61 protein-coding genes, 2 tRNA genes and 6 pseudogenes (2 of these 69 running past the window's edge) are annotated in these 57671 nt (G+C 35.5%); 23 read left to right on the plus strand and 46 right to left on the minus strand.

Features of this window, described 5'->3' with window-relative positions:
• From ACFELZ_RS03345 to ACFELZ_RS03365, 5 genes are all read right to left on the minus strand, one after another.
• A protein-coding gene (locus ACFELZ_RS03345; protein WP_375316499.1) for a murein hydrolase activator EnvC family protein crosses the window boundary here: on the minus strand, positions 1–516 show its 5' portion. The gene continues 90 nt to the left of window position 1, outside the view; only the first 516 of its 606 coding nucleotides appear in the window; its start codon is at positions 514–516; its stop codon lies beyond the left edge, outside the window.
• A 53-nt stretch (positions 517–569) separates the two neighbouring features.
• Positions 570–905 carry a MerR family transcriptional regulator gene (locus tag ACFELZ_RS03350; RefSeq protein WP_375316500.1) on the minus strand — a complete coding sequence of 112 codons (336 nt, stop codon included), beginning with the start codon at positions 903–905 and terminating at the stop codon, positions 570–572.
• On the minus strand, positions 905–1210 hold the full coding sequence (locus ACFELZ_RS03355; RefSeq protein WP_375316501.1) for an integration host factor subunit alpha: 306 nt from the start codon (positions 1208–1210) through the stop codon (positions 905–907). Before ACFELZ_RS03355 ends, ACFELZ_RS03350 begins: the two co-directional genes overlap by 1 nt.
• A 60-nt stretch (positions 1211–1270) precedes the next feature.
• Positions 1271–2413: an MFS transporter gene (locus tag ACFELZ_RS03360; protein WP_375316502.1), complete on the minus strand. Its 1143-nt coding sequence runs from the start codon at positions 2411–2413 to the stop codon at positions 1271–1273.
• A 527-nt stretch (positions 2414–2940) separates the two neighbouring features.
• On the minus strand, positions 2941–3801 hold the full coding sequence (locus tag ACFELZ_RS03365; protein ID WP_375315786.1) for an IS982 family transposase: 861 nt from the start codon (positions 3799–3801) through the stop codon (positions 2941–2943).
• A 48-nt stretch (positions 3802–3849) separates the two neighbouring features.
• Here ACFELZ_RS03365 and ACFELZ_RS03370 point away from each other — a divergent pair, with 48 nt between their 5' ends.
• The 4 genes from ACFELZ_RS03370 to ACFELZ_RS03385 all read left to right on the plus strand — a co-directional run bounded on the left by ACFELZ_RS03370 (position 3850) and on the right by ACFELZ_RS03385 (position 9897).
• Positions 3850–4071 carry a hypothetical protein gene (locus ACFELZ_RS03370; protein ID WP_375316503.1) on the plus strand — a complete coding sequence of 74 codons (222 nt, stop codon included), beginning with the start codon at positions 3850–3852 and terminating at the stop codon, positions 4069–4071.
• Between the two features lie 101 nt (positions 4072–4172).
• Positions 4173–4538 carry a hypothetical protein gene (locus tag ACFELZ_RS03375; RefSeq protein ID WP_375316650.1) on the plus strand — a complete coding sequence of 122 codons (366 nt, stop codon included), beginning with the start codon at positions 4173–4175 and terminating at the stop codon, positions 4536–4538.
• Positions 4539–4589: 51 nt separating this feature from the next.
• Entirely contained in the window at positions 4590–6944 is a 2355-nt protein-coding gene (locus ACFELZ_RS03380; RefSeq protein ID WP_375316504.1) for a type VI secretion protein, read from the plus strand.
• Entirely contained in the window at positions 6925–9897 is a 2973-nt protein-coding gene (locus tag ACFELZ_RS03385) for a hypothetical protein (RefSeq protein WP_375316505.1), read from the plus strand. Before ACFELZ_RS03380 ends, ACFELZ_RS03385 begins: the two co-directional genes overlap by 20 nt.
• 191 nt (positions 9898–10088) lie before the next feature.
• Here the strand turns inward: ACFELZ_RS03385 and ACFELZ_RS03390 are convergent.
• The 9 genes and pseudogenes from ACFELZ_RS03390 to ACFELZ_RS03430 all read right to left on the minus strand — a co-directional run bounded on the left by ACFELZ_RS03390 (position 10089) and on the right by ACFELZ_RS03430 (position 17551).
• Positions 10089–11327: pseudogene (locus ACFELZ_RS03390) on the minus strand (IS256 family transposase).
• 23 nt (positions 11328–11350) lie between these two features.
• Positions 11351–11506, minus strand: coding sequence for a hypothetical protein (locus tag ACFELZ_RS03395; RefSeq protein ID WP_375316506.1), 156 nt, complete (start codon positions 11504–11506; stop codon positions 11351–11353).
• A gap of 41 nt (positions 11507–11547) precedes the next feature.
• Positions 11548–12024 carry a hypothetical protein gene (locus ACFELZ_RS03400; RefSeq protein ID WP_375316507.1) on the minus strand — a complete coding sequence of 159 codons (477 nt, stop codon included), beginning with the start codon at positions 12022–12024 and terminating at the stop codon, positions 11548–11550.
• 173 nt (positions 12025–12197) lie between these two features.
• On the minus strand, positions 12198–12728 hold the full coding sequence (locus ACFELZ_RS03405) for a hypothetical protein (RefSeq protein WP_375316508.1): 531 nt from the start codon (positions 12726–12728) through the stop codon (positions 12198–12200).
• Between the two features lie 130 nt (positions 12729–12858).
• On the minus strand, positions 12859–16161 hold the full coding sequence (gene carB, locus ACFELZ_RS03410; RefSeq protein ID WP_375316509.1) for a carbamoyl-phosphate synthase large subunit: 3303 nt from the start codon (positions 16159–16161) through the stop codon (positions 12859–12861).
• Between the two features lie 207 nt (positions 16162–16368).
• Positions 16369–16827 carry a transposase gene (locus ACFELZ_RS03415; protein WP_375316627.1) on the minus strand — a complete coding sequence of 153 codons (459 nt, stop codon included), beginning with the start codon at positions 16825–16827 and terminating at the stop codon, positions 16369–16371.
• Positions 16770–16934, minus strand: a complete 165-nt coding sequence (locus ACFELZ_RS03420) for a hypothetical protein (protein WP_375315781.1) — start codon at positions 16932–16934, stop codon at positions 16770–16772. The genes ACFELZ_RS03415 and ACFELZ_RS03420 overlap by 58 nt, the downstream gene beginning before the upstream one ends.
• 3 nt (positions 16935–16937) lie before the next feature.
• Positions 16938–17135 carry a transposase gene (locus tag ACFELZ_RS03425; protein WP_375315805.1) on the minus strand — a complete coding sequence of 66 codons (198 nt, stop codon included), beginning with the start codon at positions 17133–17135 and terminating at the stop codon, positions 16938–16940.
• Positions 17136–17176: 41 nt separating this feature from the next.
• Positions 17177–17551: an RDD family protein gene (locus ACFELZ_RS03430; protein WP_375316510.1), complete on the minus strand. Its 375-nt coding sequence runs from the start codon at positions 17549–17551 to the stop codon at positions 17177–17179.
• Between the two features lie 137 nt (positions 17552–17688).
• Here ACFELZ_RS03430 and icd point away from each other — a divergent pair, with 137 nt between their 5' ends.
• From icd to ACFELZ_RS03455, 5 genes are all read left to right on the plus strand, one after another.
• Positions 17689–19116, plus strand: a complete 1428-nt coding sequence (gene icd, locus ACFELZ_RS03435; RefSeq protein ID WP_375316511.1) for an isocitrate dehydrogenase — start codon at positions 17689–17691, stop codon at positions 19114–19116.
• Between the two features lie 83 nt (positions 19117–19199).
• A complete protein-coding gene (locus tag ACFELZ_RS03440; RefSeq protein ID WP_375316512.1) occupies positions 19200–20450 on the plus strand; it encodes a molecular chaperone DnaJ in 1251 nt (416 codons plus the stop codon).
• 39 nt (positions 20451–20489) lie between these two features.
• On the plus strand, positions 20490–21128 hold the full coding sequence (gene nth / locus ACFELZ_RS03445; protein WP_375316513.1) for an endonuclease III: 639 nt from the start codon (positions 20490–20492) through the stop codon (positions 21126–21128).
• A 345-nt stretch (positions 21129–21473) separates the two neighbouring features.
• A complete protein-coding gene (locus ACFELZ_RS03450; protein ID WP_375316649.1) occupies positions 21474–21710 on the plus strand; it encodes an IS630 transposase-related protein in 237 nt (78 codons plus the stop codon).
• A 184-nt stretch (positions 21711–21894) separates the two neighbouring features.
• The gene (locus tag ACFELZ_RS03455; protein WP_375316648.1) at positions 21895–22011 is read left to right on the plus strand and encodes a transposase; all 117 of its coding nucleotides are present in this window, start codon (positions 21895–21897) and stop codon (positions 22009–22011) included.
• Positions 22012–22076: 65 nt separating this feature from the next.
• Here ACFELZ_RS03455 and ACFELZ_RS03460 read toward each other — a convergent pair whose 3' ends face one another.
• Entirely contained in the window at positions 22077–22937 is an 861-nt protein-coding gene (locus ACFELZ_RS03460; RefSeq protein ID WP_375315786.1) for an IS982 family transposase, read from the minus strand.
• Positions 22938–23404: 467 nt separating this feature from the next.
• On the opposite strand from ACFELZ_RS03460, the gene ACFELZ_RS03465 reads away from it, so the two are divergent.
• Together ACFELZ_RS03465 and ACFELZ_RS03470 are read left to right on the plus strand one after the other, a co-directional pair.
• A complete protein-coding gene (locus tag ACFELZ_RS03465) occupies positions 23405–23584 on the plus strand; it encodes a hypothetical protein (RefSeq protein ID WP_375316514.1) in 180 nt (59 codons plus the stop codon).
• A 233-nt stretch (positions 23585–23817) separates the two neighbouring features.
• Positions 23818–24849 (plus strand): annotated as a pseudogene (locus ACFELZ_RS03470) (IS256 family transposase); the annotation flags it as partial.
• A gap of 6 nt (positions 24850–24855) precedes the next feature.
• On the opposite strand, the pseudogene ACFELZ_RS03475 reads toward ACFELZ_RS03470, so the two are convergent.
• The 19 genes and pseudogenes from ACFELZ_RS03475 to ACFELZ_RS03565 all read right to left on the minus strand — a co-directional run.
• A pseudogene (locus ACFELZ_RS03475) lies at positions 24856–26094 on the minus strand (IS256 family transposase).
• 18 nt (positions 26095–26112) lie between these two features.
• Entirely contained in the window at positions 26113–27150 is a 1038-nt protein-coding gene (locus ACFELZ_RS03480; RefSeq protein ID WP_375316515.1) for a phage tail protein, read from the minus strand.
• Positions 27150–27950, minus strand: coding sequence for a baseplate J/gp47 family protein (locus ACFELZ_RS03485; protein ID WP_375316516.1), 801 nt, complete (start codon positions 27948–27950; stop codon positions 27150–27152). Before ACFELZ_RS03485 ends, ACFELZ_RS03480 begins: the two co-directional genes overlap by 1 nt.
• Positions 27951–27952: 2 nt before the next feature.
• On the minus strand, positions 27953–28288 hold the full coding sequence (locus ACFELZ_RS03490) for a GPW/gp25 family protein (RefSeq protein WP_375316517.1): 336 nt from the start codon (positions 28286–28288) through the stop codon (positions 27953–27955).
• Positions 28289–28290: 2 nt separating this feature from the next.
• Positions 28291–28545, minus strand: a complete 255-nt coding sequence (locus ACFELZ_RS03495; RefSeq protein WP_047759655.1) for a PAAR domain-containing protein — start codon at positions 28543–28545, stop codon at positions 28291–28293.
• Positions 28542–29006, minus strand: a complete 465-nt coding sequence (locus ACFELZ_RS03500; RefSeq protein WP_264328558.1) for a phage baseplate assembly protein V — start codon at positions 29004–29006, stop codon at positions 28542–28544. The genes ACFELZ_RS03495 and ACFELZ_RS03500 overlap by 4 nt, the downstream gene beginning before the upstream one ends.
• Complete coding sequence (locus ACFELZ_RS03505) at positions 28993–29469, minus strand: hypothetical protein (RefSeq protein WP_375316518.1); 477 nt, start codon at positions 29467–29469, stop codon at positions 28993–28995. Before ACFELZ_RS03505 ends, ACFELZ_RS03500 begins: the two co-directional genes overlap by 14 nt.
• Positions 29466–29966 (minus strand): phage tail protein, encoded by a 501-nt coding sequence (locus ACFELZ_RS03510; protein WP_250779063.1) that lies wholly within the window; start codon positions 29964–29966, stop codon positions 29466–29468. Before ACFELZ_RS03510 ends, ACFELZ_RS03505 begins: the two co-directional genes overlap by 4 nt.
• Positions 29956–30276, minus strand: coding sequence for a hypothetical protein (locus ACFELZ_RS03515; protein ID WP_375316519.1), 321 nt, complete (start codon positions 30274–30276; stop codon positions 29956–29958). The genes ACFELZ_RS03510 and ACFELZ_RS03515 overlap by 11 nt, the downstream gene beginning before the upstream one ends.
• Positions 30276–31280: a major capsid protein gene (locus ACFELZ_RS03520; protein ID WP_375316520.1), complete on the minus strand. Its 1005-nt coding sequence runs from the start codon at positions 31278–31280 to the stop codon at positions 30276–30278. Before ACFELZ_RS03520 ends, ACFELZ_RS03515 begins: the two co-directional genes overlap by 1 nt.
• Before the next feature lie 37 nt (positions 31281–31317).
• Positions 31318–31686, minus strand: coding sequence for a head decoration protein (locus ACFELZ_RS03525; RefSeq protein WP_353271855.1), 369 nt, complete (start codon positions 31684–31686; stop codon positions 31318–31320).
• 141 nt (positions 31687–31827) lie between these two features.
• Positions 31828–32894: pseudogene (locus ACFELZ_RS03530) on the minus strand (S49 family peptidase).
• A complete protein-coding gene (locus tag ACFELZ_RS03535) occupies positions 32891–34318 on the minus strand; it encodes a phage portal protein (RefSeq protein WP_375315992.1) in 1428 nt (475 codons plus the stop codon). Before ACFELZ_RS03535 ends, ACFELZ_RS03530 begins: the two are co-directional and overlap by 4 nt.
• Before the next feature lie 128 nt (positions 34319–34446).
• A complete protein-coding gene (locus ACFELZ_RS03540) occupies positions 34447–34644 on the minus strand; it encodes a type II toxin-antitoxin system RelE family toxin (RefSeq protein WP_237350101.1) in 198 nt (65 codons plus the stop codon).
• A 93-nt stretch (positions 34645–34737) separates the two neighbouring features.
• Complete coding sequence (locus ACFELZ_RS03545; protein ID WP_341814282.1) at positions 34738–35025, minus strand: hypothetical protein; 288 nt, start codon at positions 35023–35025, stop codon at positions 34738–34740.
• A 40-nt stretch (positions 35026–35065) separates the two neighbouring features.
• A complete protein-coding gene (locus ACFELZ_RS03550) occupies positions 35066–35299 on the minus strand; it encodes a hypothetical protein (RefSeq protein ID WP_375315993.1) in 234 nt (77 codons plus the stop codon).
• 1 nt (position 35300) lies between these two features.
• The gene (locus tag ACFELZ_RS03555; protein WP_375315994.1) at positions 35301–37136 is read right to left on the minus strand and encodes a phage terminase large subunit family protein; all 1836 of its coding nucleotides are present in this window, start codon (positions 37134–37136) and stop codon (positions 35301–35303) included.
• Between the two features lie 174 nt (positions 37137–37310).
• Complete coding sequence (locus ACFELZ_RS03560) at positions 37311–39191, minus strand: hypothetical protein (RefSeq protein ID WP_375316521.1); 1881 nt, start codon at positions 39189–39191, stop codon at positions 37311–37313.
• Positions 39192–39287: 96 nt separating this feature from the next.
• A pseudogene (locus ACFELZ_RS03565) lies at positions 39288–39467 on the minus strand (transposase); the annotation flags it as partial.
• Between the two features lie 81 nt (positions 39468–39548).
• On the opposite strand from ACFELZ_RS03565, the gene ACFELZ_RS03570 reads away from it, so the two are divergent.
• The gene (locus tag ACFELZ_RS03570) at positions 39549–40409 is read left to right on the plus strand and encodes an IS982 family transposase (RefSeq protein ID WP_375315786.1); all 861 of its coding nucleotides are present in this window, start codon (positions 39549–39551) and stop codon (positions 40407–40409) included.
• A gap of 197 nt (positions 40410–40606) precedes the next feature.
• Here ACFELZ_RS03570 and glmS read toward each other — a convergent pair whose 3' ends face one another.
• The 3 genes from glmS to ACFELZ_RS03585 all read right to left on the minus strand — a co-directional run bounded on the left by glmS (position 40607) and on the right by ACFELZ_RS03585 (position 43111).
• Positions 40607–42418, minus strand: a complete 1812-nt coding sequence (gene glmS, locus ACFELZ_RS03575) for a glutamine--fructose-6-phosphate transaminase (isomerizing) (protein ID WP_375316522.1) — start codon at positions 42416–42418, stop codon at positions 40607–40609.
• A gap of 32 nt (positions 42419–42450) precedes the next feature.
• Positions 42451–42897, minus strand: coding sequence for a preprotein translocase subunit YajC (yajC, locus tag ACFELZ_RS03580; RefSeq protein WP_375316523.1), 447 nt, complete (start codon positions 42895–42897; stop codon positions 42451–42453).
• Positions 42898–43034: 137 nt separating this feature from the next.
• Positions 43035–43111 (minus strand) — tRNA-Asp (locus ACFELZ_RS03585).
• A gap of 192 nt (positions 43112–43303) precedes the next feature.
• Here ACFELZ_RS03585 and rpsB point away from each other — a divergent pair.
• The 7 genes and pseudogenes from rpsB to ACFELZ_RS03620 all read left to right on the plus strand — a co-directional run bounded on the left by rpsB (position 43304) and on the right by ACFELZ_RS03620 (position 49100).
• Positions 43304–44152: a 30S ribosomal protein S2 gene (rpsB, locus tag ACFELZ_RS03590; RefSeq protein ID WP_341822394.1), complete on the plus strand. Its 849-nt coding sequence runs from the start codon at positions 43304–43306 to the stop codon at positions 44150–44152.
• Positions 44133–44993, plus strand: a complete 861-nt coding sequence (tsf, locus tag ACFELZ_RS03595) for a translation elongation factor Ts (protein WP_264732175.1) — start codon at positions 44133–44135, stop codon at positions 44991–44993. Before rpsB ends, tsf begins: the two co-directional genes overlap by 20 nt.
• 10 nt (positions 44994–45003) lie before the next feature.
• Positions 45004–45738, plus strand: a complete 735-nt coding sequence (gene pyrH / locus ACFELZ_RS03600; RefSeq protein WP_375316524.1) for a UMP kinase — start codon at positions 45004–45006, stop codon at positions 45736–45738.
• Between the two features lie 7 nt (positions 45739–45745).
• Positions 45746–46303 (plus strand): ribosome recycling factor, encoded by a 558-nt coding sequence (frr, locus tag ACFELZ_RS03605; RefSeq protein WP_375316525.1) that lies wholly within the window; start codon positions 45746–45748, stop codon positions 46301–46303.
• A 510-nt stretch (positions 46304–46813) separates the two neighbouring features.
• Positions 46814–47509: a polyprenyl diphosphate synthase gene (gene uppS / locus ACFELZ_RS03610; RefSeq protein ID WP_375316526.1), complete on the plus strand. Its 696-nt coding sequence runs from the start codon at positions 46814–46816 to the stop codon at positions 47507–47509.
• Positions 47499–48125: a phosphatidate cytidylyltransferase gene (locus ACFELZ_RS03615; protein ID WP_375316527.1), complete on the plus strand. Its 627-nt coding sequence runs from the start codon at positions 47499–47501 to the stop codon at positions 48123–48125. Before uppS ends, ACFELZ_RS03615 begins: the two co-directional genes overlap by 11 nt.
• Positions 48126–48237: 112 nt before the next feature.
• Positions 48238–49100 (plus strand): annotated as a pseudogene (locus ACFELZ_RS03620) (IS982 family transposase).
• A 16-nt stretch (positions 49101–49116) separates the two neighbouring features.
• Here the strand turns inward: ACFELZ_RS03620 and ACFELZ_RS03625 are convergent.
• Complete coding sequence (locus tag ACFELZ_RS03625) at positions 49117–49308, minus strand: zinc-finger domain-containing protein (protein ID WP_006279326.1); 192 nt, start codon at positions 49306–49308, stop codon at positions 49117–49119.
• A 68-nt stretch (positions 49309–49376) separates the two neighbouring features.
• Positions 49377–49883, minus strand: coding sequence for a pantetheine-phosphate adenylyltransferase (gene coaD / locus ACFELZ_RS03630; protein ID WP_064125227.1), 507 nt, complete (start codon positions 49881–49883; stop codon positions 49377–49379).
• 81 nt (positions 49884–49964) lie between these two features.
• Here coaD and ACFELZ_RS03635 point away from each other — a divergent pair.
• Positions 49965–50037, plus strand: a tRNA-Phe gene (locus tag ACFELZ_RS03635).
• A gap of 89 nt (positions 50038–50126) precedes the next feature.
• A complete protein-coding gene (locus ACFELZ_RS03640; RefSeq protein ID WP_375316528.1) occupies positions 50127–51146 on the plus strand; it encodes a glutamine amidotransferase in 1020 nt (339 codons plus the stop codon).
• A 130-nt stretch (positions 51147–51276) separates the two neighbouring features.
• Here ACFELZ_RS03640 and ACFELZ_RS03645 read toward each other — a convergent pair whose 3' ends face one another.
• The 7 genes from ACFELZ_RS03645 to ACFELZ_RS03675 all read right to left on the minus strand — a co-directional run bounded on the left by ACFELZ_RS03645 (position 51277) and on the right by ACFELZ_RS03675 (position 56487).
• Complete coding sequence (locus ACFELZ_RS03645; RefSeq protein ID WP_375316627.1) at positions 51277–51735, minus strand: transposase; 459 nt, start codon at positions 51733–51735, stop codon at positions 51277–51279.
• The gene (locus ACFELZ_RS03650; protein WP_375315781.1) at positions 51678–51842 is read right to left on the minus strand and encodes a hypothetical protein; all 165 of its coding nucleotides are present in this window, start codon (positions 51840–51842) and stop codon (positions 51678–51680) included. The genes ACFELZ_RS03645 and ACFELZ_RS03650 overlap by 58 nt, the downstream gene beginning before the upstream one ends.
• A 3-nt stretch (positions 51843–51845) precedes the next feature.
• Positions 51846–52043 (minus strand): transposase, encoded by a 198-nt coding sequence (locus ACFELZ_RS03655; RefSeq protein WP_375315805.1) that lies wholly within the window; start codon positions 52041–52043, stop codon positions 51846–51848.
• 60 nt (positions 52044–52103) lie between these two features.
• On the minus strand, positions 52104–53438 hold the full coding sequence (locus tag ACFELZ_RS03660) for an alanine:cation symporter family protein (RefSeq protein WP_375316529.1): 1335 nt from the start codon (positions 53436–53438) through the stop codon (positions 52104–52106).
• 218 nt (positions 53439–53656) lie between these two features.
• Positions 53657–54160: a protein-disulfide reductase DsbD domain-containing protein gene (locus tag ACFELZ_RS03665; RefSeq protein WP_375316530.1), complete on the minus strand. Its 504-nt coding sequence runs from the start codon at positions 54158–54160 to the stop codon at positions 53657–53659.
• A gap of 286 nt (positions 54161–54446) precedes the next feature.
• Complete coding sequence (gene groL, locus ACFELZ_RS03670; RefSeq protein WP_375316531.1) at positions 54447–56096, minus strand: chaperonin GroEL; 1650 nt, start codon at positions 56094–56096, stop codon at positions 54447–54449.
• Positions 56097–56196: 100 nt separating this feature from the next.
• Positions 56197–56487, minus strand: a complete 291-nt coding sequence (locus tag ACFELZ_RS03675; protein WP_373457551.1) for a co-chaperone GroES — start codon at positions 56485–56487, stop codon at positions 56197–56199.
• A 173-nt stretch (positions 56488–56660) separates the two neighbouring features.
• Here ACFELZ_RS03675 and ACFELZ_RS03680 point away from each other — a divergent pair, with 173 nt between their 5' ends.
• Together ACFELZ_RS03680 and dut are read left to right on the plus strand one after the other, a co-directional pair.
• Positions 56661–57467 carry a YgfZ/GcvT domain-containing protein gene (locus tag ACFELZ_RS03680; protein WP_375316532.1) on the plus strand — a complete coding sequence of 269 codons (807 nt, stop codon included), beginning with the start codon at positions 56661–56663 and terminating at the stop codon, positions 57465–57467.
• 149 nt (positions 57468–57616) lie between these two features.
• Positions 57617–57671: the 5' portion of a dUTP diphosphatase gene (gene dut, locus ACFELZ_RS03685; protein WP_264688252.1), read on the plus strand. The gene runs 407 nt beyond the window's last position; only the first 55 of its 462 coding nucleotides appear in the window; its start codon is at positions 57617–57619; the stop codon falls past the right edge of the window.

The following is a 57671-nucleotide window of genomic DNA, read 5'->3' on the forward strand; positions in this document are numbered from 1 at the left end:
TGATTTACCTGCAGATCCAATCACTTGACCTTGCTTTACTTTATCACCAATTTCAACATGTATGTTTTTTAAATAGGAGTACACAGTCATGTAATTATCTTTGTGTTCTACTATAATTAAATTTCCATACCATCTCAGCCCTTTGCCTACATATACCACTTTGCCGGGTGCAGAGGCAACTACATTCGTTCCATTTTGAGCAGCAATTTTTATGCCATCCTTACACATTTCATCAGAAGAGGTAGCTGAAATAACTGTACCTTTAACTGGCATTACAAATTTGCAATTTACCCCCACGTTTTGTGCATTATTGTTATCTTTGTATATCCTGTTTATGATGGCTTTTCTATTTTCTTTTTTTATTAAAGGCTCCCTAATTAAATGGTACTCTCTTGTATATTCCAGCTCTCTTTTTCCGTAAAATTCTTCGCCTTTAAGCAGCACAGGTGCAGGTTTTTGCAGGCCACAGCCTATTAATATTGCTAATAATATAAGAAATGAAGCTATATGCCACATTTTAGATATATCAACTCTCACAAAACTCCAAAATTTTAGCGAGACGTAGTGTTTCACGCCTGTTCGTTACTTTCCTCGTTATTTATTTTACTAGTTAAATAATCCCTCAAATCGGTAAGTTCTTGCAACAAATTCTTTGGACCACGATTGACTTTTATATCATTACCAAATTCTTTTTGCACTCCTTTTATTGTATATCCTTTATCATATAGCATGTATTTTACTTTCTTTATGGCCTCTATACACTTACGATCATATAGCCTTCTTCCTTTACGCTTTGTAGGCTTAATTTGATGAAATTGACCTTCCCAAAATCTTAAAACATGCTGTTCCAAATGTAGCTCTTCAGCTACTTCCCCAATCGTATAAAATAGTTTTTCCTTATTCATTAATTATTGATTAATTTTTTTATAATTTTTGAAGGCCTAAAAGAAATTGAATTTCTTGCCTGAATCATCACTTTCTCTGATGTATTTGGTATATTTCCTGGTCTTTCCTTCTTTTTCTTAACCAAGAATGTTCCAAATGACAATATTTTTACTATTCCATCCTTTGCCAAGCTTGTCTTTATTTCGTTCAATATATCATCTATTATCGAAGCAGAGTCTTCCTTTGATAATCCTATTTCTTGGTTTATATTTTCAGCTATCGTTGCCTTAGTTACTGTTGTGTCTTTTGTTGTAACGTGATCCATTATTGATAAATATTACAATACGTAAATATAATATAGCAATCGACTCGAGATTCAGCTACTTTATTTTTTAGGGTATGTCTCTTCTATAGCATAATTTAAAATACTAGCAACTGCCAACATTACAAATATTGCAAAAAGCGCCATTTGATGATCTGTAAAAAGTGCTAGCATTGACACTATAATTCCGCTGACAATAAACATAAACCCATTGATAATGGATGATGATGTGCTAATGTATTTTCGTTTCACAATCTCGCTGCCGACAGTAAAATTAAGCATATGTCCTCCCGCAAAAAACCCGAACATTAACATACAAAAGTACACAACGTGGACTGTTAAATAGCTGCATAGTAAAATAATAATTGAGACGCCTTGCAATAAAGCAAAAGCAGAAATTACATATTTCCTATTTTTAAATAAGTTTGAGATTCGATCTGCAATTGGAGCACCAACTGCAAGACCAAGCCATAGTATTGCGGTTGCTATACCTGACTCCATTGTATTGAGTTCTGAGTTGCCCAGTAACCTTGGAGCCCACAGGGTGTTAAGTGCTAAAAATGTTCCAAAAGTAATAGCACCCACCACTGAAGTTATCCAGATATCTCTTAATTTTAGCACTGTGAGTACAGAGCACATTACTGTTCTTATAGAGTTTTGTATTGTGCATTCTTCTAAACTGCTTTCTGGAAGTGTGTTTGGACAAAAGAGTGTAAGTACAAATATCAACACACCAAATAGTATTATGCATACAATCATATTCTTCCAATCTGCACCTTCGGCAAGCAAGCTAGAGAACAATATTTGAATTATCAGTGCAGAAAGGCTTGAAATTGTCTGCACTAGTGAAAACATTAGTCCAAATTGGGCAGCGGAAAAACATATGCTACTTGTATGAGCAGCACCAATAAAACCAAATGATGCTCCAGTTGCAATCAACACTTGAGACAAAATCAAATGGGAAAAATTGTCACTATTAATAAGGACAAAAAACCCCAAGATCATAGTTGATAATGAGAAAAAATAAATTTTTTTACTGGAAAAAACATTAAACGTTGCCCCACTAAAAAATTGTAAGATGGCAAAAGTCCAAGTATATGCTGAATTAGCCAGTGCAACTTGCGCGATTGTAAGTCCAAGTTCTTTTTCAAGATTCACACTTATAAAAGTATAAACTATCTGAATATTGCTGAATATAACAACCAAGTTACTGATCAGCCAAATGAACCAAGCCTTAGCTCTGCTTTCCATAAGATTTATTTTTTGTAAGTAATCTATTAGAAATTTAACACTAAGTCTCTTTTTAAGCTATTGTTTCCTGAATAAGTGCTGGACTTGACTTCCTTTAGCTTTATTGTACAATTAAATAATTTTATTCTAGAGGTTGGTAATATGGCACCACAAGATAAATCTCAATTCAAAAAGTTTGACAATATATTAGCAAGAATAAGTGACACCATTGATTCTGGTAAGGGTGATTCTATTGAGATTTATGATGAAATAAAAAATTAGCTGAGAGAAGAACTTAATAATGTATATGAAGAATGGAAAAGTAGTGAATTTATCCAAACTTCAGATTCAAATTAGATGATGGTTATGAAGTAGAAACAACGCTACTGCACATTGCCATTCAATGCAGGAAAAGTGCTGCATGTGCACCACTAGTCCAATGCTTGTTAGATCAGGGAGCTGATCCCAACGTACAAGATAGTCCTTATAACGCGAATTCTGGATTAAGGAAGGAAGAAAGTATAGGAAATAGAAGGCTTTGTGGATTTGATGGAATAGGAAATGAGAGTAGAAAAGATATGAACCAAAAAATTAACAGGGGATCTATGGCGAGTGTGTTCAATTTCTAGTCTATTTTTTAGGTAACCAAAAACAGTCTCAATGATAGACCTTTTTCTCAGTAAAATCTTCTCATTTAACGAAATCAATGTATTTTTCATACCTTTTTTCACCTTGGTAACAAGTTTCAAACCTCGGTCAAACAGCTTCTGAAAAAGCTCTTTTGCAATATAACCTTTGTCACCAAACAAAAGACCGATTAATTTTTCCGTCAGATTTGGCACAGGTATCCTATCATCAACATTGCCTTTTGTTAGCGTAAGTGCATGAATTTCAACATTTTCATTGATTACCATATGTAATTTGAAACCAAAAAACCAGCCGTAAGTGCTCTTGCTTAATTTTGCAATTCCAGCAAAAACTTTGTTTTTGGATATTCTTTTTGCATGACAAACTGCAATGGGAGTTGTGTCTATATATGAAATTCCAGTGTTTTCTGACTGTCCACAAAGCCAATGCAACAACATTGCTAAATGCCACAAAACCCTAGGCTTTAGAGCAACAAACCTGGTATATGAAGGTAACTTTGGAAACTCTGATTTGTAGAGCAACGTTAGGTAATGTAGATAGAAAGTTTTACACGGAGATTGTTGATATAGCAGGATTATTGTCATGATTTCGGAGTGCTCAATTTCCGTTGTTCTTGTGGGGTTTTTACCATTTGGCAGTAGTTTATCTGCAAAATTTTTCTCTATATCTCTGCAAAAATCATCGACCAAACAAAACAGTTTTGTTATATCTTCCATGGGTAACCTCATCTATTTTTTTATCACTGCTGAGTTTACCCTGTTTTCTTGCCTTTTCTATTCTCCTTTAATCCAGAATTCATGTTTATAGCAGTGGGGTGTCTTGTTGCAGCAGCAATAGCAAGATCAGGAATATTGTGTGTCATAGGAGCAGTATTTGCTATAGCGGCAATAACTACATGGTGTTTAACCCCTTCAAGTGAATTAACATCCACCAATTTGAGTCGTCCTGTTGATGATAAAGAGCTTACAGCATGTTCACATCTGTAAAAATTAAATATGTGTTACTTGTAGTGGATAAGTGAATTCAGTTCTTGCCTATTGTTATAAAAGTTGTTATATTTGAGGAATATTTAAAGGGTATTTAGTTGATGCGCATTCAATTGAATAAAGTTTTGGTTTTTATAGCCTTATTAAGTTTCATTTTTGCATCATATTCTAGCGAAGCTTCGGTGAGTGATGGATTAAAGGATGTACAAGAAACGGTAAAAGATTTTATTTCTTCATTTTCAATTAAAGATACTGTAGAAAATATGAGTCCTTCAACAATCATAGGGTTGTGTATAGCTGCGGTGATACTTGCAGTGGTGTTCAGAGGTCTAATCTTTTTTATGATAATGTTTGGTGTACTGATCATGATGTTTGGTAGTACAGAAAAGGCAACAGACTACTTAAAAGAAAAATTTAATTTTGCAAAAGATATAAAATTACAATCCGATAGCGAAAAAAAAAGATAAAAATTAAGATAGTATTTTTATCTTTTTTAATTATCTTTATTGAATACGCATATGCAGCTAAAAGTACCAGCAATTAACTCTAAGTTTGAAAAAAAGAACAACTTAGCATTACTAGAGAGCATTGATTTAGATTTCATTCCTTATGCTTGTCATTACAATGAAGAAACTATACTAACAAAACAGGGAGAGTTGTTAAAAATAATCAAGTTAGAAGATTATTCTTCTGTTGATAATTACAGCGACCTTAGAACTGAAATTAGAAAAAGCATATCAAAAAATATTAATAGCCTATATTTTACCGTTTGGATTCATACTGTCCGAAAGCGCAATAAATTGAGCTTAAAATGGAATAAAACTGAAGACTTCTCTGATAAGCTACATTCAGCACGGTTTGATAAACTCACTGATAGTAAATTACAGTATATAAATGAATTATATATTGTAATATTGTTTAGCGATTTTGGTAAGCATACTAATAATTCATTTTTTTTTAATAGAATAAAGAATAAGCATAAGCTGTATTTACAAGAAAGTTACCAGGAGTTGCAAAAGATAACTAACTTAATTAACGATGATTTAGGACCTTTTGGAGCTAAAAAACTGGGTCTAAGGTTTAGTGAAGGTAAAATATATTCTGAAATGATAGAATTTCTCCACTATATTGTTACATTAACGCACAAAGATTATCCAATACATGAAAGGGACCTGTCGCAATATATTAGAAGTTTTAAAATAGCTTTTGGTTTCAATACGTTTCAGACAATCTTTGAAAATCAACAGAAATTTGGCTCTGTTTTCAGCATAAAGGAATACCGAGAAATCTCCTTAGGCAATATAGATAGGTGCTTGCAGCTTGAATCTGAATTTATCATTACAGAAATAATGATATTTACTAGTAATAGTAAGGCAATAAAAGAATTTAATAAACAAATTAACATGCTGCAAATTAGTGAGGATAATACCTTACTTAAAAGCTCAGGAATTGAAGAAATAATAGAGCTTGAAAAGACCTCTAGTCTAGACTTCTGCCAACAGAAAATTATTTTTACAATATTTGCAGACGATAGGAATAAGTTAGCCGAAAATATTAGTGATTTATCTTCTATAATGTCATTAATTGGCTTCATGATATTTAGAACTGATCTACATATGGAAAGTCATTTTTGGGCACAACTTCCGGGCAATTTTACCTTTATTACACAACCGAAAAATATATTAGCAAAATATGCTTGCAGTTTTGCTATGCTGCATGATTTTACGTCAGGTACATTAAAAGGAGGAAGGTGGAAAGAAGCGGTAACAGTTTTTTTCTCAAAAGAAGGAAATCCTTACTTCTTTAATTTCCATGGAAAAAGAAATAATGGCCATACTACGATACTTGGAGCTCCAAATTCAGGCAGAACTTCACTCATTAATTTCCTATTATCAGAATCAAGAAAGTTTAACCCAAGAATTGTCATATTGGATAACACTGGAAAGTCGATAATTTTTACTAAAGCAGTGAGTGGTAAATATTATATAATCGATCCGAAGTATAAGGACAAAAGCCTAAAATTTAATCCACTAAACATTGAATATAGTGCTTCCAATCGCAATATGTTGGTTGAACTGATCAAAAGAATGGTAGCCGATACGAGCTTGGTGGACGTAGAAGAAAAGATAAGAAAAATTGTGGATTCTATATTTGCTATACCCAAGGAGTCACGTTCTATTGCGCAAATTTCTGAGGTGCTTTTGCTCCTCGGGGGTAAAATAAGTAGATGGTGTGAAGGTGGTGAGTTTGCTTACTTATTTCAAGATGGTAATGAATCAGATATTGACTGGGAAACAAAAATTATATCTCTCAACACCGCAAACCTCACAAAACGAAAAGAATGTATGTCCGTGATACTTTACTATTTTTTATATTCTTTTGAGGCAAAATGTGATGGCTCACCTGCAATACTTGTTTTGGATGAAGCATGGGAGATAAGTAATATTTTTCCTACAGAGAAAGAGTTTGATAACTGGATGCAAAGAATGACGGAACTAAATATTGTGGTAATCCTAAGTACTGAAAATTTAAACCTCGCATTTGCTAGCAAATTTACTCAATATTTAGATAAACATGTTGATACAAGGATCTTGATGCCAAACGTCAATGCAAATAGGTTATACATGAAAGCATTTTCTTTATCGAAAGAGGAGCTGAATATAATTCTGCAAACACCAACGCAGGAAGGTTTATTTTTGATAAAGCAGTATAAAGGGTTAGTAACTTTAAATTTAGATTTAAAGAATATGCAAGAAATACATGTACTTTCAGCTAACAAAGAGACTATAAAGTATATGTACGAGGCAATAAAGGAAAAAGGAGAAGAAGTTAATGAGTGGTTACCGGTGTTTTATGAGAAGTGTAAAGCTTAAAGCTAAATTTTTCTTCCTAGTATTGATTTTGCTTGGTGCAAGTAGTGGGCATTCTGATACTTGCACAGGTATATACACTCGTACTGATCTTGAAGCTGGGGGAAGCTCAATAGGAAAAGGTTTTTGGAACCTCTTTACTGGCAAGTGGGATGATTTGAAATTTGATTCTCACTTATTAAAAGAAATTAAAGTAACAGCAGTGAAAGATCAAGGAATAAATGGTTATTTTGATCCAAAGATTCAAGTTTGCGACTATGAAGGAGGTAATTGTTATGTATTAGCTAATGGAACGTCTTGCCGCCAGATATACGGAACGCAGACGAGCGGGGCTGGAGTTTCTGCAGCAGTTTTTATCGACTGGGAAGGAGATACAGTGTTAAATGATGGAAAATTTAAGGAAGGGATTGCGAAAGGTCTCGAGTGGGAGTGGGTAGATAATGTTACTGATGAAGAAAAAAGGAAATTTGCTAATTCTCCTAAGATATGCGCCTGCAGTCAAAAAGCAGCCTGCATAGGAGATTCTTTCTCATTTTTTACTAAAATAGGTGAAGGAGCAAATATTTTTCGCCCTGGATATATGGCAAATACCTGTGATACTTGCTATCAGGAAAAAGTAAAATGTGCTCCTGTACCACTTGCACCTGGCCCGCCTCCACTTTGTGAGCAACTTGCGATGTCGCCTCCACAAGTTAGAATTGTTCCTATAACAGATGAAGACAATGATTACTTTAACCCTAAAGTTAAGGTAATAGCTGGTGATCTAATAGAAGAAGGCGGAAAGATTGGAAAAGAATTAGATTTTCCCAGAAAATACAAAAAAGATAAAGCTGAGGAACGCCCTACTTCGAATGAAGTTAGGAAGCATTCTATTTTGGATAAAGATGGCACGACACATTACTTCAAAACTTATAGAGAAAAAGATAAGCTCTGTGCTGAATACCATGGAACTCAAGGTATAGATGAAAAGAATCTGCAGTTTGTTCGCTGTTTTCCTGCACCACCTGCTCCAGAACCTGAGATAGTGAAGGTAGCAAATGAAAACACGCTAGAAATAAAAATGAAGATGAGCGAGAGCGCTTGTACCTATGAAGCACGTGGAACCTACAGTAATGGTTCCTGTATTTTTAATGTTACCAACCATCCTGTAAATATTGGCCCCCTATCTTTAAAAGTAGTAAAACCGAGAATAGTTAAAAAAACAACTGATAGTAATAACGAAAAAAGTTATATTGATAATATTATAGAAGGTATATTAGAAAGTAATCCGCAACAATTTAAAGTTCTGAAAGAATATGACTATGTTCCTGATATTGAAACAGAATGTAAAGAGTTTCAAGGAAATAAATGCAAATTGAACAACTTAGGACAACCAGAAATAGAAGTAAAGTATAAAGAAAATTCTAACAGTAAAATGCTCTGTCTTTCTGGATGGCAGCCAGAACCAGAAGAGTTTGTTCTTGAAAGAGAAAATAAAATAATACCACTAAAATTAATGGGAACAAAATATATTAAATACAATGCTGTTTACTCTAAGGAATCAAATCAGTTCTATTATCTTCCAAGCAAGGAAAGGGAAACAGTCGACCTCTTAAAAATAAAAAGACTTCAAGATCAGTTGGATAAAATAATATTTAATAAGCAAGGGTATGTTTTCTTCCCTGACGACAATAAACAGGAAAAGGGGAAATGCAGTTACTGCGTGGATTACGATAAAGACATAGATGAAAAATTTATAAATAACAAAGTCAAAGTAGTATACAAATTGACGGATGTAGAGTATAAGGAGAAATGTGAGCAAGGAGATGATGGCTGTATTTGTTTTGATAGAAAGTGTAGTCGCTCAATACAATATTTAAATAAAAAAGATGATAAGTCATTTTACTTAAGGTATGAGGAAGTGGATTGTAAAGATAAGGATGGTAAAGTATTAAGAGATGAAAAAAATGAAGTACAAAAGTGTACACAATTAAAAGATCAACTGATTAAAGCAGATAGAACAGAGGTCTTTTACGCTGATAAATTGTGTAGGTTCGATTTAGAAGGTCTCAAAAAGAAATTAAAAGAAAAATTACAAGAGAAATCAAAAGAGATAATCGAGAAAGAACCGGAAAAAAAGAGCGAAAAGTCCCATGATTTTGGAAATGGAAATCATGATTTGGATGGCTCACAAATGTCATCTAGCCATGTTGAAATAGAAGTGTGGGGATGTGGTGAAGCAGGTCACATAAAAGATAAACCCATTCGCTGCGAATCTCATGTAGATCTGGTCACCAAGAAGAATGCCTGTTCCACTGAAACTAGAGCAGGAATGCCAGGAGATTATATTAAAGCTGAATTGGAAATTGATCCTGATTATCCTATCATTGAGTTTAGAGTTTCGGAGGGAGGAGGTAACCAAGAATCTAGATACACAGATAAGGATGGGGGGCCTATTTTTGTAAGAAAGTGTAGTGTAGGCAAAAAAGAGTGCAAGAATTTAATCACTATGGGAGGTGGAGGTATCTATAAAATGTATCCGCATGGAAATAATTATAATGATTATAGGAGTTATAAGAGTTATATGGAAACAATAATTGATGATAGTGTAAAATTAAAAAAAGAAACCAAAACAACAGGATTGCGGGTTACTGAAGATAATAAAATAACATATATAGAAAATGGTGAAATCAAGTATGAAACAGTAAAGTGTAGCAAGGATTTTAGAAGCAGTAAACCTGGTGCAGGTGGTTGCATTGATAAAAGCGAAGGAATTTATGGTAAAGGTTCTGCAGGACATGTGAAGGTAACGCCTATTATAAAGGGATTTGACAAAAACATAATAAAGGATGCTATTGAAAAAAAAATAGGAAATCAATATGATCCCGGGGAGGTTAGGGATTTTTCGAGGAGTGAGTTTGACACGAGTTTAACTAAGATGATTGAAGAGGAACTCAAAAAAAAATTGTTAAGGTAAAAAGATATAACTCTGAAAATTATGCTCTCGTTTTAATAATTAATTAAAGTAAAGCATGTAGTAAATGGTGTATCTTAACAAAAAGGTATAACGAATGTAGGAGGGTGCTTTATGTCTCTAAAGAATAAAATTTCTGAGCTAATAGAACAACAATTTAGGGAATGTTCAAAAAAGTGTGTCAAACCGCATTTTTAGTTCAACTCAATTTTCAATCTATCTGGAAAGAAAATATCAAGTTGAGACATAGTTAAAGCCCAATTAGGCAGAGCCATAGTCCATTTTTGCTCTACCTTCTTTATAGCACAATATACCTGTTTATACAAGGCATTTGTGCTGGTAAATGAGCCCTTGGTTTTAGTGAATTTTCTGATCTGTCTGTGCAGCCCCTCAATTGGATTTGTGGTGTAAATTAGCCTTCTAACTGGGCTAGAATACTTGAAATAACCAGATAAATTTTCCCAATTGTTCTGCCACGATTTTATAACTAAAGGATACTTTTCTCCCCATTTTTCTTCCAGCTCAAGTAAGTAATTTTCAGCAATTTCTTTACTTGTAGCACGATATATTTTTTTCAAATCATTCATGAAAACTTTCACATCTTTGCTGGATACATATTTTAGTGAATTTCTTATCTGATGCACTATACATAGCTGTACTTCTGCTTTAGGAAACGCACTATTTATAGCTGCAGGAAAGCTTTTTAGCCCATCTACACATGCAATCAGAATATCTTCTACTCCTCTTTCTTTGAGGTCATTTAGCACTCCCAACCAAAAGTTAGCTCCTTCACTTTCAGCCAAATAAAAGCCCAGGACTTCTTTTCTGCCATTTTGGTCTATGCCCAATATATTGTACATACATTTACTTACGCAATGTCCATTCTCTTTGACCTTAAAGAACATCCCATCCATAAATACTATCGGGTATACTGATTGCAGTGGACGACTACGCCATTCATTGATTATAGGCAGTAATTTGTCGGTAATACTTTATATCTCTGCCGCCGATATTTTGTGATCATAAATTTCCTCAACGTGTGACGCTATATCTCTATAGCTCATACCACTGGCAAATGTGCTCAAAATCTTCGTTTCAAGCTCTGGATGTAAGCTTGTTTGCCTTTTTTTGACTATTTGCGGCTCAAAACTTCCTTCTCTATCCCTTGGCGTCAAAAGTTCAAATGAACCGGCACTTGTCCGTAAAGTCTTTCCATTTCTCCCATTTCTTCGATTATTCTCTTCACTTTCAGCTAATAAGTGGTTTTCTATTTCACCTTCCAAACTTGCCTCCAGCAGCTTTTTTATAAATGGTGTTAATGCTCCCTCCCTTCCTGTCAACGGTCTTCCTTCTCGTATAGACGACAGGATATTTGTTTCCAACTCTTTATAATCTACCAATCCGTTAGTTCTGTTTACTACTTTCTGACTCATTGTCAAACCTCCATTTTTTTATATCAATTTATTACTTTTTTTTCGGTTTGACACACTTTTTTGAACATTCCCTTAATAATTGTTCTAATACTATGTTTTCTTGGTCTGCCGGTCTTTTTAGGTTCAAAATATAGCTCTATTATCTTCCATTCTTTGTCACTTATATCGCTTGGGTACATTTAAAATATATCTTATAACACACTTCTTAACTCCTTTCTACTTAGTTTGAAGACAGGCTCTTAGGATTTAGATGAATACTGATTTTTTCTGCTTCACTATCAAAAGATAATGTTACACCTTGCTTAAGAACATCCAGATAATTTCTTTTTCCGTTGTAGCTTTCAACTCTTACTATACTTTTCCCAATTTGCAGTATACCAACTCTTAAGTTCAAACCTTTATTCTTTTCATTGCTTAGGATTTTTGCAACTTCAACAGTACTATCTTGTGGATATTTTATACAAAAGCACTCATTATCTATCTCTACTTTTAATTCTAATTTATCCTTTTGAGCTTGCTCATTTTTGTTTACAATACTTTCATATGCTACATTTTTTAGATCGTTTTCAATTTCCTTACATTCCGCAAAGAGATGCTCGTCAAACTGAAGAGAAGAATTATCTACAAATGCAGTAGTTGCATGTCCTATCCTATCATGGTGGAAGAGATGTCGTTTTACCCTCCCGCCCTTTAACAATAAATCACGAACAATGCTTTGTATAATGCTTATATTTTCATCTTTTGTTGCTTCATCTTCATCCTTACTATAATCTAGAAGGTCTATAGGGTCAAACCTAGATGATCTACCACCAGAGGTTGTATTTGTGGTACTTTCAAGAACACCTACTATTTCATTAAATATTAAGTTTACTACAGTTCTTCACTGCTATTACAACGTGAATTTAACTTTATCCCTTTCTCTAAGTATTTATCTACTACGCTTTTAATACGTTCTAAAGCACCCTCTGTCCAATTTTCTATACTTTCCTGCTTAGATATCTTTGTTTTATACTCTCGTTCATTTTCTTCTATTTTGCCTTTTATTTCCTTACAAAATTCACCAATCAGACACTCTTCATTTTCAGTTAATGGTATTTCTTGCAACATTGAGAATGAGCTTTCTTCCAAAAAACAAGAATAATCTGAACTACAGCTCGAATTTGAGTCCCAATCACTTGATTCAGTATAAGGCGTCTGATTACCATCAGCGGAACTATCATCTGAATCATGATCACTAGAGTTCTGTAGTCGATTATCACTTTCGTGTTCATCTGTTTTGTTTGACAAATCATTTTTGGCAAAGTTATACTCTTGATTAAGAGAGAACTTCGTCGGATCTTCTATATCACTTTCAAGAATTTGTTGGTCTATTGTTTGTTGCTTTTTTATCTCATAAGTCATGTTATATAACCATTACCCATTAATTCTTTGATAAATACTATAATACATAGGCAAGTCAGTAAAGAAATTTAACTTACATTACTCTACCACGATTTCGAGATAGAGGAATGAATTATTTTAGTTTTGATATTTAAACGTTTTGTATCTGCTGTAATGATTTCACTTCCAATTTGCTATTCTTTACATATTGAATTGCAAGCACTAACGCTTTACTCCCAGAAGCTGTGGTGCTATAAGCTATATTTTGCAAAATAGCAGTTCTCCTGATATCTTTGCTATCTGAGACTGATTTCACACCTTTTGAGGTATTGATCACTAGATTTATTTTTCCATCTTTGAGCATATCAACTATGTGGGGTCTGCCTTCTCTCACTTTATTTACAGCTTGTGCAGCAATGCCGTTATTATTCAGATACAAAGCTGTGCCTTTGGTTGCATATATTTCAAAACTCAGTTCTTTCAACATTCGTACAACAGGCAATATATACTCTTTATCATCATCTTTTACTGAAACCAGAGCTGTTCCTTCTATTGGTAACTTGTATCCTGCAGCCATGTGCGTTTTTGCAAGTGCAGCTTCAAACGATGAGTCAATTCCCATTACTTCTCCTGTTGATTTCATTTCAGGACCAAGTAGAGTGTCAATTCCCGAAAAACGCGTGAATGGAAAAACAGCAGCTTTAACTGCAAAATGATTGAAAGGCTTGTTTTCCTGATTCAATTTTTTACCCAAAATAACCTGAGTGGCAAGCTTTGCAATAGGAATATTGATTACCTTGGAAATAAAAGGAACGGTTCGACTAGCTCGTAAATTTACTTCAAGTATGTATACATCACTCTCTTGAACAGCAAACTGAATGTTTATCAGACCTTTCACTTCTAGTGCAAGAGCTATTCTTTCAGTTTGGAGCTCGATCTCTTTTATTACTTCGTCACTCAATGTATTTGTCGGTATTGAGCATGTTGAATCGCCAGAGTGGATACCAGCTTCTTCAATATGCTCCATGACCGCTGCAATGAAAACTTTTTCCCCATCACACACAGCATCAACGTCAACCTCAACTGCATTGACTAAAAATTTATCAAGAAGCAGCGATCCGTGTTCAAAAATTTTGGTTTGATTCAAGACATACTCTTTAAAGCTCTGAGTATCGTGTCTAATCGACATAGACTGACCGCCGAGGACATATGATGGCCTGACTACTAGTGGAAACCCCACCTTTTCTGCGTTGGTTAACGCTTCTTTTACTGAATGGCAGATAGAACTTTCAGGTTGTTTTAAATTAAGTTGCAAAGCAAGGTTTTTAAATCTCATGCGATCTTCTGCAAGGTCAATAGAATCAAACGAAGTTCCCAGAATTTTGAAACCTCTCTCGTTAAGCACTTTGGCTAACTTTAAAGGTGTTTGACCACCTATTTGAACTATTACACCAACCAGTGTGCCATTTTCTTGCTCTTTACTGAGTATTTCAAGCACATCCTCTGCAATCAGTGGGGCAAAATATAAACGATCAGCGGTATCATAATCAGTTGAAACGGTTTCTGGATTACAGTTGATCATTATTGTTTCATACCCCATTTCTTTGGCGGTAGAAGCTGCATGTACGCATGCATAATCAAACTCAATACCTTGACCAATGCGATTTGGACCACTTCCTAAAATGACAACCTTTTCTCGGTCAGAAACATCTGCTTCGCAATCCATTCCCTCTGTCATCCAAGTAGCTGACACTGGGATCCATTCTTCCTTATCTCTGGATTCCAGCGTCACGCGCTGGAATGACATCATTGTGTTACCCTCATAACAGCCATACATATAAGCAGTGCTCGATTCAAATTCAGCTGCACAGGTGTCTACACGCTTATAAACTTGTTTAATGCCAAATTTTTTTCTTATTTCTTCAATTTGCTCTACTTTCTTATTGCTTAATTTTGCCAATCTTGCATCTGAAAACCCCATTTTTTTCAGCTCTAACATTTCATATGCAGTCTCAGGAAGGCCGTTTTCCTTGATTTTTTGTTCAGCTAATATAATTTGCTGTATATTCTGCAAAAACCATAAGTCATATCCTGTAATCGAATTTATTTCTTCTATGCTTATTCCATGACGCATTGCGTCAGCAGCAATCAGTAATCTGTTTGGCAGCAATTTTGCTAATTGAGATCTGATGTGATCAATATCAGTATTTTCAGGAAATACTTCATTAAGTCCCGTAAGCCCAATTTCAAGCGAGCGAAAAGCTTTCTGCAGCGACTCATTAAAAGTGCGGCCGATCGACATCACTTCCCCCACTGATTTCATGGAAGTTGATAGTTCACAATTCGTCCCCTTAAACTTCTCAAATTCAAAACGAGGAATTTTAGTGACGATGTAATCAATCACTGGTTCAAATGCAGCAGGTATAACTGGAGCGCAATCATTACGTATCTCATCGAGTGAATAGCCGATAGCAAGTTTAGTTACAACTTTTGCAATAGGATAACCTGTTGCTTTTGAAGCAAGTGCAGAAGAGCGAGAAACCCTTGGATTCATTTCAATCACAACGAGGCTTCCATCTTCTTTAGGATTCACTGCAAACTGAACATTTGCACCACCGGCACTAACATCAATTTCTCTTAGCACTGCTATAGATGCATTTCTCATCTGTTGGTATTCTACGTCACGCAGAGTCAAAGCAGGAGCAACCGTGATACTATCTCCGGTGTGCACTCCCATTGGATCAATATTTTCTATCGAACAGACTATTATGCAGTTATCTTTACAATCACGGATAACTTCCATTTCATATTCTTTCCAGCCGATAATTGATTCATCTATCTGAACTTCATTTATTGGCGAAATTTTGAGAGCACTTTCTGCAATATTGAAAAACTCCTCTTTATTGTATGCTATGCCGCTACCTGCACCACCAAGGGTGAATGACGAGCGGATGATTGCTGGTAATCCAATGTAATCCAAAGCCTTTCTTATTTGTTCTTGATTTTTTATAATGATACTTTTGGGGTATTTTAGCCCTATTTTATCCATGGACTGACGGAATAACTCTCTATCCTCTGCTTTTTTTATTGCTTCTCTATTTACCCCTATTAATTCTACATTGTATTTGTCTAACACTCCATCATCTGCAAGTTTTATTGCGCAATTGAGTGCTGTTTGCCCGCCCATTGTTGGCAATATTGCATCTGGCATCTCCTTAATTATAATTTTCTCTATGATTTTAGGCAGTACCGGCTCAATATAAGTTGCATCAGAAAACTCAGGATCTGTCATTATAGTTGCGGGGTTGGAGTTAACCAAAATGACTTTATAACCTTCACTTTTTAATACTTTACAGCTTTGCGTTCCGGAATAATCAAACTCGCATGCCTGACCTATAACTATTGGGCCTGCTCCTATTACTAATATAGATTCTATATCTGTGCGTTTTGGCATAATTACAATAACGATTTCTGTTCAAATAATGTTACCAATCTTTCCTGTATATGTGAATTTTTATTAAACCTATTAGCTAACTACTTTTAGGCTTGACGCATAACTGTACGAACATTGTGATTTGAGTCCACTAGGAACGTGAATTCTGGATTAAAGGAGAATAGAAAAGGCAAGAAAACAGGGTAAACTCAGAGCCTGTCTTCAAACTCAAGAATGAGCTAATTTGTGAAGCATAATAGTGATCATATTAAAGAAGATGTTGTTTTTTGAAGTGAGAGGAGAATGCTCATAATCCTTACTCATACGTCTAAAATTGGAGAGCCAAGCAAAGGTTCTCTCAACAATCCAACGTTTGGGAATAACCTGAAATCCTGTATCAACTATTTTCTTGGTAATCGTCAATAAACATCCAGTTTCCAATAAGCAGAGGTTTTGCAATTTACCTGTGTATCCTTGATCAGCAAAAAACTTATGTAATGTTGGAGCTTTGCATTTGGCTTGAACAAAAAGATTTAGTGCACCATCAAGATCCTGAATGCTTGCACTTTGTACTTCAGCAGCAATTACAAGACCTACAGTATCTACAACGATGTGGCGCTTTCTACCCTTTACTTTCTTGCCAGCATCATATCCTCTGGATCCCCTTTTTGAGTAGTTTTTACTGATTGGCTATCTATTATTCCCACTGATGGAGTTTCATTCTTACCAATTATCTCTCTTACTTTTTTAACTAGAAAATCATGAATCTCTTGCCATATTCCACTTTTTTTCAATCGCTAATTACAACTATACACTGTTTTCCATGGTGGAAAATCTTTAGGCAGTTGTCTCCATTGACATCCTGTTCTCATCATATAGCGGATTGCGTTAATAATTGTTCTAATACTATGTTTTCTTGGTCTGCCGGTCTTTTTAGGTTCAAAATATAGCTCTATTATCTTCCATTCTTTGTCACTTATATCGCTTGGGTACATTTAAAATATATCTTATAACACACTTCTTAACTCCTTTCTACTTAGTTTGAAGACAGGCTCTTAGAAATGCATCTTATTGTTGCTTGCATTAGGGTAGCATTTGTAAATGTATTAGCATCTTTAATATGCATACCACACAATAGTTTTCCTGGGGTACCACCAAGTTTTGTTACCATTAATATTTTGGATATTGTTAGTGTTAATGTTGCGACCACTGTAAAAACTACAAATGGTATTTTTGTTGCTAGTTGTTCAAGTTCCTGAAAAAAGTCTTGATCTTCTAATGATGCGATGAATACACCATAGATAAAAGCAAAGATAAAATCAGGGAAAAATATGATGAGGTCAAGTATTTCTGCTACAATACGCCTTGTAAACCCTACATAATTTACTTTAACATTTATTTCAGTATCCATATCTTCACCTATGTTTTACCAATTAATATAAAAGCACGTTATTAAGTAACCGTAAATATACTAATTTGTGCAATACTAGCTACTTGTGCCACTCTATTATTTGAATTAACATTAAATCATTTACAGTTAGGGAAGTTATGTCAACACCAATCACAGTTGCATATGGTGATGGTATCGGACCAGAAATTATGGAAGCGGTGCTGTCGATATTACGCGAAGCGGAAGCGAAGATCTCAATGGATATTATTGAAATAGGTGAGCGTGTTTATAGTAAGGAATGGTCTCACGGAATTTCTCCAAGTGGTTGGGAATCTATCGAAAGGACAAAGATATTACTCAAATCTCCGACAACCACTCCTCAAGGTAAAGGACACAAAAGCTTGAACGTTGCACTCAGAAAAAATCTAGGGTTATATGCAAACATCAGGCCGTGTATTTCATATCATTCTGTTATAGAAAATAAATTCGATAAGTTTGATATCGTAGTGATACGCGAAAATGAAGAGGACGTTTACACCGGAATAGAGCATAGGCTCACTGGTGATTCTTACCAATGCACTAAAATTATTACTAGATCTGGCTCAGAGAAGATATGCAGGTATGCTTTTGAATACGCGAAAAAACACAACAGAAAAAAAGTAACTTGCCTGACTAAAGACAACATAATGAAAATGACTGACGGAACTTTCCATGCAGCGTTTGATCGCATTGCAAAGGAATACCAGGACATAAAGGCAGAACATTATATAGTTGATATTGGAATGGCACGTGTTGCCACAGAACCGGAGAATTTCGATGTTATAGTAACTGAAAATCTATATGGCGACATATTATCAGACATAGTGGCACAAACCTCAGGTTCTGTAGGGCTTGCAGGAAGTAGCAATATAGGTAATGAATATGCGATGTTTGAAGCGGTTCATGGTTCTGCTCCTGATATTGCAGGAAAAAACATAGCTAATCCTTCTGGTCTTTTAAATGCTGCAGTGCATATGCTAATTTACATAGGTCAAGTGGGTACTGCAAAATTAATCTACGATTCATGGCTGAAGACTTTAGAGGATGGAATACACACTGCCGATTTGTATAAGGAGAAAAGAAGTAAACAGAAAGTTGGTACAAAAGAATTTGCAGAAGCTGTTATAGATAATCTAGGAAAGAAACCTGTAACATTACCTGAGCTTATAATTAGCAGTGGTTCAGATAGTAAAATAAATAAAGTACAAGACAATTACGAACAAGATTACAAAGTTAAAAGGCTAGTGGGTAGTGATATAACGCTTGCTTGGGACAAATCCAGCAATTTTGATCAAATAGTTAGGTTATTTGAATCGAGTAATCTGCAAATGATAGCAATATACTCAAAAGGACTGGCAATTTGGCCAAGAAGCTCAAAATCTTCAAGCGATCAAATAACCTGTAGGTTTATCGCAAATAATGAAAAGCAAGCTATTACAAATAGTGATGTAAATAACTTGCTAATCAAACTCGAAGAAAGTAGCTTTGACGTGGTGAGAATGGATAAGTTGTATTTATATGATGGGAAAGAGGGATTTTTCTCTTAATAATTGTTCGGTATTGTAGTTTTTGCATGAAATATTTAAATATGTTATACTGAAAGCATGATATATTTATATGAGGTGCAGTAGTGAATCAACATTTTAAATTAACCAGTCAGGGGTTTTATGATAATAATGATCTGTTTAAAGTATTAGAAATAAAAGCTGAACAGGTTATAGATAAGGATTATGAAGAGCTTAGTAGCGTTTTAAAAATACAACATAGAAAACTGATTCTTGTAGATCATCCTGACAAAGGTGGAAACAAAAACAGATTTGACCAAATTCATAAAGCTTATCAAGAGCTAAAAAAATACATTGAACCTTTAAAGTCAGGGGATCCTTGTGTTAAAGTCAGTGCTGGTGCTGAAAGTAATGGGCTTTTAACAGTACGTGGATTCTATTATAGGAAAAAGCTGTTCGATACACTAGGGATTGGTGAAGAAGCTATAGGTAAAAGTTTTGAAGAACTAATTTCTATATTGAAAAAAGGTGACAATTCGTTTGAAGAGGATTTGAAATACTGTTTTTCAGGAAATATTTATAGCAGTTTTTTCAGATCGTCAGACCCTAGCGAGCTTAATAAACGCCTATCAAAACCTAGTATACACCTATTTCTTTATATTCTTCCTCTGCAGAAGCAAAAGGGCCTAATAGATGAGGATAAAAAAGAATTAGCATTAAAATTCATAGAGCGTAAGAATGTTATACTACCACGCATCCGAATTTCTAGTTCTCTACTCTTAAGCCTGTTAACTACAGTTACTATAGGTTGCTATTTTTCATGGTGGATCATAGCATTTAATATCGTTATTGTTGATAACGCCTTTCGTTTATTAATAGGCCATTATATAAAAAAGTATACTAATTCAGACATTTCTACTGAAGAATTCACGAGTAAAATGAACTATATTGTGCTAGGCAGCAGACTCTTCCTTAGTTACCCTCTAGCTGCTTTCTCTGTTTATTTACTTACAACAAGTTTTATTGCTAATGGATTAACTATTGGCGGAGGTATACTTGGTTCTCTGTTGGCATTGACAATATTAATTGAAGCACTAGTTCCTGTTTTCTCAAGAGGTTGTGAAATATACACTGGAAAACACATGAAAGATTTACTTGAGGAAGGTCCAAGAGATAGAGTACAAAAGGAAACTGATCTGTTAGGACGGTATGATCCACGAAGGCTATTAATGCCGATAATTATGCCTCTTGTTAGAAAGTGTTTTGCAGGAGTAGCGAACGAATTTGCTGAGAGGAATTTCGATGAAGTGAACACTAATATGTCTGATGTTAACACTGAACAGCCACCTAGACTTCAAGCAATTGGATTTGCATAGTAGAATATTACGGTATAGTATAAACTTTTAGCTCTATGAATGGACTCAAAAAAAGTAGAACTAATATTTGAAAAGTTTCAACAATCAAATCCTGCGCCAAAAATAGAGATAAATTATACCAATCATTTTACACTACTAGTTGCGATAGTTTTATCAGCACGGACAACCGATGTAAGCGTTAATAAAATTACAAGAGAACTATTTAATATCGCTGATACGCCAGGAAAGATGCTGAATCTTGGACAAGACGAGCTTAAAAAACGTATAAGCAGTATTGGTTTATATAATTCCAAAGCAAAAAACATAATCGGGCTCAGCAAAATATTGATTGAGCGGTACAATAGCGAAGTGCCTACTGATTTCGATGACTTGGTATCTTTACCAGGGGTTGGGAGAAAGAGCGCTAATGTGTTCTTAAATTCAGGACTTGGTATTCCAACATTGGCAGTTGATACTCATGTTTTTAGAGTAAGCAATAGACTTGGACTTGTGAGAGAAAAAGATGTGTTTAAAACAGAGCAATCTCTTTTAAATGTAGTTCCAAAAGAATACCTGCTTTATGCTCATCACTGGCTAGTTTTGCATGGTAGATATGTTTGCAAAGCGCAAAAGCCTTCGTGTGAAACGTGTATAATTCATGATTTGTGTGAGTTTGAATGCAAAAGGTATAAAGTCTAGCACACTATGACCCCTTTCTTGTCACTCCGATATTCCTTCCTTTTATCATCCGAGTAGCTGACGCTGGGATCCAGGTTGCTCATAAGCAAACTATAGTATTTTCAAAAGCGAATGATAAAGGTATAATACATTTTTTAAAGTAGGGAAAGCGATGGTATATAGTGTAGATTTAAGGGAAAAAGCAGTATCTTTGGTAAAAAAAGGAAAGTCAAAGGTTGAAGTTGCAGAGGTTTTTGAGATAGAAACTATATAGATGGCTAAAAAAGAAAGCTACTGGCCAAGGTCTCAAAGCGGTAAAAAGTACTGGTTTTATTCGGAAAATAGACCCAAAAATACTTGCAGACTATGTTAAAAAACACCCAGCTAGCAGAAATGAAACAAAACCTTGGCTTTGGAATAAGTGCAATTTGGTATAGGTTAAAACAGCTAAAAATAACCTTAAAAAAAGTCACATTCTATCAAGAGCGCAATCAAGAAGATAGGCAGCAATTTATCGATAAAGTCTCAAAAATAGACCACTGTAGCATTTTATATATAGATGAAGCAGGAGTTGATCATAGACTATACCGAGGATATGCATGAGCTCCAAGAGGAGAAAAAATATATGCTGATGTTCCAGGAAAAAAGCGGGAAAGAGTGAGTATAATAGGTGGATGGATTGAAAAGAAGTTTATTGCACCAATGACCTTCACAGGAGGGTGTAATAAAGATGTATTTAATGTATGGTTAGAGCGAACCACAATTGCAGCGTAATACAACCATAGTTATGGATAATGCTACATTCCATAAAACTCCCAAAACAAAGTCATTAATAGAGTCTTTTGGCTGTCATTTGCTTTATCTTCCAACATATTCACCTGCTCACTTTTACCCACAAATGTAAAAAGTGAGTAAGCTAAATAATTTAGGATCAAAATGATAGAAACAAGTACAAACGCGAATTCTGGATTAAGGAAGGAAGAAAGTATAGGAAATAGAAGGCTTTGTGGATTTGATGGAATAGGAAATGAGAGTAGAAAAGATATGAACCAAAAAATTAACAGGGGATCTATGGCGAGTGTGTTCAATTTCTAGTCTATTTTTTAGGTAACCAAAAACAGTCTCAATGATAGACCTTTTTCTCAGTAAAATCTTCTCATTTAGCGAAATCAATGTATTTTTCATACCTTTTTTCACCTTGGTAACAAGTTTCAAACCTCGGTCAAACAGCTTCTGAAAAAGCTCTTTTGCAATATAACCTTTGTCACCAAACAAAAGACCGATTAATTTTTCCGTCAGATTTGGCACAGGTATCCTATCATCAACATTGCCTTTTGTTAGCGTAAGTGCATGAATTTCAACATTTTCATTGATTACCATATGTAATTTGAAACCAAAAAACCAGCCGTAAGTGCTCTTGCTTAATTTTGCAATTCCAGCAAAAACTTTGTTTTTGGATATTCTTTTTGCATGACAAACTGCAATGGGAGTTGTGTCTATATATGAAATTCCAGTGTTTTCTGACTGTCCACAAAGCCAATGCAACAACATTGCTAAATGCCACAAAACCCTAGGCTTTAGAGCAACAAACCTGGTATATGAAGGTAACTTTGGAAACTCTGATTTGTAGAGCAACGTTAGGTAATGTAGATAGAAAGTTTTACACGGAGATTGTTGATATAGCAGGATTATTGTCATGATTTCGGAGTGCTCAATTTCCGTTGTTCTTGTGGGGTTTTTACCATTTGGCAGTAGTTTATCTGCAAAATTTTTCTCTATATCTCTGCAAAAATCATCGACCAAACAAAACAGTTTTGTTATATCTTCCATGGGTAACCTCATCTATTTTTTTATCACTGCTGAGTTTACCCTGTTTTCTTGCCTTTTCTATTCTCCTTTAATCCAGAATTCACGTTATTAGTATGTAAATCAACACCTATATAACGCATAAAATTTTCCTCTTATTGAATACTCTAACATATCAGAGTACCGGTTGGTCCATTCTCCTATACGCGGTCACTAAATTTTATAGGCCGCACGATGGTTTTCGGTGGCAGGGGCGATTAATCTCCTTTACGAGGTCTTTTTCCTATACTGCAAAAAGCAGAAAGGGCCTCACAAAAATTTTCAATCTGCCACCTATCCACTCTGAGAAGGTATTATCTTCTCATGCTTCCAACCAAGCAATAACTATTCATACCCCCTCCTTTTGACGTGAATTATGGATTAAAGGAGAATAGAAGAGGCAAGAAAACAGGGTAAACTCAGCAGTGATAAAAAAATAGATGAGGTTACCCATGGAAGATATAACAAAACTGTTTTGTTTGGTCGATGATTTTTGCAGAGATATAGAGAAAAATTTTGCAGATAAACTACTGCCAAATGGTAAAAACCCCACAAGAACAACGGAAATTGAGCACTGGGAATGTTCAAAAAAGCATACGCGTCAAGTTAAGGCCCAATATAGCACCATTTAAAGTGGGTATCTTGTTTGTTACATTTATTTTTTGGGAAATTTTGATCTAAAATAAGATAATTCTTTTAGAAGAGTCTATAAATTACTAGCTTTATTACTTAATATCTAAAATAATCTTTACCACTTTTCTTTTTCCTTATGCTACTTTCCCTTAACTTGACGCGTATGGTTCAAAAAAGTGTGTCAAACCGAAAAAAAAGTAATAAATTGATATAAAAAAATGGAGGTTTGACAATGAGTCAGAAAGTAGTAAACAGAACTAACGGATTGGTAGATTATAAAGAGTTGGAAACAAATATCCTGTCGTCTATACGAGAAGGAAGACCGTTGACAGGAAGGGAGGGAGCATTAACACCATTTATAAAAAAGCTGCTGGAGGCAAGTTTGGAAGGTGAAATAGAAAACCACTTATTAGCTGAAAGTGAAGAGAATAATCGAAGAAATGGGAGAAATGGAAAGACTTTACGGACAAGTGCCGGTTCATTTGAACTTTTGACGCCAAGGGATAGAGAAGGAAGTTTTGAGCCGCAAATAGTCAAAAAAAGGCAAACAAGCTTACATCCAGAGCTTGAAACGAAGATTTTGAGCACATTTGCCAGTGGTATGAGCTATAGAGATATAGCGTCACACGTTGAGGAAATTTATGATCACAAAATATCGGCGGCAGAGATATAAAGTATTACCGACAAATTACTGCCTATAATCAATGAATGGCGTAGTCGTCCACTGCAATCAGTATACCCGATAGTATTTATGGATGGGATGTTCTTTAAGGTCAAAGAGAATGGACATTGCGTAAGTAAATGTATGTACAATATATTGGGCATAGACCAAAATGGCAGAAAAGAAGTCCTGGGCTTTTATTTGGCTGAAAGTGAAGGAGCTAACTTTTGGTTGGGAGTGCTAAATGACCTCAAAGAAAGAGGAGTAGAAGATATTCTGATTGCATGTGTAGATGGGCTAAAAAGCTTTCCTGCAGCTATAAATAGTGCGTTTCCTAAAGCAGAAGTACAGCTATGTATAGTGCATCAGATAAGAAATTCACTAAAATATGTATCCAGCAAAGATGTGAAAGTTTTCATGAATGATTTGAAAAAAATATATCGTGCTACAAGTAAAGAAATTGCTGAAAATTACTTACTTGAGCTGGAAGAAAAATGGGGAGAAAAGTATCCTTTAGTTATAAAATCGTGGCAGAACAATTGGGAAAATTTATCTGGTTATTTCAAGTATTCTAGGGGAATGTTCAAAAAAGTGTGTCAAACCGCATTTTTAGTTCAACTCAATTTTCAATCTATCTGGAAAGAAAATATCAAGTTGAGACATAGTTAAAGCCCAATTAGGCAGAGCCATAGTCCATTTTTGCTCTACCTTCTTTATAGCACAATATACCTGTTTATACAAGGCATTTGTGCTGGTAAATGAGCCCTTGGTTTTAGTGAATTTTCTGATCTGTCTGTGCAGCCCCTCAATTGGATTTGTGGTGTAAATTAGCCTTCTAACTGGGCTAGAATACTTGAAATAACCAGATAAATTTTCCCAATTGTTCTGCCACGATTTTATAACTAAAGGATACTTTTCTCCCCATTTTTCTTCCAGCTCAAGTAAGTAATTTTCAGCAATTTCTTTACTTGTAGCACGATATATTTTTTTCAAATCATTCATGAAAACTTTCACATCTTTGCTGGATACATATTTTAGTGAATTTCTTATCTGATGCACTATACATAGCTGTACTTCTGCTTTAGGAAACGCACTATTTATAGCTGCAGGAAAGCTTTTTAGCCCATCTACACATGCAATCAGAATATCTTCTACTCCTCTTTCTTTGAGGTCATTTAGCACTCCCAACCAAAAGTTAGCTCCTTCACTTTCAGCCAAATAAAAGCCCAGGACTTCTTTTCTGCCATTTTGGTCTATGCCCAATATATTGTACATACATTTACTTACGCAATGTCCATTCTCTTTGACCTTAAAGAACATCCCATCCATAAATACTATCGGGTATACTGATTGCAGTGGACGACTACGCCATTCATTGATTATAGGCAGTAATTTGTCGGTAATACTTTATATCTCTGCCGCCGATATTTTGTGATCATAAATTTCCTCAACGTGTGACGCTATATCTCTATAGCTCATACCACTGGCAAATGTGCTCAAAATCTTCGTTTCAAGCTCTGGATGTAAGCTTGTTTGCCTTTTTTTGACTATTTGCGGCTCAAAACTTCCTTCTCTATCCCTTGGCGTCAAAAGTTCAAATGAACCGGCACTTGTCCGTAAAGTCTTTCCATTTCTCCCATTTCTTCGATTATTCTCTTCACTTTCAGCTAATAAGTGGTTTTCTATTTCACCTTCCAAACTTGCCTCCAGCAGCTTTTTTATAAATGGTGTTAATGCTCCCTCCCTTCCTGTCAACGGTCTTCCTTCTCGTATAGACGACAGGATATTTGTTTCCAACTCTTTATAATCTACCAATCCGTTAGTTCTGTTTACTACTTTCTGACTCATTGTCAAACCTCCATTTTTTTATATCAATTTATTACTTTTTTTTCGGTTTGACACACTTTTTTGAACATTCCCGTATCTTGTGATTTTTTGATCGGTATGGTTTTCTACTTTGTAATTATGGGTTACGCTGAACCTTTCTAAAATTGGCTTGTGTTTTAAATTCCACAGTTGTTCGGATAGTTTATCACTTCCTAGTAAAAATTTACTTCCTTTCTCTTCTGCACTCGTAACCGGAAAACATGCGTTTATTTCTCCTAAACTCCAACTGTCCGATAATACTATCTGCGCCTTTGCAAACTTAATTGCTGGTAATAAGCTCTGTGGTAGCGGATATAACGTTTTTAAATTATTCCACTGATGACTTCTTTCATAAATACCGTTACAATTCTTTGTGTTAGGCTCGGTTTCTCCAAGTACTGCTACATCTAATCGATATATGTCATTACTAAATGTTTGTTCATAATGCTCTCTTAAATAGTTGTCTACAATCTCTACTAACGGACCTCTAGAACTGAAAAAATTTACTCTTCCAAACGATAACACTGGCCCATTTTTTTCAACTTTTATACCAGAGTAGTCTGATAACAAACTTCCAAATAAACTTTCATCTAAAATAAACCTATCAACGTTGTAGTGGTCATTAAAAATCCTCATTAGCCGCGATCTTGCTGGTAGTGATAGTTTTGCAAGTTCTACTACTGCATCTACAAAAAAGTCATTTGGAACATCTTTTATTCCTATTTGCAGTTCAAAAAAATGTTTACCGGTTGGCTCTTCAATAATCGTAATATCTTCTATATTTGCCCATTTAAGTGCTATTTTCAGTGAGGCAGGTGTTCCTCTTAAACGCTGAAATTTTATTCCTTCTTTTATCGCTCTTCTTTTCTCTTTTGCCCAACGCAGAATCTCTTCTAACCCATATTCCTCTATTATCCATGGCAATATTTCATCTTTAGGATTAAACTTAAATCCTCTTATCCTGCTTGGTTCTACTTTGTAGTCTATTGCATCAACCAGCGCTTTTTCTTGCTTTGTTGCGTTTGGGGGTAATAACATTAACTTTTACCCATTAGTTCAATATTTAAGCTTTGCAAAATAGCACACTCATTCCCCAGTACCACAACATCCTCTTTTGGCTCGATTAATTCTACGTTTTCTACACCATCCACAAACAGGTTGGCTATAATCCATGATTTCGTTACTTTCCATCCTAATCTTTTCGTTGTTTCAAATTTTTCGATAAATTTCTTCTTCACCGTTTCAATGATGTCTGGTCTGTTAATGCTAATTTTACTGTGGATATCTACTTCTATAATATTGCAACTTACCACTTCTATTGTATCTGTTAAAACCCTTATATCATCTCTCATAACCTGCTTTTTTACAATTTTAAGTAGCTCTTCTGACACTATGCCAGTTGTGGATAATTTTGTTGATAAGATTGAAATTTGTACTTTCCCTGGTACAGGTGATTCTACTAATGCATCTTTTACTCTCGTATCTGCTGATAATGCATAATACCGATAATTTCCTCCAGTACTCCAGCCTACTATTTTTGCTTTAATCCTTTTCCTAAAATTTTCATCTTTTTCTTCTTTTTCCCTTGCAACTCCGTAAAATTCAGCTAAATTATCAAGATTATTTCCCGTCGCAAACTTCAGTAAATTACTTTTTACCGCTTCTTTTATTCTTTCTCTCAACAAAAGTTCTCGCCATGCTGCTACTTCTAATACCTTCATCGCTGGGTCACTTTCTACTAATGCTGTAAAACTTGAGTCTCGACGTATCAACTCCTCCTTCATACGTGAAAAGATTTCTTCGAAGTTCAGTGGCTCAATAATGTTAGGCTGCTCCATCTTTATACCACAACTCCATCAAAGCGAATCTTTTCCCCCATTGGTAAGTACAATCCTTCTAGGTCAAGCGTTACTTTTCCTTCTTTCACTTCTGTTATTTTTACTTTTTCTAACTTAAATCTCTTTTCCCATTTTTCCAAAGCTTCTGCAGTTGCTGCGTAAATTTCTAGTGTAAAATCACGATTTACTGGCTTATCTACTAATTCAAATAATCTTGATCCATACTCTCTTCTCATAATACGTGATCCAATAGGAGTGGTTAAAATATCAGTAATTGATTGTTTTAAATGCTCCAAACCTTCTAATCCCTTACCTGTTTTAGCATCCATTCCCTTCATTTCTATTTTGCAAAGACGCTTTCACTGCCTTTTATTACTTTAAACCCACATGAAACTATATCTCCTACTCTTCCTACACTAAGACCATTTGCAAATACTGTTTTTGATCCTTCAGTTAATGCTCTTCCTTCACTAAAACTGTCTCCTTGTCTACATATTGACTTACCGTTTACAAAAACATTATTACTGCCGCTAATGCAGAAATGTGGTATAGCTTCTCCACAGTAGTCTCCTAACCTTACTATTCCTTTGTTCAATTTAAGTCAATCCTTTCTGCTTTCAGTTTTATTCCACTTTTTGTCATTTCTATACTTGATTTCCCAGCCTTCAGTGTTATTTTGTCCACTACTTCAATCTCTAAATGATGCTTCCCTTTATCATATAACAATCTTGTTCCATCTTGAAATTTTATACTATTTATTTCTTTTTTATTCTCTGGTGCAGGGTATTTTTCCTGATATATTCCTCCTAATACCACTCCTAATGATAGTTCACCAAAAGGAGAAAATATCATAACCTGTTCACCGATATCTGGTGGAGACCAATCTCTGTCTTTTCCTGCTTTGCTCGTTACCCATGGCAGATAATCTGTTAAAAATTCTCCTATTTTCACTCTTACTTTTGCTTTTTCATAATCTATTTCTTTAATAATTCCGATACGAATAATATTCGCTACTTTTCTCTGTAACTCTGCAATGGCAAAATTATTTTCCAACATGCATTTCTCCCACTGCTATTTTATGTGGCTTAATTTTCCCCTCTAACCAGACTGATTCTCCAAAATGCAGATAGTGAACCCATTCAACCAACCACACTAAATATGCATCGAGCTCTGGCCTAAAATCATCTCCTCCTCCTGATATAAATTCTCCTGGTGAAACATTTTTCACGTTCCAAGTATTTTTATTTACTACTCTTGCTACTTCTGCTGCTAATGTTCTGACAATAATAGGTGCATTTTCTATTGTGCTATCAATCACAATTCTTGCCTCAAATCTTGCTTTTAGGGCTAATTCTTCTGTTCCTGAATCATGTCCTTTTTCAAAGCTGCTAAGTTCCACAAATACTGCTGGTGCTATCAATTCTTTCCTCATTGCTGGATATACTTCGCATGTTTGTATCACAGAAAATTCCTTCTTCAGCGTAGTGCAGATTGCGTTATGCAAATCTTTAAAATTCATGCATTTCTTGTAATATAACTCAATTCACGCTCAAAGTACTTCTCAAATATCACTTCTGTTTCATAATTAACTAGCTCCTTTATTATTTTTGATGCTTCTGGTTCCAATGGCAATTTAACTTCCTTTATTGGCAATGCTGCTTTTCCTTCACGTTTAAAAGCTCCTTTATAACCTCTTGGCATGATTGCAGTAAATGCTCCTATAAACTCATTTTTTCCTATTTTTGTACCTCTTTTTGTTTGTCTCATTTTACCCATTGATGAAGCTTTGATGTCATACAAGTTTGCTCTTATCAAAACCTCTAATTTGCTTGTCTTAAAGATTCGCAACCTTTTTCTCATTACCGTTAATTTTATCTTCTTTTCCTCACTAATTTCCTTAGCTGCTTGTCCCTTTAACCATAGTGCTGTTTTATTCAGTGCTTTTGCTACTACTAATTTGATTTGAGCTTCTTTTTCCCTGATATCACTTATTACCTGATTTACATTATGAAACACTTCCTTCTCCTACGGCTTGAATTTTCCATATTTTACTTGAAGAATCTTTTAACGGCGGTTCAAAAATTTTGTAGAACCTTTTTTCAATCTTGATATAATCACCTATGCTAAAGGAAGTAACGTCCTGATCACGTATTTCTATAGAAGCAATTTGCTGAGTTAATGCTCCATCTGCACCTAAAGAGTACGTAGTCTCAGGACGTTTAATTAGCACTTTTATTTTTCGAATACCCTCCTTATTTTTATTACAATATGTGGCTTCCACTCCTAAATGCTCAAAACAATCTTCTAATAATCTCCCTATATTCATCAACTAGAACTAATTTTTACCAAAACGGCCGGACGATGGCACATTGGCAGAGGGTTTGACTGTGTATGTAAATCTGTTCCTCTATCAAATCTTCTTGGTTCTTGTTTTGCATAGAGTGGCTGTCCTAGTGTATTTACTGTTTCATTAAAATCTGCTGGTGCAAAATATGTTGTAAATGTGCTCGCTGTTCCTAGTGGAAAACAGTGCCCTGTATCTTTCTCAATAAATCTTCTTACGGTTCCTTCAGGATCAGTTGCTTGCCCTCTATATTCCTCAAATGTGATTCCGCAGAACGTAAATCCTGATCTCATATCATTTCGAAGTGCTGCTCCTTCTTGCCATCTCTCATATGCTTCTTTGACTTTAGCGTGAGAAGTGAGTGCATCAAAAAACTCAGGGCTTACCAAGGCATGAACTCCTGTCATATATTCACCACTTAGGTTATCTTCTATGTGCCTCAATACCTCCAGACACTTACGCTTGACATCAGTTGTCGCTGTTCCTAGTGCAAAATTTACTACTTTTGGTGTTATTTCAAATTCATTGTACAGATTTAATAATTCTGACCCATCAGCATCAAGAATAATTCCCTTTAGCGCTCCCATTCGCAAATGCTCTAATGTTATTGCGTGTTTGTTTCTCATTAGCTGCAAATGATCAGTTATTACATCTGCTAGCGCTTTAAGTTCACTCTCTGATCCAAATGCCCTTATTCCCTGTACTTCCTCTGGTAACACTACGTCATCATGAGGAATATGTGGAATGGTAAACGTTCTTATTTTCCGTTTTCCTCGTTTTCCCACTGTTGCTGGTGCTCCTGGAACTTGTGTTGGCAATAGGCTTAAAACTCCATTATGTTCTTCTATGGTGATATGTCTAAATCTTACTGACCTACTTGGAAATAAATTTAAATTTTCAACACGTCCATAATTTATCGGCAATATATTCATCGCATTTGTTAGTGCCGTCATACTAAATGCTGGATTTGTAAATGGATTTTGCATTTTTTCTTTTCCCCCTTTTGTGTTTTTAATAGTTTTTTTAAGCTCCCTTGCGGATAATGATCCCTCGTCCTTCAAGTTGCTTTATTGCTGCAGCTTTCTGTTCTTCAGTGATATTTGCTGGCCATACAACTGCATAATCTGCTAGCATTGCTATACGTGTAATGATTACTGCTTTGGTGTTTTCCGTTGCGTTTACATCACTTGTTATTACACCTATCGCTGTTTGCGTGCCATCTGTGGCAGTTGGATTTATTATCTTAATCATGTTATCTTTATCGAGAGCCACTACTGTACCAAGCTTTAGGTTCTGCCCTTTTGCTACTGTTATCTGATCTCTTGAATATAGACTCGATGCCTCATATTTCAGAAGATCTCCTAAATTATTTGTTTCAGTTATGCTTGTCATATTTCTCCCCCTTTTTTCCTTTGTTTATTCCGCTGTGTTTAAAGTCGCTATTCGCCACGGTAAAAGATATGTTGCTCTACAATTGGCTATTCTGGCGCATTTCGAACACTTATTTACCGCGGCAGTATTATATACCGCGCATCAAATGCCCCGACTTTTCGCTACCTGCATCATCAAGTCTTCCGGTGTATTTTGCGGTATTGTACTCATTATCTCTGTCTTCTTCGTTCTCTCCGCCAGTATCGACATTAATATCTCTTGGGCTTGCTTTGCATTTACATTCTGCTCAATAAGTTCTCCTATCTTTTCTGGCATCTTTGATACATTACATAAACGTATTAATTCAAGAACTTCAGTACGATAGCTGTCATTCTTGATTTTATTAGTTAAATTATCAGTTTCTAGGTCAGTTGTAGTTTGTTCATTCATAGTAATACTCCTCCTGTTTTTATTAATAGATGAAAGAATTGTCATTCCATCAGCAAGTCCTATCTCTATTGCTTTTTCTCCAAAATATAGCCCTGCTTCGGTTGATTTGATTCTTTCCATGGACAAATTTCTGTTTCGTGCTATGAGCTGGACAAACATCTCATATAGGCGATTTACCTCTCCTTGCAAGCTTTCCAGACTTTCAGACGTCATTGGCTCATGCGGATTTAAATCGTTTTTTCTCTTTCCTGCAAATACTGTGGTATATTTTACCCCCTGTTTTTCATCAAATCCACTTTGATCAACGTGACTTGCTATTACTCCTATACTTCCTACCCCTGATGTTCTGCTTACAAATACTTTTTCAGCACTTGACGCTATTGCATACGCTGCAGAATACGCATCATCATTTGCTATTGCTACGATCTTTTTCTTTTCCGACTTTCTTGCCTCATAAATAAAATCAGCAAGGTCAAATAAACCGTTTACTTCCCCTCCAGGGCTGTCTATGTCCAAAATTATTGTTTCTACTTCTTCATCTATCAAAGCTTCTTCTATCTCTTCACGTATCTTCTCATACGATGTCATCCCCAACACATTATCAAAAGCTTCTGACTTTTTCGTCAAGATTCCATGTATCGGTATAACTTTTATTCCTTTTTCACTATTTTTTACTGCATGTTTTATGTTTTTAAAAATTGGCTGCTTTCCTGCTTGTAATGACAGTAACTCAAACTTCTTGGCTCTACCATCATTGGTTTGTTTATTTGTTGTTTCATATCATTTCCACATTAGAATCAACACTACTGACATCGCTGTCGAAGCTTAAGTTGAGTGAACTAGCACGTCTTTGATCCTCAGCAATTTCCTGATCGATTTCTTCTATATCGTAACCTAGCTCTGATACTACTTCTGACCTGCTCTTAAATCCATTTCTTACCGCCATTTGCTGTGCTTGCTGATCTTTCAGCGGGTCCACCCAATCAAACCCTTGCGCTATCCATTTTACTTCTTTTGCCCCTTTTTTTGTCCATTCTTCTCCTATATCGAGTTCTCCTGAGAGTAGGGCTAATTCTAACCACCTATCCCATACTGGACGGCAAAATTGAAATACTACCACGTTATGCTGTAACATCGCGCACCTCCTACGAAACTCTATTAACCCAGCTCGGATTGATGAATAATTGACACCCGTTAAATCCCCTGTTAGCTGCTCATACGTTATCCCTGTGCCTACTGCTATCGCCCTGAGCTGCTGTTTCATGAATGCTTCATAACTTCCTCCAACATCTGATGGTTCTGAAAATTTTATATCCTCTCCCGGGTCTAAAAGTTGCATAGTTCCTGGTTCTAGTCCTGAAAGTGCTACCCCTTGTTCATTGCTTTCACCTTCTCCTAAAATATTTGCTTCTGGATCAAGTCTGGTAATAAATCCCGCAAACATCGCTGCTGTCTTTTTTCTCACTAATTCCGCATCGTCATATTGATCAAGTTCATAGAGCTTTAACAGTACACTGGACAACCACGGTACTCCTCGAATCTGCCCAGGTCTTAGCGGTCTATAAATATGTAAAACATCATTTGCTGGTACTCTAACTGACTCTCCAAATGATCCTTCACCCGGATGTTCTCGAAAAAGGTAATACGCTTCTCTTTGCCCAAGCCTATTAAACTCAATCCCGTTTCTAATTACATTACCGTTGGCAAGGGTTTGATTACTCTTATTGTCTAAATGTTCAGATTCAAGTACTTGTAATTGCAAAGGTACACATAAACCATCTCCAGATTTTCTCGTCCTCAGTCGTACAAAACATTCACCCCCTTCAACCATGCTCCTACAAACCAATGCCTGCAGCCCGTAAAAATCACTCACTCCGCTACTGTCTGCTTCATCTGTCCATCTCAGCCATAATTCTTGTACTTTCTTTCGAAATTCTCCATCTCTTGCTTTTGATTGTGGTTTTATTCCTGTTCCAATAGAGTTACTTACTATGGTATCAATGATATTTGCTGCATATGGATTTTTTCTTACCATATCACGAGAGCGGCTACGTAAGTGCTCAAGGCTTTGAGAAAGCAAATTATTTATGCTTCCTGCCTCCGGTTGCCAATACATTACCCTTCTTCCTGAGCCTGATGCATCCCAGGCTGAGCTTTTTATCTTTAGTTTGTTGAATAATTGTTTGAACGATTTTAATAGCATTTTGCCTCTTTGATTATGCAGCAGTTTGTTGCGCAATTTGACATTAAAAAATTACAGCAAGCTGCTGGAGAGTCTGGCTGTTAACACTTTATAAATTATGCATGAGGCTCTTGCACAAATACCAACGCTTATTCTGGGCTGCGTTCATAAATGTCCTTCCGATGTCCCATTGCAGTAATAGTTACTGTGTGTTTTGAGTAATTTATCCTATAAATTACACGATAATCACTTACTCGTATCCTAAAATACCCTTTGAATTCATGCGATAATGCTTTACCTATTGCTTTAGGGTTGGTTGCAAGACGACTATCTACAGCTCTTCTCACTCTAGATCTTATCGTTGGTGGTAATGCAAGAAAGTCTTCCTCAAGAACTCTTTTTGAATAGATAATATCGTATCCCAGCTTGTATCTCCACTTTTAGACTGTTTTTGCAGATAATATTCTATTCCAGTCTACATCCTCACTTCTAATTTCTTCATCACCTCTAGCATCACGCTCAAGAGAAAGCTTAGCTAACTCTATATCTACTTCATCTATTTCATCATCTTCTTCAGATAATTTACTTGCTTCAATTTCTTCTTCTACTAGGTCCTTTACAACTTCTTCTATAGTTCTATTTTGAACTTTCGCCATTTCTGTAAGGTACTGAGCAAATTCCCCCTCAAAATTTACATTAACATTAAGCCTTCCTTGACTTTGAGCCATATTATTCACTGTAAGATATCAACTGTAAACTATAACATTTTTACATAATTTTGTCAATCCCCTTGCTCGTTGAAAAAACAATTTTCCTCTTTGGCTTCACACCTGCAACTTTTAGCTCAGCCTTAATACGTTGCCGTAGATTCAGCAGGTCATTTATCTGAACTTCAGCATATCTCACAACATGATCACCATATGCAATTGATACTACTCTTTCGCCACTCTGAAGCTTCTTTATTGCTTGTTCAACTTGAATTAAATATTCTTGATTGTACATTTCACTTCTCATTCAACCATCTGCTTTGTCTCACTTTTTTAGGCTTTTTGCTTTCCATTTTTCCACTCAAACTATTCCATTTACTCTCTGGCCAACGATCGATTCCAAGTGCAATAGATGCTGCTCTTGCGTAAATTCGGCAATCTAGCACTTCATTTCTTTCTCTTACCTTTTGCCATTCTTGTTTGGTGTATCCTTTTACCACTTTGCTGACTAATTGCTCTGCCGTTAGCTGCTTAAAATATTCAGGTGGATACTCTGGAAAATGACAGTATCCAGGTAGAGCTTTTCCCTCTTCTTCTTTTAAAATATTAAGTAATTGAAAAAGCTCTGACTTTAATATCGATACTCCTACTGGCCAGAGCTTTATTCCTCTTTTCAGCTTTTGCCCTCCAACTGTTACATCTACTCTACTTGGGCTGCTCAGTGGCACTAGCGCTTTGTTTGCCCCTTTTACTGCCATTACTCTCCCAGAGCCTTGGTGACCTCTTACCCAGTTGTATACTTCCTGTGTTGCATATCCTACATCAACTGCCATCATACTTATCATATATTCAAGCCCATTTTTACCGATAAAATGATGACTCAGAAGCTCCGAAAGCTTTTTCCATACTTCTCCACCTCCTGTATCTCCTTCAAATACTCGGTAGTCTATTGACCAATTTTCACGGCTTTTTCCCCAGGCTACAACTTCCACCTCTAGACGATCTTTTTGGACATCTACTCCTGCAGTAAGTACTACTTCTCTCCTAGGTACTGTGCCTACAGGAAAGAATTCTCTCCTGTTAAATAATTGCTTCCAGTCTGGTACTTCTCCCTTATCTACCCAGGTTTCTCCAAGCGTTGTGTTGATCCAAACTTTTAGTAATTGTTCACTTTCTTTTGCATGAAGAAAATCTTCTACTGCTTGAGTCCAGCTATACCAGCCTACTGGGCTATACAAGCTTGAAAGGTGGAATCCTATTTTTCCCCCTTCTTTTGCCCCTTCACCTGTAGCTCTCCATTCACCTCTAGCTAGCATCTCTGTTTTCTGATGATTTTTTATTTCTCCCCTACACTCTATGCAAACGTAGTGGGCTGTTGCTGGGTTCTTCTCTTTCCACTTTATCTGTGGCCATTTCAGTACCTGATAGTGATCACAATGTGGACAAGGGACAAAAAAGTAACGTTTGTCTGAACTCTCAAATTCCCTCTCTATTCTACTTATTCCATGTACCGTTGGCGTTGAAACCAAGAATATTTTTCTCCGTGTAAAAGTATTAGTTCGGGCTATACTGAGTAAAACTGGATCTCCTTCTCCTCCTGAATCCCCTGGATACGCATCTACTTCATCAAGAAAAAGATATTTTACCGGCATTGAACGCAGACCCACTGGACTGTTTGCACCTGTTACTACTACCGTTCCTCCAGGAAATTCCTTACTTTGTACAGTGTTCCCTGAATCTCTCGACCTTGGATCTTTTATTTTACTCCTTAAACATGGCGTATCTTCAATCAGTGGCGCAAATCTTCCCTTGGACCAACGTTTTCCCATTTCAACTGTTGGCTGTACTACCAGCATTGGACCAGGAGTCTGATCTATGATGTAGCCAATCCAATTGTTACCAGCTTCTGTTCCACCAATCTGCGCTCCTTTCATGAATACTACTTTTTCTGCTGGTGAGGACGGAGAAAGTGAATCCATTATCTCCTTAAGGTACGGCGTCCTCTTTGTTCTCCATTTCCCTGGCTCTGATGCTGCTATCGTTGAAAGTTGACGATTCTTATCTGCCCACTCCGATACTTTTAGCGGTGGATCTGGCTTTAATCCTGCATAGAAACTACTACTATATATCATCTGCTGTCATTTTCTATTTTTTACGGCTAATACTAAATCTCATCGGTAATAGCACTTTTTGCCCATGTATCGAAGTTTCCCAATAACAAGTATAAAAGTGAACTTTGATTAAAAGATGTTACAGTAGACTTCTTTTATAGCTGTTACAGTACAGAAACCTCTTTGTTGGCTCTGTTAACCAATACTATACACAGCATCCTTACAATTGTGAGATTCAACCACTACTTGCTTTAGCGTTAAACTGCTACACTTAGCTTCCTTGCCGTGATTTTCTTCAAGCACTTTTGTCCTTTCTTCTTTGATTTCTTTAATGAATTTCTCATTAACCTTTTCAGGCTCAATCCTTTCTTCAGAATATACAAGGTTAGTACAATTTGTTTTTCTGTAGTAATGTACTCCAAGGCATACAATTAGTAATGCAGCCATACTCGAGCCTATTAGTAATGATAATCCTATATTATTACTTAAAGGATTTTGATAAAATATTTTTACGTTATTAACTCCACCTATTGCAAGTAGTCCTAATGGAAGTGCTATATTTGTAGCTACTGCTGCTGTCAATAACACTGTAAATATTGGCCTATCTTTAATTACTGCTTCTACTTTATTCCTTCTACTAATTACTTTTTCATCAATGTTAATGAAGTTTTTTTCACTTTTCCAAGCGTTAAGTGTAAAATTTGAATGAGTACCGTTGCTGTATTCCAGTCTTACTGATTTTATCACTTTATCCTTTCGCTGGTACTCCAACACTTTATTCAAAGCTTCATTCGCATCTTTTCCCTGTATTTGACATTCTTCAGTACTTTTAAATTGCTTTACTGCACAAAGTATCGGACTAATTGTAAGTGATGAAGCAATTGCAATAATTGGTATAGTTATATAGAAAGGGTTGTTTGCAAAAAACGCAATAAATTGCGCTTTATCCTGTAAATATACTAAAGCTGCAGATGTGCTAAGTGCAAGAGCAGTGACACTGAAAATTATAAATCCTTTCTGCTGCACTGCATACTTTACTCTCGGCAAAATTCTATTTGTTTTCTTTTCTGTTTTAATTAATGGAGTTTCTGAATTTACTTCTCCATCACTTTTTTCTGTTGAGCTAGTTGAAAGTATAACTGGACTATCATGATTTAATGGTATATCCTCCCATTCTTGACTACCGTAAAACTCACTCGTTTCTGTTACTTGAGAATTTGACCTTGTCACCTCTGCACTTCTATTATCTATTCCACTATCACCTTCTAAACTCCTTTTTGAAAACTTTGTATTCAGATCTGCGATTTCATAAATAGGATCCCCTAATCGATTGCTAGCAAACTCTTCCTCTGATCTTTCCTCAAATGTTGTTCCTTCAGAATTTGACCTCTTCATCTCTGGACTTTGATCACTTATTCCACTATCACTCCCTTCTAAACTCTTTTTTGGAGATTTTGTATCTGGGTTTATTTCTGAATAAATAGTCTCGCCGTTATGTATAATATTTGGTACATGATTTGCTGCTGTTCTAGGCGAAGGTGAAGCTACATTCTTACTATTGTCCTGTTGCAACATTACAGTTCTAGATAACGGCTTTGGTTTACCTCCTAATTTTCTATCTTCTTCCTCTTTTTGCACTTCTATTGTGTTGTATGTTTTGGAGTTGGAAGATGTGCCGGACGCTGCTTCAAAATAATCACGAGAATACGGACGGTTATATCCTATTTTATTTTCCTCCCAAAGTGCATTGAATGCAGCGTCTATGTTTTCCTCATCCGACACTAAAGGACTCACCGATGCACCGAATCGATCAGTACCTGCCTCGTCCATTTTTGGTGTAATACTGCTATCACTACCATTGCTAATCACACTTGAAAAAGCTGATTTGTATTCAGTGTTGCACTGCTTCAGGTCGTGACTATCATAAATTTGTTCCACATAACCGATAGGTGGTTGCTTTATACCTCCTATCAATGATTCGATTGCTTTCACTCTCTCCTTAACAGGTAGTATAGGATTTGAAGCATTATTTTCTCCTTCTTCAGGTGACGTCTTTGGTTGATTCGTTGAATACATCGTATTTAATCCAAAATTGATTTACATTTACTACCCTAAACTCATTAAAATACGGTATATGCCAGTTACACTACTTCTTATAACGCGAATTCTGGATTAAGGAAGGAAGAAAGTATAGGAAATAGAAGGTTTTGTGGATTTGATGGAATAGGAAATGAGAGTAGAAAAGATATGAACCAAAAAATTAACAGGGGATCTATGGCGAGTGTGTTCAATTTCTAGTCTATTTTTTAGGTAACCAAAAACGGTCTCAATGATAGACCTTTTTCTCAACGTGAATTCTAGATTAAAGGAGAATAGAAAAGGCAAGAAAACAGGGTAAACTCAGCAGTGATAAAAAAATAGATGAGGTTACCCATGGAAGATATAACAAAACTGTTTTGTTTGGTCGATGATTTTTGCAGAGATATAGAGAAAAATTTTGCAGATAAACTACTGCCAAATGGTAAAAACCCCACAAGAACAACGGAAATTGAGCACTCCGAAATCATGACAATAATCCTGCTATATCAACAATCTCCGTGTAAAACTTTCTATCTACATTACCTAACGTTGCTCTACAAATCAGAGTTTCCAAAGTTACCTTCATATACCAGGTTTGTTGCTCTAAAGCCTAGGGTTTTGTGGCATTTAGCAATGTTGTTGCATTGGCTTTGTGGACAGTCAGAAAACACTGGAATTTCATATATAGACACAACTCCCATTGCAGTTTGTCATGCAAAAAGAATATCCAAAAACAAAGTTTTTGCTGGAATTGCAAAATTAAGCAAGAGCACTTACGGCTGGTTTTTTGGTTTCAAATTACATATGGTAATCAATGAAAATGTTGAAATTCATGCACTTACGCTAACAAAAGGCAATGTTGATGATAGGATACCTGTGCCAAATCTGACGGAAAAATTAATCGGTCTTTTGTTTGGTGACAAAGGTTATATTGCAAAAGAGCTTTTTCAGAAGCTGTTTGACCGAGGTTTGAAACTTGTTACCAAGGTGAAAAAAGGTATGAAAAATACATTGATTTCGCTAAATGAGAAGATTTTACTGAGAAAAAGGTCTATCATTGAGACTGTTTTTGGTTACCTAAAAAATAGACTAGAAATTGAACACACTCGCCATAGATCCCCTGTTAATTTTTTGGTTCATATCTTTTCTACTCTCATTTCCTATTCCATCAAATCCACAAAGCCTTCTATTTCCTATACTTTCTTCCTTCCTTAATCCAGAATTCGCGTAAAAAGGACACATTTTAAACTTTTTTACAGAAACAACAGCGTTTTTCCTTCACTCTTTAGATAATTTAATGCGAAAAAATTTAGAGAGAAATTTTACACACAATCGCAGACATCTTTCCTTAAGTTGACGCCATTGAGTGAACGGTTACCTTAATTAGAAGTCTAGCTTTAACTTTAAATGGACTACTCAACCGTGACAGACTTAGCTAAATTTCTTGGACAATCGGCATCTAACCCTTTTTTTGCTGCAGTAAAGTAAGCAAGGAATTGCATAGCAACACTGTAGATGATTGGAGAGATAAAATTATCAGTGTCTGGAAGTTGCACCACATCTGCGCAAACTCCTCTTAGGAATGGTGCTCCTTGCTTATCACTGAAGGCAATTACTTTGCCTTTTCTTGCAATAATCTCTTGTATATTAGATAGCGTTTTAAAGAATAAACTATCATAAGGGATAATTGCTATAACAAGCACAGTAGAGTCTATTAAAGCAATAGAACCATGCTTCATTTCCCCTGCTGCAATACCAATGGTATTAATGTATGAAAGCTCTTTTATCTTCAATGCGCCTTCCATTGCAACTCCGTATGAACTTCCTCTGCCGATTAAAATAACGTTATTGTGTTCTAATATACTGCCTGATATATGTTGTATTTTCATCACATTCAAAACGTGCTCAACATACTCGGGAATAGAATTGATAGCACTGCTTAGCTGTTTTATTCTCTCTCCATCTAGTACACCTTTTATTTTTCCAAGCTCCACGGCAAAGCATGCTAAAGTTGCAAGTTGCGCAGAAAAGGTTTTTGTTGAAGCAACACCAATTTCTGGACCAGCAAGAGTATGTAACACAATATCTGAGATTTTTTCAATGCTGCTGTTAAATGTGTTAGTTATACTAATGATTGTTTGCTTCTGTGATTTCGCATAACGCAGCGCTTCTATGGTATCTGCAGTTTCGCCAGATTGAGAGATGAATAACCCAATGCTGCCTTCTTCTAGCTTGACGTTGCTATACCTAAATTCTGATGAGATTTCTAGATATACTCGAACTTGAGCGACACTTTCCAGCCAATATTTTGCTATTAGCCCGGCAAAATAAGATGACCCGCATCCAACTATAGTAATGTAACTCCGCTCAGAAAACAATTTTTTGTTGACCTCTTTATATTGCTTGTAAAATTGATTTATTGTTTTGTTTAATGCACGCGGTTGCTCAAAAATCTCTTTTAACATGAAGCTAGGGTACCCATTTTTGCTAATTAGAAAATCACTTGGACTACTATTTTCTATACTACGTTTAACTTGTGTACCATTGTTGTATATACTAACTCCACTAGATTTTATCACTGCAATGTCACCATCTTCCAAATACGATATTCTTTCCACAAATGCACTTAAAGCATTAGAGTCAGATGCAGCAAACACTGTGTTACAGTTATAGCCTATTGCTAAAGGCAAATTTCTCTTCGCAACAAATAAGGCATCTGGATATTCTGCAAATAATAAGACCAAGGCAAATGAGCCATGTAAGTTGTTTAAACACTTAAATAGAGAATCAACTGGCGACAATCCTTCATCAAGATATAAGGTTAGCATATTTGGTATGATCTCTGTGTCAGTATCAGTATGGAATAACATTCCCCTTTCTTCTAGACCCTTTTTTAGCAGATTGTAATTCTCAATTATGCCGTTATGAGCAACAACAACATTATTTGTATGAATGGGATGAGCATTTTTAAGGCCTGGAACTCCATGTGTAGCCCAGCGAGTATGTGCTATACCAACTGTACTGTGAGACATCTTGCTTTCATCAACAACTTCATACAATCTTTTAACTTTACCTTCTGATTTTTTGACTTCTATCTCGCCTTCGTTATTTATGATTGCTATACCTGAGGAATCATATCCCCTATATTCCAATTTTTGCAACCCAGTTAGTAAAGTTGGTATTACTGAATCACCGCTACTTACTACACCAAATATTCCGCACACAAATGGATCACCAAATGAACTTTCTTTTAAAGTTATGCAGCATTTTTGCCTTTATCACCTTTTCCCTTTTTACTTTCCTCTGGTGGTTGATTTTTATTCTTTTTATCACTCTTTTCGATTTTGCCTTTTTCAATTGGTTTAGCTGCCACTTTTTGAGTTTCTTTGTTTAAAACTTCAGATATAGCGGACTTTAGGACTTTCACCTCAACTTTTGGTGCTATTTCTATTATAAATTGTGCATTTGCCTCATCAACTTTATTAACTTCACCTATTATCCCGCCAGAAGTAATGACTGTATCACCACGTTTTATTTGATCTATAATTTTTCTATGTTCTTTTAGTTTTTTGTGGTTTGGGCGAATAATGAGAAAATAAAATACCACAAATATTAAAATCAATGGAATAAAACTAGCAAAAGATGCGCCGATACTTGATGCATTGCTAGTTGCATCTGCTGCAAAAACTTCAGAAATGAGCATATTTAATCCTAATTGTTAATGATAAAAACAAACCTATTTAAGTATTAATTACAATACCATGCCATGTCAAGTCTGGTGAAAACGTTTCTAAATACCGGCAATAATATTGCGGATTTTAGATTATGCTAAAACCAGTATGGCGGGAGTGATGAGACTTGAACTCACGACCTCATGCGTGACAGGCATGCGCTCTAACCAACTGAGCTACACCCCCCCTAATTTCTTTTTAGCGTTTTCGGGCTTCGACTTTAAAGCTAATAAACATGTTGCCCTTTGTCAATATTTTTTGTTTGTGCTTTGCTGTCTTTTCTATTACTATATAAGTAATTTAATTTCACACATGGCTTGTACAAGTAGTCCCATTAGGGTTATGCCATGGAAGATAAACTATTTGGAGGAATGATATATGACAAATTTGCCTGAAGTCACTGTGCGTGATTTAGCCGAATCTGGTGTACATTTTGGTCACAAAATTAGTCGCTGGAACGCAAAAATGGCTCCATACATATATGGAGTGCATCAAGAAAATCGTATACATATAATTGACTTGCGAAAAACATTACCATTGCTACAGGTGGCCATGAAGGCTTTATATGACGTTGCATCTCAAGGTGGTCGCATTCTATTTGTTGGTACAAAGTTTCAAGCTTTTGATATTATTGCAAGTGAAGCGATTCGTTGTGGTCAATATTATGTGAATCATCGATGGCTTGGTGGTATGCTTACTAATTGGGGCACTGTTTCTTCTTCGATAAAAACCTTGATGCAATATGAGAAAATATTAAATGACGAGGATAGCATTTTAACAAAGAAAGAATTGGGGAACATTGAAAAGAAAAAGCAAAAGCTTGATAAGGCGCTTGGTGGTATTAGAGAAATGGGAGCAATTCCTGATATCTTATTCATCATTGATACTAATAAAGAGCATATTGCGGTTAAGGAGGCTAAAAAGTTAGGAATTCCAATAGTTGCAATACTTGATACTAATTCTGATCCAGATGATATTACTTATCTAATACCTGGAAATGATGACTCAAGAAAATCAATAGAGCTCTATTGTAAATTAGCTACCGACTCTATATTAGCTGGAATAGAGTCTAGTCTAGCAAGATCTGGAGTTAAGATTGATAATATAAAAGGTGATGAGTTTATTCAAGAAAAAGAAGATAGTATTGTGCAAACTAAAAGGAAACGTAGTAAAGTTTACAAAGAAGAAGAAAGGGAGGTAGTAACAAATGAAGATGAATCCAGATAATATAAGGGAATTACGTGATAGGACAGGGCTTGGCTTAAGTGACTGTAAAAAAGCATTAGAAGAATGTGATGGTGACATCAAGAAAGCCGTTGATAAGTTGCGTACAATAGGTCTTGCTAAAGCTGACAAAAAATCTGATAGAGTAGCTTCAGATGGGCTCGTTGCTATGTGTTTGACTGAAAATTATGGTGCATTGGTTGAACTCAATTGTGAAACCGATTTTGTTGCAAGGAATGAGAAATTTATAGAGTTAGTTTCAAATTTAGCATCAATTGCTCATCAAGAACGCTGTATCAGCGTTGATGAGTTAAAAAATGCCAAGTATGAAAGCATTGGCACAGTGCAGGAAGCTATTATGAATGGTACGTCAGTTCTTGGTGAAAAGTTAGAGTTGAGCAAGCTTTGTTACCTAGAGACTAAGGATGGAGTTGTTGCTGGTTATGTACACGGTGATGTACGTGGTTTAGGTAAAACTGGCGCTTTAGTTGCATTGCAATCACCAGGTGATAAGGCAAAGTTACAGGAAATTGGAAAACAAATAGCGATGCACATAGTTGCTATGAAGCCTGAAGCTTTGTCTATAGATGATTTAGATCAAATGAAGTTGAAAAATGAACGTTCTATAATTGAAGAGCAGGTAAGGAGCTTAAATAAACCTGAAGAAGTAGCAAAAAAAATAGTAGATGGGCGAATGGCTAAGTACTATGAAGAAGTTGTTTTACTAGAACAAAAGTTCATAAAAGATGATAAAATGAAGGTTTCTGATTTTATAAAATCAAGCGAGGTGAGTGCTATTAAATTATCTGATTACAAGTTACTTGTTTTGGGCAGTGCAAACTAAATGGCAAGAAATGTCTTCCTTAGCAGATAAAGTAAAATACTCTAGAGTGTTATTGAAGATCTCTGGTGAAGCTTTGGTGGGGTCACAGTCTTTTGGCCATGATATGGGAATAATAAGCCAATTATGCAAAGATATAGCTGATGTTAACAGGCTTGGAGTTCAGGTATGTATTGTTGTTGGTGGTGGTAATATCTTTCGTGGCACATCTGCGTCTTTAAGTGGCTGTGAAAGAGCAAGCAGTGATTATATTGGAATGCTTGCAACTATAATCAATGCTTTAATTTTACAAAACTTTTTAGAAAAAAATTTAGTAGCTTCTAGGGTATTATCTGCAATACCCATGGCCACTGTATGTGAACCTTACATAAGAAGGAAAGCTATTCGTCATTTAGAAAAAGGTAGAGTGGTAATTTTTGCAGCAGGCACAGGCAACCCATTTTTTACTACAGATACAGCTGCGGCCTTACGTGCTGTTGAAATGAATTGTGATGTTATTCTAAAGGGTACACAAGTAAATGGTGTATACTCCGCTGATCCGAAAAAAAATGAGGATGCTGTAATGTATGATAGGCTTTCTTACACGGATTTATTGACTCGTGATTTAAAAGTTATGGATGCATCAGCAATTTCACTTGCTCGTGAGAATTCTATTCCAATTATAGTTTTTTCTTTGAAGGGAGAAAAAATAGTCAATATTATTAAGGGTCAAGGTACTTATACTATAGTTTCAGATTGTAAACAGTAGGTAATTTATGTTAAATGAAATAAAAGCTAAAACAAAAGAAAGAATGCTAAAAACTATTCAGTCCTTTCATGATGATATTAAAGGCGTACGCACTGGTAGAGCTAGCGCATCGTTGCTTGATGGTATAGTTGTAAATATCTATGGTGGACATCAAAAGTTAAATCAGGTTGCAGGCGTTTCAGTTGTAGATAACAAAACCCTATCAATTAAAGTTTGGGATATTAATGTTGTAGGTGAAGTGAAAAATGCTATATTAAATGCCAACTTGAATTTAAATCCTGTTGTTGAGGGCAATACCATACGTATAGCTCTTCCGGATTTAACACAAGAAACCCGTGAAAAATTAGTAAAATTATTGCATCAGTTTTCTGAAAATGCGCGGATTGCCATCAGAAATATACGCAGAGATGTTATGGAAGAAATAGAGAAAATGAAGGGAAATAAGGAGATCTCAGAAGATGATTTTCATGGTGCTAAGAAGGAAATACAAAATATTACTGATGATAATATAAAAAAGATTGATGGTGAATTGTCCATCAAAGAAAAGGATATATTGCATCACTAAGGTAATATGAAAGAAACCTTCAGTAGTGAAAAAGAAAAAATTACATGCAAGGGTGCCATGGAGGTAGACGACACACAACTGTATGAACGTTGCAATATTGCACAGTATTATACAGTAAATGATGTCATTCCAGTGCCCTCTTTTTTGTCATCCCAGTGCCTTTTTTCCCTGTCATCCCAGTGCGTAACACTGGGATACATCTTATTTTCATCATGGACATTATATGCTCTAAGAATCTGTTATCCATTTCCCTCTTTTCTGTTATCCCAGTGCGTGACACTGGGATCTACCTTATTTTCATCATGGACATTATATGTCCCAAGAATCTGTTGTTCATTGCATAATTTGCAAATATTTTTATACTTAGATCCCAGTGTCACGCACTGGGATGACAGGAAAAAGGGCTACTGGGATGACACCTTTCAAGTAGAGATTGCTACTAAATCACTATTTTTGTACAGTGATATGTTAAGCACTCAGATGATATCTGGTGGTTTAGGTGAACTTTAAATGTTGAATCAAGAATCTTTACCGAAACACTTAGCAATTATTATGGATGGCAATGGTAGATGGGCGAACAATCAAGGAAAGGTAAAAATTGATGGTTATAAAAAGGGCAGTGAAGTTGCATACGATATTGCCAAGTATTGTACGGACCTAACCATACCCTACTTAACTTTGTATGCATTCTCTATGGAGAATTGGCTTAGACCCAAAAACGAAACTGACTGTCTATTTGATTTATTTTACTCCGTTTTAACTAATGAAGATAAAATCAATTTCATTTGCAACTGTAACATTAAGTTGAATTTTATTGGCAATTTAAGTCTGTTATCCAGTAAAATATTGGATCAAATTAAAAAAGCAGAAGAAATGACACATAAGAACGATGGTTTATTACTCACTGTGGCAGTCAGTTACGGAGCAAAGCAAGAAATTACACAAGCTATAAGCAATATTATAAAAGAAAATATTGCTTATGTATCAGAAGAGGAATTTGAAAAATTTCTATATACTAAAGATCTGCCAAAATTGGATTTATTAATTCGCACTGGCGGCGAAAAAAGGTTAAGCAACTTTTTATTATGGCAAGCAGCTTATGCTGAATTATATTTTTGTGATACTTTATGGCCTGATTTTTCTTGTCAAGATTTGAGCAAAGCATTAGAAGATTATACAAAAAGAGAGAAAAAATATGGTAGATAATAATTTTATAATTAGAATATTGTCCTCAATAGTAATATTATTCATATTTTCTTTTGCTACATATTTCAGTGATTTATCGTTTTACCTATTGATTTTTTCAATAGCAGTTTTATCTTCTTTTGAATGGTATAATCTAACCCAAGGAAACAAAATTTTATACGTCTTCGCATTATTATTGATTGCACTACCAAGCGCCTCATTAATATATTTATATAACCTACCACAGGGAAAATACGCATTAGTATGGTTCGTCTTAACCATTTGGGGAATTGACATTACTGCCTACCTATTTGGTAAGAATTTTGGTGGAGCTAAAATTTGCCCAATTCTTAGCCCTGGAAAAACTTGGACAGGACTTCTTGGTGCGATTTTAGCTGGAGTAGTGTGCACAATTTTTGGATCAATATTTTTTGGTCTATTTTCAATTTTTTATTCTCCAATCATTGGCCTTGCAATCGCTATTCTAGCGCAACTTGGCGATTTCACTGAGTCGCTTGTTAAAAGAGCTTACGGTGTTAAAGATAGTGGAAGTATGATACCTGGCCATGGAGGAGTGCTCGATCGTATGGATAGTTTCATTTTTACTACCCCTCTTATTGCTATTTACATAAGCTAAGTCTGCAGAAGAAATAAAGTGCCATTAACGTGAATTCTGGATTAAAGGAGAATAGAAAAGGCAAGAAAACAGGGTAAACTCAGCAGTGATAAAAAAATAGATGAGGTTACCCATGGAAGATATAACAAAACTGTTTTGTTTGGTCGATGATTTTTGCAGAGATATAGAGAAAAATTTTGCAGATAAACTACTGCCAAATGGTAAAAACCCCACAAGAACAACGGAAATTGAGCACTCCGAAATCATGACAATAATCCTGCTATATCAACAATCTCCGTGTAAAACTTTCTATCTACATTACCTAACGTTGCTCTACAAATCAGAGTTTCCAAAGTTACCTTCATATACCAGGTTTGTTGCTCTAAAGCCTAGGGTTTTGTGGCATTTAGCAATGTTGTTGCATTGGCTTTGTGGACAGTCAGAAAACACTGGAATTTCATATATAGACACAACTCCCATTGCAGTTTGTCATGCAAAAAGAATATCCAAAAACAAAGTTTTTGCTGGAATTGCAAAATTAAGCAAGAGCACTTACGGCTGGTTTTTTGGTTTCAAATTACATATGGTAATCAATGAAAATGTTGAAATTCATGCACTTACGCTAACAAAAGGCAATGTTGATGATAGGATACCTGTGCCAAATCTGACGGAAAAATTAATCGGTCTTTTGTTTGGTGACAAAGGTTATATTGCAAAAGAGCTTTTTCAGAAGCTGTTTGACCGAGGTTTGAAACTTGTTACCAAGGTGAAAAAAGGTATGAAAAATACATTGATTTCGCTAAATGAGAAGATTTTACTGAGAAAAAGGTCTATCATTGAGACTGTTTTTGGTTACCTAAAAAATAGACTAGAAATTGAACACACTCGCCATAGATCCCCTGTTAATTTTTTGGTTCATATCTTTTCTACTCTCATTTTTTCTATTCCATCAAATCCACAAAGCCTTCTATTTCCTATACTTTCTTCCTTCCTTAATCCAGAATTCGCGTCATTAGAGTTCATCCCTAGTCAGCTCCCCAACCGCTTCTACAGTACAGTCATGGACAAACGTCTTTTCACAATAAGGGCAGGCTATTTCCTCTTCTTCTCCCATATCTAAATATATTAATGGATGGCCGGAACCCTCATCATTCTCATCACCATGACAACAAACTTTTCTATTATTAACCCTCACTTTTGACATGCTACTCCTTTAGCTTATAACATTTTATGTATTGAATATACCCATTCAGAAATAAAAAACAACAAGCACTATTCTCCATTTTTTATCCTATTCAGGTTAATCAATTCGTTTTGAACGCCTTTTGATACAAATTTGCTAACATCTTCTCCTAATCTTGCTATTTCCTTTACAAAACTTGATGAGATAAATTGAGTATCTTCAGAAGCAGGAAGAAATATGGTTTCGATTTCAGGAAGAAGTTTATAATTTACCCAACTCATTTGAAACTCGTAATCAAAATCCGATACTGCTCTTAATCCTCTAATAATAACAGAAGCATTCTGCTCTTTGGCAAACTTCACTAGCAACCCATTAAAAGATATAACATCTGCATCAATTCCTAGCCCTTTGATTTCACTTTCAGCCATGCTTGTGCGTAGCTTTGTGTCAAAGGCAATATGCTTATTAACGTTTTCTGCAACTCCTATTATTAATTTATCGACTAGTTTACACGCTCTTTTGATTATGTCAATATGCCCAAAAGTTATAGGGTCAAATGTGCCAGGGTAGATTCCTATTCTGTTATTAATGTTCATACTTTATTTTTATATAAACTACTTTAAAAACTTTTGATAGACATAATAACATTTTTTATCTAAAAATGAAAGTATACAGTTGGCCTGATAGCTCAGTTGGTAGAGCAAAGGACTGAAAATCCTTGTGTCGCTGGTTCGATTCCTGCTCAGGCCACTTCTCTTTCTTACCAAACTTACCTTTTTGTTGTAAAACGTTCTATAATATGTTATGATATTGATATAAGTGTTGAGAAAGTAAACCATATGTATAAATATTATAGTAGAATCTTTAATATCTTATTAATTATAGTTCTATTATTAAGCAATATTACTTATGCTGACGTTAGCGAAAAACCGGCATCTCAACATATAACCAGAAAAGAAGAACCAGCGTCAACTGCCTTGACGGCAGAAAATACAGTAAATAATGACATAGTTGTTGGTTTGTTGAAAACGGAAGAAGAGACATACCCATATGAGCTTGGGCTATCTCAAAATATCTACGAGATGTTTAATAACTTTGGGGTTAAGACTGTACTGATTGATTATAATAGGATAATTAGCCTTAAAAAAATTCAGACAGAGTCACTTAATCTCGCAAAACAAGATGAAACATTGGCAAAGAAGCTGACATTAGACCGAATAAAAGTTGAAGTTGCACAATTTATTGAAGAGCACAAAATAAATAGAATATTTATTCCAGACAATTTTCATTCAGGACCGTTTCCACCCACTCCTTGTCGCCAGCTTGTTACTGAAGCAATTGCAAAAATAGTGGATGATAACCCTGCAATTCATTTACTTGGCATATGTGAAGGCATAATGAATGCAAAGGGAATTGAAGTAGTGAGTGTTGTGAGTGATGAAGAGAAGCGAAGATCTCATTTAAAATCAGCACCTAATCCACATAAAGAGGATGCACCTCTCCAGCAGATAAAGATCGTTCCAAACAGTCGTTTAGCGGAATTAGTAGCTAAATTCTTAATACCTAATGAAAATGGCTGGTTTTCAACATATTTTCCAGATACTCATTCAGGGGCAGTAAGTAATACACCAGAAAATAGAAGAAAATTGGAGTTACTTGGATATAAAGTTGCAGCATTTTTCAGTGATGGGGTAATAGGGGCTATTGAAGATAAGCACGGTAATATTTACTTTCAATGTCATCCAGAAGCCCTTGTTGTAAAATCATATAAAAACCTCTATTTATCAAATCACAAGGAACGTCAAGTGTCTACACTAGTTGCTATAGCGATTATAAATGATTTTCTTTATCGTGCTTAATGGCTATAGCTTTAGGCTTACCGACGATTTGATAAACGACAAATTCGTCATCCCGCTGCTTGTTAGCGTTTACTATTACCCATAAATCTAAAAGGAGAAAAAGCTGCTATCTTAGAGCCTGTCTTCAAACTCAAGAATGAGCTAATTTGTGAAGCATAATAGTGATCATATTAAAGAAGATGTTATTTTTTGAAGTGAGAGGAGAATGCTCATAATCCTTACTCATACGTCTAAAATTGGAGAGCCAAGCAAAGGTTCTCTCAACAATCCAACGTTTGGGAATAACCTGAAATCCTGTATCAACTATTTTCTTGGTAATCGTCAATAAACATCCAGTTTCCAATAAGCAGAGGTTTTGCAATTTACCTGTGTATCCTTGATCAGCAAAAAACTTATGTAATGTTGGAGCTTTGCATTTGGCTTGAACAAAAAGATTTAGTGCACCATCAAGATCCTGAATGCTTGCACTTTGTACTTCAGCAGCAATTACAAGACCTACAGTATCTACAACGATGTGGCGCTTTCTACCCTTTACTTTCTTGCCAGCATCATATCCTCTGGATCCCCTTTTTGAGTAGTTTTTACTGATTGGCTATCTATTATTCCCACTGATGGAGTTTCATTCTTACCAATTATCTCTCTTACTTTTTTAACTAGAAAATCATGAATCTCTTGCCATATTCCACTTTTTTTCAATCGCTAATTACAACTATACACTGTTTTCCATGGTGGAAAATCTTTAGGCAGTTGTCTCCATTGACATCCTGTTCTCATCATATAGCGGATTGCGTTAATAATTGTTCTAATACTATGTTTTCTTGGTCTGCCGGTCTTTTTAGGTTCAAAATATAGCTCTATTATCTTCCATTCTTTGTCACTTATATCGCTTGGGTACATTTAAAATATATCTTATAACACACTTCTTAACTCCTTTCTACTTAGTTTGAAGACAGGCTCTTAGTTGGCGCCTAATTTTAAATATCTGTTGCTCATAGTAAACACTTCTGGATCTTGAGAGGTTAGCTTGAGTATAGCGAGTATGTTGATAAATAACAAAGCAGCAATCGAGATATCAGCGACATCCCATAGCAATCGGACTTTACCCATCGCACCAAGCGGAATGATCATGGTAAAAATTACAATCCAGATTTTAGTGTATTTATTATCCATAGACACATAGCATATTGTCTGTTTTGAGCAAAAAAACCAAGTAAAAATAGTAGTAAAGGCAAAACAAAACATTATGGCCATAATTAAATAGTCAATATAGGGCCAATTCATAGCTTTTCTAAAAGCAAATATGCACATGTTAGTACTCTCTAAATCAGTGACCCAAGAATCTGTGACAAGCAGTACCATTGTTGTAATAAACACTATGAATGCAACTATAAAAGGCGATATTATTGTGATTAGGCTCTGTTCAATAATAAATTTATTATTATTTTTCTTAGGAACAATTGAAGAGTGCACGATTCCTTCGAGGCCAAGCCCTATATCTGTTGCAAAAATACCTCGCAAAGTTCCGACTTGAATAATAGTCAACATTTCTAAAATCAAACCTAGAGATAAACCAGAGTTAAAGCTACTAGTTGTAAAAAAACTGCTTGTTATTAATTTTAGAGAAGGAAGGATATTTTCACTAAACTTAAATAATATGATACCGCAAAGTATGAGGTAACTTACCGTCATTATTGGTATCATAGCCGATATAAAAATTTTAATTTTTTTTAAGCTGAGAACTGCAACAACAAAAAATATTATGGCCATTACAATGCCACCAATGACTACAGGCACATCTATCATGTTAAGTGGTATTGATAGAGAATTTACCTGAACAAGGTTACCAACTGTTATTGAAACCATCATCATAACAACCAGAAACACAATTGTAGCTTCTCTAGAATTAAATGCATCAGCCATGTAGGCTACAGGGCCACCTATAAACCGTCCGTTCTTTTCCTTTCTGGTTTTTATACTTAGATAACAAGTGACATATTTTATCACAGAAGTGGTAACAATAATTATTGCCATCCATAAAATAGAGCCCGGTCCTCCGGTTTTTAGAGCAACAGCAGTTCCTGAAATGTTTCCTACTCCTAAATTTCCCCCTAAGATTGTAAACAGGGCGGCTATAGAAGAAAATTTATTTTCCCCTCTTTTAACTCCAATGAGTGAAAGGGCGTACGGCAATCTAAATATCTGTAGCCATTTTAGTTTAACCGATAGGTAAACACCAGCAACTAGCATGAGTAATATTGTTGGCAGTAATAAAACAAACTTTACTGTATCCATCTGTAAAAGTGAGATTTTTACTTAAGTATACAACAAAAATTGAGAATACCTAATTTATTGTTTATGAGAGTCACACTACAAAAGCTATAGTAAGCTAATAGCCTGCTATAGCTAAACTGACTTAGATTTACCGACAATTTGAAAAACGACAAATTCATCATTCCGCTACTTGTTAGCGGAATCTATCCGCGGCGGTATGACGTGTTAGCTATAAAACCCTATTTTTCATACCACTCATTTATAAGTTTATTGATATCAGAATCTATAAAATCCTTTAGTGGTTGCCTGGTTTTTATCTCAACATTTTTAGGGATGCACCTATCTTTACATATTGCATAATTTATATGGAAGTTAAGGTCAATATACCCTTGATTTGAAAACACATTCATCTTAAAGGGAAATAATACCATATCCTTATATACGTTACTGATAAATATCTCTTTTCCTACTTTATCTCTATGTTCCTTTGGAGTAGGCCAGTAAATATCTATGTTTAATGTGTTACCCTTACAATCAAAAGAAGTGGGAAGGCCGAAATCTCCAGGATCTTTATAATATATGTGCCAGCCTGGTTCTACTGTAACCTTTATTGCACCTTTAAGAGTGAGGTTTGCTTCATTTATCTCGCCAATAAGTAAATCAAATTTTGCAATTTCCCCGTCAGCATATAGTTGGGTGCAAGAAAAAAATAAAAACAATATTAAATATATATGTATTTTCATTAAGGCAAATTTCTCCTTTTATAGAGAAAGTGATTTAGATTTTAAGTGTTATATTTAATAGCATTACATAGATTATTTATTAATATAGCATTATGCTAGTATAAATACACCAGGGGTTATAGTTTTCTTATGCTGCCTTTTTGTTATTAGACAACCACAATATAAAGGGGTGAAACGGATGTAAACAGTAATGCCTTTCTGCACCAAACGTATTACCTTAACGAATAGTAAAATGTGAGATTTTTTGGAACTACCGTGGAGCAATTGCTCCACGGCTTCACTCTACTCAGAATCCACCCATGCCACCCATTTCTCCTGCGCCCATAGGAGATGAAGCATTTTCTTTGCTTGGTACATCAACTATCATAGATTCAGTAGTAATCAGCACACTCGCAACAGATATCGCTGTTTCAAAAGCAATACGCACCACTTTTGCTGGATCAATCACACCAGCTGTAAATGCATTAGCGTAATTCATAGCCTCAACGTTGTATATAAGCTCTTTATCATTCTGCTTAATCAAATAGTCAATGATAACAGCAGATTCAAGACCAGCATTTTTAACTAACCTCCTAATTGGAGCACTGAGAACTTTCTTGATAATGTTTATGCCTATTTGCTCTTCGTCACTTGCACCTTTTAATTTTTCGAGAACAGATGAAGCATAAAGAAGTGCAACTCCACCACCTGGAACTATGCCTTCTTCAATTGCAGCTCTTGTTGCATGCAGCGCATCTTCAACTCTATCTCTACGTTCTTTAACTTCCACTTCAGTTGCTCCACCAACTTTTAGCACAGCAACACCACCTGATAATTTCGCTAAACGTTCTCTTAGCTTTTCTTTATCGTAATCAGAAGTTGAAGCTTCAATTTGAGATTTGATCTGCTCGATTCTAGCTTTCACACTGTCAGAATCGCTATTTTCGCTGACAACTGTGGTATTATCTTTAGTAATTTTAACATTTTTAGCAGTACCAAGATCATCAAGTGTCAGATCTTCCATCTTGATTCCAAGTTCATCTTTTATGACGTACTTAGCACCAGTCAAAGTTGCTATATCTTCGAGCATTTCCTTTCTTCTGTCACCAAAACCTGGAGCTTTTACTGCAGCAACTTTTAAACCACCACGCAATTTATTGATAACTAAAGTGCTTAATGCTTCACCTTCGATATCCTCTGCAATAATAACCAAAGGTTTACCAGATTTAACAACAGCTTCAAGAATAGGAAGTAAAGGTTGAATAATATTTAATTTTTTCTCTGTAATTAATAGATAAGGATTATCAAGCTCCACGATCATTTTTTCATTATTTGTAATAAAATACGGAGAGAGATAACCGCGATCAAATTGCATGCCAGTAGTCAGCTCAACTTCTAACTCTTTTGAACCTTTACTTTCTTCAACAGTGATTACACCCTCTTTTCCAACTTTTTTCACGGAATCAGCGATACTGTTACCTATATCCTTATCACCATTTGCAGAGATTATCGCAACTTGCGCTACTTCATCCATTTTCTCTAGAGAAATTGTACGAGACATTGATGCAATTTCCTTTAATATTACATCTTTTGCCTTCTGTATTCCGTTTTTAATACCAACACGATCGTTTCCAGCAGCAATTGATTTTGAAGCTTCCATTATCATGCTGCTAGTTAATATTGAGCACGTTGTTGTACCATCACCAACTTTGTCGTTACATTGAGAACAACTTTGGGCAAAGATGCTTGCTATTGCAGCATTTAGTGGTTTTTCAGGCTTGATACCCTTCATCACCTTATAACCATCTTTTGTAATTTCTGGTGCTCCATAGGGCTTATTAATCCCTACTGTTTTTCCTCTAGGTCCCGCAGTTATTGCTACCGTTGAATCCACTATTGCTGCGACTTCACGAAAGGCTTCTTGTAACTGCTCACCTGATACTACTACATTAGTCATTTTTATCACCTCTTGTTAATAAAAAATTTAGAAAACTATAATAAAATCATTTACAATGCGCCATGTTGCGCTTTGTTTCAGTTTAGTAAAATAAAGACTGCTATTTAATGACAGCAAGTATATCGGACTCTTTCATCACGATAAGCTTTTCATCATTATGTTCTATTTCTGTACCAGCCCATTGACGATAGAACACTTTATCACCAGCCTTTACAGTTAAAGCTATGCGTTCGCCATTTGAGTTGCGTGAACCTTCACCAGTTGCTACAATTTCACCTTTAGTAGGTTTCTTTTCAGCACTTGATGGAAGCATAATTCCACCCTGCTTTTCCTCGCTAATAGGCTTGATCAGCACGCTATCATCCAATACATTTAAACTTATACTTGACATTTGCTTTTCCTCTCAACAAATTAACCTATAACTTTATATATATACTCGTAAGTTAGATTTCAAGGGCTGGAGCTTGTAAAATATGCACACCATATAAAATATGCACGCCAAAAGCAGTTTCTAAAAGAGCCTAATGTTATATAATAAAATTTAGGTTTATTTATAGAGATTTCATGAGTTATATACCATTCTTAAGTCGTGGTGTGATAGTGCTATATGGGCCTGACACTAGAGATTTTCTGCAGGGCATTATAACCAATGATATTAATAAGCTGGATAGCCAAAAAGCTATTTACTCTTTATTGCTTAGCCCTCAGGGAAAATACCTATATGATTTTTTTCTTATTGAATATGGTAGATATATTTTCTTAGAGTGCGAAAATGTGCACTTACAGCAAATAATCAAGAAACTAGATTTACTTAAAACTTATTTGAGAGTGAAAATTAAAGACATTAGTGCACTATATAAGGTTGGAGTTTTGTTTGATACTAAGTTGGCGGAGTGTATTAGTAAGTCACAAGTTATTTTTCAAGATCCAAGGCACAAGCTGCTAGGAATGAGGATCATACATAAAGATGAAATAAAAGAACCGGTTGGAGATTTTATTCAGTATGAAAAAGTTAGAATTAAAAACCTTGTCCCAGATGGAGCAAAAGATATGGTACAAAATTCATCGTTCCCATTGCAATATTTAATCGATAAGGCAAACGGTATAAGCTTTAATAAGGGGTGTTACGTAGGTCAGGAAGTCGTAAATCGAATGAGCAGGCAAGAAATATTCAGAAGAAAACTTTATCTTGTTGAGGGGGATAACGCACTTCCAGATATTGGCACTAAAGTGACAAATGAAAATAATGAGGAAATAGGGGAACTGCGCTCTAGTGTAGACAACATTGGACTTGCATTGCTTAATACTCAAAAAAGTCATGCAAATTTATATGTCGATGGGGTTAAGTGCGTTAAGACGTTGTATAATTAAAGTCTTAAGGTAGCGCATATAGAAACGAAAAACTTATTTTATGGCCTAGCGTCACGCATTAGAATGACATCATTTACGATGTAACATTTATTACTTTTGCAGATACAATTTACATGCTATAATTGAATCTTCATAGTTGGTAAATTGGAGTGCAAAGAAGTAAAATTAAAGTAGAAATAAAAAGATTATCACACGGAGAAGACT

Origin of the sequence: Wolbachia endosymbiont (group A) of Colletes cunicularius (assembly GCF_964264715.1) — a bacterium.
GTDB lineage: Bacteria > Pseudomonadota > Alphaproteobacteria > Rickettsiales > Anaplasmataceae > Wolbachia.

Bases quoted from the DNA above. Each gene is read 5' to 3' on its own strand.
- tsf (WP_264732175.1), top strand. From the start codon at position 44,133: ATGAAGATGAATCCAGATAATATAAGGGAATTACGTGATAGGACAGGG.
- ACFELZ_RS03545 (WP_341814282.1), bottom strand. From the start codon at position 35,025: ATGGCTCAAAGTCAAGGAAGGCTTAATGTTAATGTAAATTTTGAGGGG.
- ACFELZ_RS03555 (WP_375315994.1), bottom strand. From the start codon at position 37,136: ATGATATATAGTAGTAGTTTCTATGCAGGATTAAAGCCAGATCCACCG.
- ACFELZ_RS03655 (WP_375315805.1), bottom strand. From the start codon at position 52,043: ATGTACCCAAGCGATATAAGTGACAAAGAATGGAAGATAATAGAGCTA.
- ACFELZ_RS03560 (WP_375316521.1), bottom strand. From the start codon at position 39,191: ATGTATTCAACGAATCAACCAAAGACGTCACCTGAAGAAGGAGAAAAT.
- ACFELZ_RS03375 (WP_375316650.1), top strand. From the start codon at position 4,173: ATGCGCATTCAATTGAATAAAGTTTTGGTTTTTATAGCCTTATTAAGT.
- ACFELZ_RS03480 (WP_375316515.1), bottom strand. From the start codon at position 27,150: ATGTTATTACCCCCAAACGCAACAAAGCAAGAAAAAGCGCTGGTTGAT.
- ACFELZ_RS03550 (WP_375315993.1), bottom strand. From the start codon at position 35,299: ATGTACAATCAAGAATATTTAATTCAAGTTGAACAAGCAATAAAGAAG.
- ACFELZ_RS03485 (WP_375316516.1), bottom strand. From the start codon at position 27,950: ATGGAGCAGCCTAACATTATTGAGCCACTGAACTTCGAAGAAATCTTT.
- ACFELZ_RS03570 (WP_375315786.1), top strand. From the start codon at position 39,549: ATGGAAGATATAACAAAACTGTTTTGTTTGGTCGATGATTTTTGCAGA.
- groL (WP_375316531.1), bottom strand. From the start codon at position 56,096: ATGACTAATGTAGTAGTATCAGGTGAGCAGTTACAAGAAGCCTTTCGT.
- ACFELZ_RS03365 (WP_375315786.1), bottom strand. From the start codon at position 3,801: ATGGAAGATATAACAAAACTGTTTTGTTTGGTCGATGATTTTTGCAGA.
- ACFELZ_RS03395 (WP_375316506.1), bottom strand. From the start codon at position 11,506: ATGTACCCAAGCGATATAAGTGACAAAGAATGGAAGATAATAGAGCTA.
- ACFELZ_RS03465 (WP_375316514.1), top strand. From the start codon at position 23,405: ATGGAAGATATAACAAAACTGTTTTGTTTGGTCGATGATTTTTGCAGA.
- ACFELZ_RS03675 (WP_373457551.1), bottom strand. From the start codon at position 56,487: ATGTCAAGTATAAGTTTAAATGTATTGGATGATAGCGTGCTGATCAAG.
- uppS (WP_375316526.1), top strand. From the start codon at position 46,814: ATGTTGAATCAAGAATCTTTACCGAAACACTTAGCAATTATTATGGAT.
- nth (WP_375316513.1), top strand. From the start codon at position 20,490: ATGGACTCAAAAAAAGTAGAACTAATATTTGAAAAGTTTCAACAATCA.
- ACFELZ_RS03535 (WP_375315992.1), bottom strand. From the start codon at position 34,318: ATGCTATTAAAATCGTTCAAACAATTATTCAACAAACTAAAGATAAAA.
- ACFELZ_RS03350 (WP_375316500.1), bottom strand. From the start codon at position 905: ATGAATAAGGAAAAACTATTTTATACGATTGGGGAAGTAGCTGAAGAG.
- ACFELZ_RS03625 (WP_006279326.1), bottom strand. From the start codon at position 49,308: ATGTCAAAAGTGAGGGTTAATAATAGAAAAGTTTGTTGTCATGGTGAT.
- ACFELZ_RS03405 (WP_375316508.1), bottom strand. From the start codon at position 12,728: ATGACTTATGAGATAAAAAAGCAACAAACAATAGACCAACAAATTCTT.
- rpsB (WP_341822394.1), top strand. From the start codon at position 43,304: ATGACAAATTTGCCTGAAGTCACTGTGCGTGATTTAGCCGAATCTGGT.
- pyrH (WP_375316524.1), top strand. From the start codon at position 45,004: ATGTCTTCCTTAGCAGATAAAGTAAAATACTCTAGAGTGTTATTGAAG.
- ACFELZ_RS03385 (WP_375316505.1), top strand. From the start codon at position 6,925: ATGAGAAGTGTAAAGCTTAAAGCTAAATTTTTCTTCCTAGTATTGATT.
- coaD (WP_064125227.1), bottom strand. From the start codon at position 49,883: ATGAACATTAATAACAGAATAGGAATCTACCCTGGCACATTTGACCCT.
- ACFELZ_RS03525 (WP_353271855.1), bottom strand. From the start codon at position 31,686: ATGACAAGCATAACTGAAACAAATAATTTAGGAGATCTTCTGAAATAT.
- ACFELZ_RS03520 (WP_375316520.1), bottom strand. From the start codon at position 31,280: ATGCAAAATCCATTTACAAATCCAGCATTTAGTATGACGGCACTAACA.
- ACFELZ_RS03425 (WP_375315805.1), bottom strand. From the start codon at position 17,135: ATGTACCCAAGCGATATAAGTGACAAAGAATGGAAGATAATAGAGCTA.
- ACFELZ_RS03460 (WP_375315786.1), bottom strand. From the start codon at position 22,937: ATGGAAGATATAACAAAACTGTTTTGTTTGGTCGATGATTTTTGCAGA.
- carB (WP_375316509.1), bottom strand. From the start codon at position 16,161: ATGCCAAAACGCACAGATATAGAATCTATATTAGTAATAGGAGCAGGC.
- ACFELZ_RS03640 (WP_375316528.1), top strand. From the start codon at position 50,127: ATGTATAAATATTATAGTAGAATCTTTAATATCTTATTAATTATAGTT.
- ACFELZ_RS03455 (WP_375316648.1), top strand. From the start codon at position 21,895: ATGGATAATGCTACATTCCATAAAACTCCCAAAACAAAGTCATTAATA.
- ACFELZ_RS03355 (WP_375316501.1), bottom strand. From the start codon at position 1,210: ATGGATCACGTTACAACAAAAGACACAACAGTAACTAAGGCAACGATA.
- ACFELZ_RS03665 (WP_375316530.1), bottom strand. From the start codon at position 54,160: ATGAAAATACATATATATTTAATATTGTTTTTATTTTTTTCTTGCACC.
- frr (WP_375316525.1), top strand. From the start codon at position 45,746: ATGTTAAATGAAATAAAAGCTAAAACAAAAGAAAGAATGCTAAAAACT.
- ACFELZ_RS03515 (WP_375316519.1), bottom strand. From the start codon at position 30,276: ATGAATATAGGGAGATTATTAGAAGATTGTTTTGAGCATTTAGGAGTG.
- ACFELZ_RS03505 (WP_375316518.1), bottom strand. From the start codon at position 29,469: ATGAATTTTAAAGATTTGCATAACGCAATCTGCACTACGCTGAAGAAG.
- ACFELZ_RS03660 (WP_375316529.1), bottom strand. From the start codon at position 53,438: ATGGATACAGTAAAGTTTGTTTTATTACTGCCAACAATATTACTCATG.
- ACFELZ_RS03500 (WP_264328558.1), bottom strand. From the start codon at position 29,006: ATGTTGGAAAATAATTTTGCCATTGCAGAGTTACAGAGAAAAGTAGCG.
- ACFELZ_RS03450 (WP_375316649.1), top strand. From the start codon at position 21,474: ATGTTAAAAAACACCCAGCTAGCAGAAATGAAACAAAACCTTGGCTTT.
- icd (WP_375316511.1), top strand. From the start codon at position 17,689: ATGTCAACACCAATCACAGTTGCATATGGTGATGGTATCGGACCAGAA.
- ACFELZ_RS03380 (WP_375316504.1), top strand. From the start codon at position 4,590: ATGCAGCTAAAAGTACCAGCAATTAACTCTAAGTTTGAAAAAAAGAAC.
- ACFELZ_RS03430 (WP_375316510.1), bottom strand. From the start codon at position 17,551: ATGGATACTGAAATAAATGTTAAAGTAAATTATGTAGGGTTTACAAGG.
- ACFELZ_RS03680 (WP_375316532.1), top strand. From the start codon at position 56,661: ATGAGTTATATACCATTCTTAAGTCGTGGTGTGATAGTGCTATATGGG.
- ACFELZ_RS03615 (WP_375316527.1), top strand. From the start codon at position 47,499: ATGGTAGATAATAATTTTATAATTAGAATATTGTCCTCAATAGTAATA.
- yajC (WP_375316523.1), bottom strand. From the start codon at position 42,897: ATGCTCATTTCTGAAGTTTTTGCAGCAGATGCAACTAGCAATGCATCA.
- ACFELZ_RS03490 (WP_375316517.1), bottom strand. From the start codon at position 28,288: ATGAAGGGAATGGATGCTAAAACAGGTAAGGGATTAGAAGGTTTGGAG.